The sequence below is a fragment of the Clostridium sp. genome (assembly GCF_022482905.1).
In the GTDB taxonomy this organism is placed as follows: domain Bacteria; phylum Bacillota; class Clostridia; order Clostridiales; family Clostridiaceae; genus Clostridium_B.
On the sequence record NZ_JAKVOI010000001.1, the window covers coordinates 2364531 to 2422201 of the forward strand.

The following is a 57671-nucleotide window of genomic DNA, read 5'->3' on the forward strand; positions in this document are numbered from 1 at the left end:
CTGCAGTATGTTTCCCTTCAAAGCATTGTCAATGGACATAAAGCTCATCCCCTGGTGATGTACCATAAAACATTGAACAATCCTGTTTTCATCGTAATCTATTGATTCATAGAGACCATATTTGCCTTTTGCACCCCTGGTGATCAAATTTTTTATGTTAGCTACTGCAGCATTTTTATCAACCTGAAGGGCCATTACCGAGGCATATGGTGCAACCACGGTTTCACTTGCTGCATTTCTGTCAAGAGCTATGTGTGGGACACCTACAGCTTTATACTGATATGTGGAATCTGCATCAAAGTTATAGTAGGCACATTCCGATATTCCCCAGGGAATACCTTTTCTTCTCCCGTAATCCTCCTGTACCTTGACTATGCTCTTATATGTTTCCCTGAGGAGGGTATTTGGAAAACTCTTCATTATAATAAGAGGCATAAGATATTCAAACATGGTTCCTGACCAGGAAACAAGAAGCTTTTCCCTGGATACAAGTGCCATTGAACGTCCCAGATTAAACCAGTGGTTCTGGTCTATCTGACCCTTCGCTATAGCTGCAAAACTTGCCTGTCTTGCCTCTGAAGCCAGAAGATCATAATAACTTTTATCCCTGCAGTTTTTATCCACATTATAACCTATGGAAAAAAGTTCTCTTCTGGAATCATACAGCATCCTAAAATCATGGCAGCCATCAATACCTTTCAATCTGTCCAGTATATTCTCAAGCCCATGTATCAGATTATTTATATTTTCGAGACTTGAACTCAAATACTCCTCGATTCTGGAATACGGGGCATATTCATCAGTATTTCTGTCAATATGCTGCATTAGAGCTTCAATAGTATCAGGTAAATTCTCAATTGGTATATCATAGATGATCTCATTGAGTTTTTTGGAAATATAACATGGCATATTAAACCCACTGCCTATCCACGGCAGATATGTATCAATAAAGCTTATAAAATCCTCTGTAATATCCCTGACTTTTTTGCTCCAGTAAAGTTCATCGGACATTTCAAGAATTTCATGGGACTTTTTCTCTGAATTCTCCAGAAAACCATATACCATATATGCATTGCAGCTGTTTTCCTCCAGCAGTCCGATATTTTCAGAATAAATATCCCCTGTGCCGTACTTGCTGTAAATTTCATCATCGGCCAATTTCATTGTATCTTCAAGTCCATGAATCAGCTCTCCATTCAGAACAGGTTCTTTTAAATATTCACATATGGATTGTTGTAAAAGCCATACATAACATACGAGATTCCCGCTGTCTACGGTAGATACATATTTGTTGAGCGGTTTCCTTGTTTTTATATCATACCAGTTGTAAAAATGCCCCTTGTATCTATCCAGAGCTTCCATGCTGGAAATTATCCTATCAAGCCTTGCATGTAATTTATCTAATGTAATATAGCCTAAATCATAGGCCACTGCATTTGATGTCAGCCCCATGGCCATATTCGTGGGCGAAGTTCTGTAAGCCAGGCCTTTATAGGGTTGCTCCTGATAATTGTCAGGTGCGAGCCAGTTGCTATCCTCTGTAATAAAATCCTCAAAATATGCCCATGTCCGTCTTGCAATTTCCCTGAGCAGGCACATTTCATCATATTTCAAGCTCTTATGCCCCGGTCTTTTATCAATGCTCACCTTATAAGCAATATAAGGTGACAGAAACCACACTATACAGGATGGCAGCAATACTATACCTGTCGTTACAGAATTTTGAAGTGCCAGCATGAATATTACAAGCCCGATGACGCTTCCCGTATACATCATTTTTATATAATTTGCAAGTGATTTGCCTGACTTCAGCTCAGCATCTTCAGCAGTCTGCCACTGGAGCATATGCCTTTTGCTTACAAGCATTCTGTATATTGTCCTTATTACAGCATCCATCATCAGGCAGGACTTGTAAGGCAGAAATGTAAATATGAGTAAAAACTGCTCCACAGCCACTTTAAAGTTCTCAATTTTTCCTGAAAGACTTATTCCCCTTGATGGCAGTACTACAGAATCAGATACGTTAAATAGCACAGGACATATAAGCGTCACAAGTGATATAACCAATCCTTCTTCAGGATTTCTGAAAAAAATAAGTGACCAAAAAATGAGTATGATTATAGACGGTGCAACAAGACTCCTCCTCAAATTGTCAAATATCTTCCATTTAGATAATCTATTAAGACCATTTTTCCTGAAAATCCACGGCAGAAGCTGCCAGTCTCCTCTCACCCACCTGTGAATCCTCCTTGAACTTGAGCTATAGTATGCAGGGTATCCGTCTATCAATTCTACATCTGTAACAAGAGCTGCCCTTACATATGAGCCTTCAAGAAGATCGTGGCTCAATACTGAATTTTCCGGTATCCTGTTTTTTAACATACTTATAAATGTATCTACATTATAAATACCCTTGCCTGTAAATATACCTTCATCAAAAAGATCTTCGTATACATCCGACACTGCATTAGTGTATACATCTATACCTGTATTCCCTGAAAAAATACTTGAATAGAGGGTTCTGTTGGCACTTAATGTTCCCACACTTATTCTGGGCTGCATGAGTCCGTGTCCTCTGACTATTCTGCCATCTTTTACATAGGGAACATTCAGTATATGCTCCATGGCTCCTATAAGAGCTTTGGCCGTATCCTTGGGAAGCTGTGTATCTGCATCAAGTGTTATTACATACTTTACTTTGCATAAATTCTTTAAATCACCGCTTATAACATTGTAGCTGGTTGAATTGCAGCCCCTTATTAAATAGTTGAATTCCATGAGCTTCCCGCGTTTTCTCTCCCAGCCCATCCATTTTCCTTCTCTTTTATTGTATTTTCTATGCCTTGACAAAAAATAGAACTTGTCTTCACCATTTTTGCAGTATTTTTCATTGAGTTTTTCTATCATTTCGAGAGCCGTATCTACAATTGATTTATCATTTTCATCTGTTTCAGAGTCGCTGTCACAAAGATCGCCCAGTAATACAAAATACAAATTTTCTTCTGCATTTGAGAGATAATATACCTCCATTTTTTCTATAAGACTTTGAATCCTGGATACATCATTGAAAATTACAGGTATGACTACCGCGGTACTGAACTCTTCCTGTATTCCATTTTTCAATTCTAATTTGGGTATAAATCTCGGATGGGTCAATTTATTTATGCTCCAGTTAAAAACAGATATGAATATTTCACTTAAAGGTATCAACAGCAAAAAAAATGTTATTACATATTTCCATACTGTATTATAACCTTCTGAATATATATTCATATAGCTCCCGGCAATACTGGCCAACAAGGCTGCAGAAGCTATAGTGAATATATATATATTATCGGTCAGCTTTACGTTATTTACTATTTTGAAATTTCTGTGCTCTCCCCTACTCTTGTCCTTCTCAATATAATTCATGATGCAGTTTATTCCTTCATCAATTATATAATATCCTACATGTGATTTATATTTTTCATCACCTGCTGCATCTTGAGCACACTTAATGGCCTTTTTGGCTATAAATACTTCAGGTAAACCCGATTTTCGAGACAGCCTCTCTATCTGATGTCTGTAATAATCCCTGGATTTGAAATCCATATTTTCATATACTCCTGCAGGATCCTTTCTCAGTACCTGTTCCACATAGCTGAATCTTTCAAAATCTTTTCTCCAGTTAAAAGATGAAACCTTTCTTATACTGCTGAAAGAATTGCCTATTGCCATCTGAAAACTGCTCTGTTTCTGGTGGTCGATACTTATCATCATGTCAAATGTCTTATCCTGCCTGTCAAGTTCTTCGTCGATCCACCTGTAAACAGCCGGATTTTCAATAAAATTATCCCTCAAAATCTTGATAAATCTTTCAGTAAAAGAAGGTGTAAAATCAATTTTTTTATTTCTCAGCTTTTTGAGCTCTTCTTCAAAGTTTTCTTCAGTATGTAAATTTATTATTTTGTCCGCCAGTATTTCCGCCCTGTCCTTCTCCTTCTGCTCACGGACCATATCTTCCGCTATATTGCTTATGTTTTCAATTAGAACTATTCGGAGCATTATCGGGAAAGCCCACAGCTCTCCACTGGTCAGTATGTCATTTTCCTGATATGCATTTATAAAAGTATCTATATTTTCCTCATTTATATCACCATAAGTTTTGGAAATCATTTCCACTGCAATATAATATATTCTCGGATATCCTCTCATAATACCCATGTTTGTTACAGGAAGACTTTTATAATACTTATCCGTCATATTGTATCTTATATTTCTGTACTCTTTTTGAATGAGATAGAAATTATCAAGAAGCCATCTTGCACAAGGTATTACTTCCCTGCTGATATCAGTTTCTCCTGCAATGAAATTGTAACTTTCAACTATTTTATTGTAGGAGGCATTCAAATTCCTTATGAGATTCCTTCTAAAATTTTTTACACTGTCTTTTGACGAGGCAGATGATATTTTATATGCATGTCTTTTTAATTCTTCTTTATCTTCATTTTCCAGATGTATATCTTCCATTATATTTTCCGGTCTATATTTTAATTTGTCATATACTATATATGATGATAATAAAATCAACAGGCCAATCATTGAAATAACAATATAAAGCATAAAAAGTTCATCCTTTCCTGTGAAGAATACCCTAGCTTTGATTATTGTTCCCAATAAATCATAAAATATTAATTCACAGAAAGAATGAACTTTCAAATTAAAGCATCAATTCGCCTTTTATTATATCCTGAAGACTCTGTCTTTTACATACCAGAGAAACCCTGGATTTACTGGCAAATACAACTGCAGGTCTTTCGGCCTTGTTGTAGTTGCTCGCCATGGAATATCCATATGCTCCGGTAGTAAATACTGTCAGAATATCTCCCTTTTCAATCTTCGGCAGTTCTACATTTTCTATCAGGATATCTCCCGACTCACAGAACTTTCCCGCTATTGTAACATTTTCTATATTATCCGAATGCACCTTGTTGGAAACAGCACATTCATACCTTGCTCCGTATAATGCCGGTCTTATATTATCCGCCATTCCTCCATCTATGGACACGTATTTTCTAATGTCCGGGATTTCTTTTATAGTACCCACAGTATAAAGCGTAGTACCTGCATTGCCAACTATTGACCTGCCAGGTTCAATTACAAGACAGGGCAGATTTATGCCGATTTCCCGGGCCTTTTTCTCTGCTTCCTTCAGTATTATGGAACAGAATTCCTCTATAGGCTTCGGTTTGTCTCCCTCAACATAGTATATCCCGAACCCTCCGCCCAGATCCAGTTCTTCAATACAAATATTAAATCTATTTTGTATTTTGCCTATCAGGGAGAGCATTACATCAACTTCTTCACAATAGGGTTTTACCTCAAAAATTTGAGATCCTATATGTGAATGAAAGCCTGAAAGCTTTATATTGGGAAGCTTCAATGCCAGCTCAACAGCTTCCTCAACTTTATTGTCTATAATGCTGAATCCAAACTTGGAATCTATCTGACCTGTCCTTATGTATTCATGGGTATGGGCTTCTATTCCCGGTGTAACTCTGAGCAGTATATCCTGAATTTTATTTTCCTGCCCTGCAATGGAATTTATGTTTTTCATTTCATCTATATTGTCTACTACAAATTTTCCTGCTCCCAATCTGACTGCCATTTTAATTTCATCCATTGTCTTGTTGTTCCCATGAAAGTAAATTTTATTCATTGGAAATTTACTGATATATGCGGTATATAACTCTCCGCCTGATACTACGTCGAGACAGAGACCCTCTTCATTTATAAGCTGACACATGGCAAGAGTCAAAAAAGCCTTTCCTGCATATGCAACTTTGTTTATCCCACTGTCTGCTTTAAAAGAAGTATAGTATCTTCTGCATTTGTCCCTGACCAATTCTTCATCTACAACATACAGCGGAGTTCCAAATTTTTTTGCCAGATCAACTGTATTAACCCCGTCAATATACAGAGTATTATTTTTGACCTCCATATTGTCAAATAATTTCACGAAAGCTTCCTCCTAAAAATCTATTATTTCACTAAAGATTGAATTTTTCTGCTACGATCTTCACTGTTCTGAGTTTGTCTTTATGCTTTATGGCACAGGTTACCCTTATTTCAGATGTAGTTATCATTTTGACCTGTATATTGTTTTCACGGAACAATTTGAACATCTTTGCCGCTACCCCGGAAGTAGTCTTCATGCCTATGCCTACTATTGAAAACTTGGTTATGTCCTCGTCTATATCAACCTGGCTCCCTATATCACAGTGATCCTTCAGTATATTCAGGCACTCATCCAAATCTATCTTCGGTATAGTAAATGATATATTTATTTTATTGTCTACAGGTGCAGACTGGCTTATCATGTCTATATTTATATTTTTGCTTGCTATGCTTTCAAATAAATTTGCTATTAAATTTATACTTTCATCTATATTTTTTACTGTTACGGCCACATCATCATCACTAGTTGCAATTCCGGTTACCGGTTTATTTTCCATATTCATATTGCTTTCCCCCTTTATAATAGTTCCCTTTATTTTACTGTTGCTCAATCCCACGTATATAGATATATTATACTTTTGTGCAAGTTCTATGGACCTGGGATGCATTACCTGTGCCCCGAGACTTGAAAGCTCCAGCATTTCCTCATAATCTATCTCAAATAATTTTTTTGCATCTTTGTACTCTCTTGGATCTACACTGTATATTCCATCAACATCGGTGTAAATCTCACAGATGCCATTCAATTTTACAGCTATGGCTACCGCCGTAGTATCTGACCCTCCCCTTCCAAGAGTGGTTATATCACCTTCATCATTGATGCCCTGAAATCCAGCCACAATTACTATTTTTCCTTCATCAAGTTTTTCTTTAATTCTGTTCTTGTTTATATCTTCTATAAGTGATTTTCCATACTGGCCGCTGGTCTTTACTCCTATTTGATATCCAGTATAGCTTACAGCGTCCTGTCCCAATGACTTGACAGCCATGGCAAGCAGTGCGGCAGATCTCATTTCTCCTGTAGACAGAAGTGCATCCAATTCCCTTTTGTCGGGATTTTCCGTAACCTGATTTGCAAGATCTATGAGTTCATCCGTAGTATCTCCCATTGCAGATACTACAACTACAATACTGTCACCTGATTTTTTTCTGTCTATTACAGTATGGGCTATATTTTTTATCTTTTCTACCGTACTTACAGAACTTCCCCCGTATTTTTGAACAACAATTGCCACAATATCACTCCTTAAAATTTTATAAAAACAAAAGCAGCAAAGGAACACCTTTACTGCAAAATATGCAATGCTGTGTGTTACCTTTGTAGCTCTCCACCGAATCAATAAAACCCAGTGACAGGTTTGCATATATTATATGCAAATCCAAAAGACAGTTTCGCCAAACCGCCTTCTTCGGCTGTAATTCCTTTTTATGAGTCTGAACGCCCGCCGACTAAACCCATATACTCTTAATTACAGCGACCTCTACCTTAGGCAGAACAATTTTTTTAAATTGCTCTAAGTTTACCACAAATGTAGGCACATTTCAACCTGGAATTTATAAATTATAAAATTCTCTGAAGGATTTTAAGGCATAGAGATAATCCCTGACTCCTCCAAGCTCCCTTACAGAGTGCATGGATAGTATGGCAATCCCCATATCAAGGGACGTCATATTTACATGACTGGATGATATTGGACCTATAGTTGAACCGCCTCTTTCATCTGAACGATTTACAAATATCTGCACCGGAATACCTGCCCTGCGACATATCTCCCTGTACACGGCACCGGATACTCCATCTGTGGTATAACTCTGACTGGCACTTATTTTTATTATAGGTCCCCTGTTTATCACAGGTCTGTTTACCGGATCGGATTTTTCCTCATAGTTTGGATGAAGTGCGTGCCCCAGGTCACAGGATATTATAAAGGATTTTGATATGCTTCTGTAGAACTCATCCCTGTTCTTTTTCAAATTAAGTGCTATACGCTCCAGGACGGACAAAAGCATGGGTGAGTTGGCCCCCTGTTTAGTTGTACTTCCAACTTCCTCATTGTCAAAACACACCATTACATTTGTACTGTCCTTTACCCTGGAATTGGAAATGGCTTTTATGCCCGAATACACCATGCTCAAATCATCAAGTCTTCCTGATGATATAAATTCATTATTTGCACCTACAACTCTGCCTTTTTCAAACTCATACAAAAACAAATCGAAATCAAGTATTTTCTGCGAATCTATGGAAAGCTCCTCTGATATTATCCCATTTAAATACTTTTTATCACGGGAAAAAGTATCCGCAAGTGCCAGAAGGGGGAGCAGATGTTTTTGCCTGTTCAGTTTAACACCCGCATTCACATCCCTGTTCATATGTATTGCAAGGTTCGGTATGACCATCAACGGCCTTTTGACATTTATAAACCTTATATCAGGATTAAAGGGATCTTTACCTCTCAATACAACTCTGCCTGCCAGCGAAAGAGGCCTGTCCATCCATGTATTCAGTATCGGACCGCCGTATACTTCCGTATTCAGCTTTACATAGGAACCTTCAACTTCCATATCTGCATTGGGCTTTATTCTAAAACCCGGTGAATCCGTATGTGCAGCTACTATTCTGAATCCCTCATCTTCAATTTCCCCATTTCCCGGAATAAATGCCACAAGTGCGGATTGATTCTTTCTTGTAAAGTATTTTCCTCCCTTTTCAATCTTCCACGGCTCTCCCTCGTACAATTCAATAAATCCATGCCTTTCAAGCATTGCAGCAGCATTTTTTGCCGCATGAAAAGCTGTAGGACTTTCGTAAATATAGTCTATAAGTTCATTTGCCTCTTCAATTTGATATCTTTCATTATCCATAGTATATAAATTATCCTCCTGTTAAAATATGCCGGCTATCCCATTCGCATTCTGAAGCCCTTTGTTGAAGCCACTTCTCTGCCTATCATGACTATCTTCCCGGTTATACAGTTCACACAATGCTCTGGAGTGTCTCCAGTACATATCTTTCCCGGGTAGAGCGCATACAATTTCCTGTATATCCCCTCTGTCACATTCGGCATAACTACATTTGCCCCGCTTTGAAGAACCAGTGTCCTTCCATTTGGATTCAGGGTCTCCATTGCCGTAGTTGCAGGAATATTAATGTCGGGCATTATAAGCCTCATTATTGCCACAAATTTGCGTGCAGTTTCAAAGTCGCCGCCTTCTGCATCTTTAAGCGGGGTATCCTCATTTGGTATAAAAGGTCCGACACCAACCATATCTGCATCTATTTCCTTGAAAAACATCATATCATCGGCAAGGGATTCCACACTTTGTCCCGGGAGACCAATAAGACATCCTGTTCCCACTTCGTATCCAAGTGATTTCAAATCCCTGAGACATCGCTTTCTGTTTTCATGGCTCATGCCTGGATCCATATCCCTGTACAGTTCAGGATCTGTAGTTTCTATTCTCAGAAGATATCTGTCCGCTCCAGCTTCTTTATATGCCCTATATTCTTTAAAGCTCTTCTCTCCAATACTCAAAGTTACAGCTACATTCATCTTTTTTATATTTGATATGATATATTTCATTATATCAACAGTATAGTAATCATCTTCTCCGGACTGCATGACAAGAGTTCTGTAACCATATCCAACAGCTTTTTGAGCCAGCTCTATAATTCTGTCAGGTTCTATCCTGTATCGCTTTATATTTTTGTTTGAACGCCTGAGACCACAGTACATGCAATTTCTCTTGCATATATTGGAAAACTCTATGAGTCCTCTTAAATGCACCTTGTCTCCCACATACTTTTTTCTGACTCTGTCCGCAGCTTCAAAAAGTTCACTGCTGTATCTATTTTCCAGCAAAAGCTCCACTATATCATCTTTATGCATGCAATGGCATTTCTCTGCATATTTTATTGCAAAGGACAAGTCTTTCATAAATATTCACATCCTTTCTCTGCATATTTTATTTTAAGATACATCCCAGGTCCTGTATACGCTCAATTCATGCAGAGCCCGTGTAGCCATTATATATTTGAGCTTATTCATGCTTTTCTGACTATTAAAAAAGTCATCCACCATTATTACTGCATCAAATTCCAGTCCCTTTGCAAAGTAACTTGGAATCAATATTTCTCCTTTTGAATATATCATATCTTCTCTGTAAAACACATTTATATGTATTTTTTCTTTGATTGGTGCACTTAACATCTTAATCTGCTTTAAAGACTTGCATATTACGGCTATGCTCTCATACCCTTTTCTCTTGAATTTATCAATATCTTCTATTATCCCTTCAACAAGCTCATCCATATTATGGGTCTGGTGTTCTATAACCTTTTCACCGTTTCTCACACCAACTGCAGAACTTTTTTCAAGATATCTATTGGCGTACTCCATGATTTCGCTTGTAGATCTATAACTTGTAGTAAGGGAAAAGTTTCTTACATCAAGATCTGAGAATATATCTTCAAGCTCCGCCATTGCACATTCATCATCTCCTGGAACAAGTCTTTGATTCATATCTCCCACAATCGTAAATGACCTGCATCCGGTAAGCTCCCTTATAACTTTAAATTCCAGGGTGGAATAATCCTGTGCCTCATCTATTACTATGTGCTTCAAATGTTTATAGTACTTCAACCCTTCCAATTTGATTTTCATGTAGAGTATAGGTGCAAGATCCTCATATATTATTTCCCTGTTCTTATTATACTCATTGTAAATTTGGATTATATCAGGATTTTTAATCCAGCTTAGTTTTTCTCTCTTTATTTTTAATACTTCAGCTATTACTTCACTTATTTTATTTCTTCTTGCAAATTCAAGATCGGTGGCGCTGTTGTTGAGCTGCTCATCACTCATATTTGCTATAACTTTCCTGTAATTTTCCTGTATTTCTTTTACTCTCCTGTTCCTTTCATCCTTTATTCTGGAATAAAGTACTCTTACTATCCTGCCGGTTCTTTTAAAAAGAGGCATTGATTTGAAATGTACCTTGAGCATCTCTTCTATTTCAAATCTGGTAGCTATCATACTGTCATAGAATTTTACATCCTGGGGCTTGAAATAGCTGTTTTCCAGATTTGAAATCAAATCATCAATATCCTCGGCATATTCTGCAGATCTCTTGTATTCAATCTCCCCTCTGAATTTATCTTGATCCGACAGCATATTCTCCATATAACCTTTAAAGTCCATAACTTCATCCATTTTTATAATTTCAGATGCAAATTCCCTGAAAGTAGCCTGTTTCACACTTTCTTCACCGAGACTTGGAAGCACCATGGAAATGTAATCCATAAATATGCTGTTGGGTCCCAATATGAGAACCCTGTCCTGAAGTTTTTCCCTGTAATTGTACAAAAGGTATGCCGTTCTATGGAGTGCTATAGTAGTTTTACCGCTTCCTGCAGCTCCATTTACAACTAAAACGCCATTCAAGGGCTGCCTTATAAGTTCATCCTGCTCTTTCTGTATTGTCATTACTACATCCTTCAACTTTTCGTCCGTATTTTTACTAAGGATAAATTGAAGTATTTCATCTTTTACATTTAAACTTGAATCAAACATCCCGTCAAGTTTTCCATTTTTTATGATAAACTGTCTCTTGGCCAGTACATCTGCACTTTCCATGCCCTCTGGAGCATTGTAATACGTTTCTCCAAGTTTTCCCTGATAGAAAAGAGAACTGACAGGAGACCTCCAGTCAACTATTATAGGCTCATACTCTTCCTCGTCAGTAACCCCGAAACGTCCTATATATATTCTCGTCTCGCCATATTTGTCCTTAAAATAAACTTTTCCAAAATAAGGTGATTCTTTGAGGATAGTAAGTTCCCTGAGTCTCCTCTCTATCAACTTGAATTGCTCTTCCTTGACATAGAGTTCATGGTTAAAATAATCTATCTGCTTGTCTTCATCATCCTTGTATTCCTCTAAATTTTTCTCTCTGTATTTTAGTATAAAATTCACTACATCTTTTCTATTATCTACAAGCTCTATAAGTTGATTATTTATTTTATCTATCACCCATTTCAGTTTATCTTTTTCCTTGTTTATTTCAATCTCTTTTCTAATTTCCGCTTCCAAATATTTATTTCCCATAAAACTATCTCCCAAATATTTTTTAAACATCTATGGATCTGCCATCTTTTTCTTCATACCGATGTATTATATCCATAAATTCATCACCCATGAGGGTTTCCTTCTCTACAAGAGTATGTGATATTATATTTAAAAGTTCCATATTGTCCATGAGTATCTTCCTGGATTTTTCATGGCACTTTCTTATTATATTCAACGTTTCATTGTCAATAATAGCTGCAGTTTCCGCACTGCAATTTTGAACCGGCCTGCCGTCCAGATATCTGTTTTGCATGGACTCCAATCCCATCATATCAAATCTGTCAGTCATTCCATACATGGTAACCATGCTCCTTGCCGTCTGGGTTGCCCTCTCAATATCATTGGCTGCTCCTGTGGATATGCTGTTGAATTTAACCTCTTCAGCAGATCTTCCTCCCAGCATGACACATATCTGATCCATCATTTCTTCTTTTGTATTCAAATACTTCTCCTCCTGTGGAAGCTGCATTGTATAACCAAGAGCTCCCATGGTTCTAGGGACTATAGTTATCTTGTGAACTGGATCTGTATGTTTCAGCAGTGCCGCTATCAGTGCATGCCCTACTTCATGGTAGGCTACCTGCCTTTTTTCCTCGGGAGACAATATTCTATCCTTCTTTTCCTTGCCGGCTATAATTACTTCAACTGCATCTTCCAGATCCTCCTGTTCCACAAATTCCCGCCTGTTTTTAACTGCCCTTAGTGCCGCTTCATTTATTATATTGGCAAGATCAGCACCTACAGCTCCGGGAGTGGACTTTGCTATGGAATTCAAATTCACATCCGGCGAAACCCTGACACCTTTTATATGAACTTTAAGTATATCTTCCCTGCCTTTTAAATCAGGTCTGTCAACTATCACCCTCCTGTCGAACCTGCCGGGTCTGAGAAGAGCTTTATCCAGAACTTCCGGCCTGTTTGTGGCTGCAAGTATTACTACTCCTTTTGAAGAATCAAATCCATCCATTTCCGCCAGAAGCTGATTCAATGTCTGTTCTCTTTCATCGTTTCCGGACATGTTGCCGTCCCTGCTCTTTCCTATGGCGTCTATTTCATCAATAAACACTATACATGGAGCCTTTTCCTGTGCCTGTTTGAACAGATCCCTTACTCTGGCGGCACCCATCCCCACAAACATCTCTACAAATGCTGAACCCGATATTGAAAAGAAAGGCACACCGGCTTCTCCTGCTACTGCCTTTGCCAGAAGTGTCTTCCCTGTTCCAGGCGGTCCTACAAGCAGTGCGCCTTTTGGCAGTCTTGCCCCTATCTCAACATATTTCTTGGAATTATGCAGAAAATCAACTATTTCCACCAATGATTCCTTTGCTTCTTCCTGTCCCGCTACATCCTTGAAGTTGACACCAGTTTCATTTTCTGCATATATTTTTGCAGTATTTTTGCCAAATGACATTACCCCGCTTCCCATTTTCTTGTCCAGTCGTCCCATTATCAATCTTCCAAGAATCATAAAAATCAAAATTGGAAGTACCCATCCGGTAATAAAATTTTTCATTGCCGTATTTTCCTGGGGAACACCTCCATATTTGACTTTTGCATTATCCAGTTTTTTAATCAGATCAGGGTCATCCACTTTTTCAGTATAAAGGACTTTTCCAGCGCTTTGATTTTTGGGAATAATAATCAGCTTATCCCTGCTTATCTGAACTTCCGAAATTTTATTCTCATTAATGTAATTTACAAAATCACTATATTGTATATGATCGGATTTTATATTGCTCAGATAATCATTTAATACAAATACAATTATGGCTACAACTAGAGCATAGTAAATGCCATATTTCATCTTGTTGCCATTGAATTTCTTATTATTGAACATATGTACCCTCCACTGTGCTTCATCTCTACTTATATTATAGCAATAAATAGTTTTTTTCCTATTGATATTAATAAATTTTTTATGTTATTTTGATTAACAATCAGTAAAATAAAAAATATCCGACAGCTTACTGAATTTATAGAAACTGCCGGAGATCTTACTTTCTAAATTAAAACGCCTTATACTATTTGGCCAGCTCATATATGGCATGTGCATATATTTTAGCATTTTTAACAACATGATCAATTTTTATATATTCATTGGCATTGTGGATAGTTTCAGGTTCTCCCTGAATCATCGGGCCGAAAGCAACCATATTCGGCATGTCTTTCGCATAAGTGCCTCCTCCGATTGCAAGAAGTTCAGCTTTTTTTCCAGTTTGTTCCTCATATACTTTCTTAAGGCTCCTTATAAGCGGATGACTTTCGGGAAAAAACAGTGGTTTCTGATGCATCATGTTTTCAATTCTAAAATCAAGTAGTGATATTCTATTTTTGAAAGGTTTCATCATGTCTTCATATTTGCAGGTGACAGGATATCTCAAATTGAGGGCAAAAGATATTTTATTTTCATCTATATCAACAGCTCCTACATTAAAAGTGAGCTTGCCGGATTCCTTGTCTTCAAGGTAAACACCAAAAGACCTGCCGTCGGTTTCAAAACCTACATACTCATTGAAAAAATCTATAACATCTTTTATATCAGATTTTTCAATCTTCAAATCCCCCAGAAGCTTAAACATCTGCATTACTGCATTTTTACCCAGTTCAGGCGTACTGCCGTGGGCTGCAAGTCCTTCAACCTTTATAAGGATCAGTCCTTCTTTTAACTGTACATTTGCATTAAAGTTATTTTTATGTGACAAATCCTCTATAATACCTGCAGCTGAATCTGGATCTCTAGCTTCAAGAACTGCTTCACAGTGATTTGGAACTACATTTGCCCTTTCTCCGCCTTTTATATGCTTTACAACTATATCTCCAGATGATTTCACCTTAATATCTTTGACCAAATCAAAAGTAGTTATACCTTTTTCTGCATAAATGATGGGATATTCCCCATCCGGAGTAAATCCAAGAACAGGAGCTTTTTCCCTGTCCTTGTAATACTGGATTTCGGAACAGCCGTTTTCCTCATTTGTGCCGAATATAATTCTTACTCTCCTGGAGAGTGGAAGGTTCAGGTCCTTTATAACCTTTAAAGAGTAAAGTGCCGTTATAATCGGTCCCTTGTCATCCATAGTTCCCCTTCCATATATTTTGCCGTCATGGATTTCCGCACCATAGGGCGGAAATGCCCATCCCTCTCCTTCAGGCACTACGTCAAGATGCCCGAGGACTGCAACATAATCCTCTCCCTGTCCATATTCGGCATAACCCACATATCCATCGAGGTTGACAGTCTTGAATCCCATGTTTTCTGCAATATCCAATGCTTTTTCAAGAGTACTGCCGACACCTTCACCAAAAGGCATTCCTGGTTTGGCTTTGTCTGTTACACTTCTTATTTTAACAACATCCTGAATGGATTTTATTATATCATCCTTGATCTCGTCAACTCTATCATCTATCTTCATGAACGTACCTCCTTCTTAATAGGCTCTACCCCAGTAAACCAGCTTTTTGGCTTTTTTGCCGCAGTATACACATGTGTCTGAAATCTCCTCCTGCTCAAAAGGCATACATCTTGAAGTAGCACCTGTCTCTTCCCTTATTTTATCTTCACATTCCTTGTCTCCGCACCACATGGCTTTCACAAATCCTGTTTTATTCTCTACTATATCCTTGAACTGCTCCATGTCCAGGGCTTCATGCGTCTTGCTTTCAACGGACTTTCTGGCACTTTCAAGCATGTTGTTGTGGATATCATTTAAAAGTTCAGGTATTTTCTGCTCAATTTCATTCATTGGAACAAAGGCTTTTTCTCCTGTATCCCTTCTTACAAGCACAACCTGATTCTTTTCAATATCCTTGGGACCTATTTCCAGACGAATTGGAACTCCCTTCATCTCATACTCACTGAACTTCCACCCCGGCATCTTGTCACTGTCATCCAGCTTTACCCTTGCAAATTCAGAAATACTCTTTCTTAATTCAGCCGCCTTTTCAAGGACTCCTTCCTTATGCTGTGCAACAGGTACAATAATTACCTGTATTGGAGCTATTCTAGGCGGAATTACAAGACCGCTGTCATCTCCATGCACCATTATGATTGCACCTATCAGACGGGTTGTAATTCCCCATGAAGTCTGATATACATATTGAAGCTTTCCCTCCCTGTCCGAGTACTGCATACCAAAGGATTTAGCAAAATTCTGTCCGAGAAAGTGGGAAGTACCCGCCTGAAGTGCCTTTCCATCGTGCATCAGAGCTTCTATAGTATAAGTTGCTTCTCCGCCTGCGAATTTCTCCTTTTCTGTTTTCTGTCCTTTGAGTACAGGTATTGCAAGCATATCTTCACAGAGCTCTGCGTATATATTCAGCATCTTTATGGTTTCATTTTCAGCTTCTTCTTTCGTTTCGTGTATGGTATGGCCCTCCTGCCACAGGAACTCGGTTGTTCTCAAAAATGGACGGGTGGTCTTCTCCCATCGTACTACGGAACACCACTGGTTATACAATTTAGGCAGATCCTTGTAGGATTGAACTATCTTTGCATAGTGCTCACAAAACAGAGTTTCCGAAGTAGGCCTGACACATAATTTCTCAGTCAATTCTTCTTCTCCTCCATGTGTAACCCATGCCACTTCAGGGGCAAACCCTTCAACATGATCCTTTTCCTTTTGAAGAAGACTCTCCGGTATGAATATTGGCATATACACATTCTCATGCCCTGTCTCCTTGAATCTTCTATCCAGATATTTCTGTATGCTTTCCCACATTGCATATGCATACGGCCTTATTATCATACATCCTTTTACGCTGGAATAATCTGCTAATTCCGCCTTTTTTACTATATCTGTATACCACTGTGCAAAATCCTCGTCTCTTGATGTTATTTCCTTTACCAGCTTTTTTGATTTTGACATTACTAGATTCCTCCTGTTTCATAATTAAGATAAAAAAACCCCAATCCCAACTACGGGACCGAGGTTGTATCGGTGGTGCCACCCTGATTTTCACTCTTTATTTTAACGACAATGCCGCTGTAACTTTAATTACAGAACTCCGAGGTAGGTTCAAAACAACTGCCATGGAAACTTTGCACCAACCATTTCCTCTCTAAAAAGCATTCATTTTTACTAATCCTCTTCCTAGTATTTATATTAAATATAATATTCATATTTTATAATAGAATACAGGTTCACTGTTGTCAATACTTGTTAGTTCAACTTTTCAACGTAATTTTCAGGATCTATATCAAAATATCTGCATATGTCATATATCTCATGAAGTGTGCTGTCATTCACGGGTATTCCATTTTTCATCTTGTCATTGTAGGCCTCGACTTCTTTTTCACCGTGAGTATATATTCTAACCGCGTCTTTTGCCTTCTTTGAATTTCTAAGCTCTTCCAGGTACTTTGAGAAACTATTTTCTATGGACTTTTTATCTCCAAACATTCCATAGTCTATAGCACAGAAATAATGACATGTTCCGGAACCATTCTTTCCATCAAGATGAACATAATTTCCCGTAAGTCCACCTGAGAGAATTGCCGTAAACATCTCGACTGTAAGGGCAAAACCATAGCCCTTGTGCCCTCCGGTAAGCTCTTTCGACCCTCCAAGTGGAACTATTCCACCGCCGAGATGTCTTGGTACATTGTATAAAATATCCTTTGGATTTGTGGTATCATGACCATCCGCGTCCAGTGCCCAGCCATCTGGAAGGGGTTCATTCCTTTTGTTATAGACTTCAACCTTTCCTCTTGTAACAACACTTGTAGCCATATCCATCAGAAATGGATACGGATCCGCAGGCATTGATATTGCGATTGGATTTGTACCGAGCATGGCCTCTTTTCCGAAGGTGGGGACTATAACTGCAGGTGAATTTGTCATCGATATGCCAATCAGGCCCTTTTTTTCCGCCATTCTGGCATAGTACCCTGCTATTCCATAGTGATTTGAGTTTCTGACACTTACCATACCAATACCTGAAGCTTCAGCTTTTTCAATTGCCATATTCATGGCAGTTCTACCTGTCAATTGCCCCATTCCAGCCTGACCATCCAAGGTTGCAGATACCGGTGTTTCCTTAATTATCTTCGGTTTTGAATCTACTATTATCAATCCCTGTTTTATTTCACTGTAGTATTTTACAAGTCTCTGAATTCCATGAGATTCAATTCCGAACAGATCAGAAAGCAGTAGAACATCAGTTATTGTTCTGCTGTCTTCAGTACTAAAACCAAATTTCTCGAAAACAAGATCACACATTTTTTTCAAACCATCATATCGAACTCTTGTATATGACATCTTTATCCTCCTAGCCGTTTCATAAATTAATGCTTTACAAAGTTACCTTTATAATAGTACAAATTATCGTAAAATGCCAGGAATTGCTGAAATATTACATAGCAAATCTCTGAATTATTGTATTCAATTTTTGGGCCATGTCAGCCTGGTTGACTGCAGTATACGATACTTGATCCATAGCCTTTGTTACCTCACTCATATTGCTTGTAATATTGCCTATATTTTCCGATGATGTCTGGGCAATTCCGGAGATTACCTGTACAGCATTGTTAACCTGCTCAACAGTTGCAGTAAGCTGCTCAGTCATGGAGGCAATTTCTCCCGACATATTATTTATAAAATCTGAATCATCATGATATTGATCTCCAACATTTGCAAAGTAATCAAATTGTTTTGATAGATCCTCATTAAAGAATTTCAGTATATCGCCGCTGTTGTCCGAGAGATTCTTGAATGCTGACTGAACTCTTTCTATAGTATCCTGAATTCCAGTCACCGCCTGTGAAGACTGTTCGGCCAACTGCCTGACTTCTTCTGCTACAACGGAAAACCCTCTGCCATGCTCCCCTGCTCTTGCTGCCTCAATTGCAGCATTTAAGGCAAGTAAATTCGTCTGATCTGCTATACTTGCAATGGTGTCAGCCATGGTTTTTATATTTTTCACTACTTTTCCATCTTCTATCGCCTTCAATATATTGCCGCTTTTCTCTTTATATATTTTTTTAGTATTCTCTATGGATGAAGCAACCTTACTTTTTATTTCAACAGCCCTATTGCTTGCCTTTTCGGCCTGTTTGCTTGCCTCTAGTGCCTTGGTCGACAATTCATTAATACTTGAATCCACTTCTTCTACAGATGCTGTGATTTCCTGTGAGGAAGCACTATTCTCTCCCATGGATTTAGATATTTCCTTCGTGGAATTATCTATATTCTGAAATTCCAAATTCAATTCCTCAACAGTAGCTGAAAGTTCTTCACTGGCTGCACTCATATCACGGGAATTGTTTATGATTATTTTTAAAATTTCTTTAACATTGCTCTGTGCTTTTGAAAGTGCCCTACCAGTTTGTCCAAATTCATCACTGCGTGTAATTTCCCATTTGTAAGAAAAATCGTATTCAGCAAGATGCTGTGCAAAATCCGATATTTTAGCAAGCGGATTGTTTATGCTGTTGGAGGTAAATAATCCGATTATTACTGCCATAAACAGTCCTGCTACAATAAAAACAGTCATAAAAGTATTTGAAGTTTTATATATTAAATCGTTGGTATTGTTGTCAATTTTTGCATTATTATCATTTGCCACTATGAGATTGTCAAGGTTTTCAAACATTGTAGCTTTTATCTTTGACATTTCCTCATACTGCCTTGCTGCCTGTTTCATATTATTGTCATGTATATAGTTAATTGCACTTTCCCTTGTGACCCTATAGCTGTCTACTGCATTTATAAAATTTGTCCACTGTCTTCTTTCCTTTTCACTCATGGATATATTGGTAAATTTTTTTATTCTTTTATCGTTGTCTTTTGCATTTTTGTCAATTTCCAGTTCCAGCTCATGCATTTTTGCAGTATCCTTGATATAAGTCATCTGCAGAATATTATTTTCATTTTCTACAGAATTCTGCTTTATAACAGATAATGTATATATATTCTGCAGATTATTTGAATACATCTTTTTTGCATTATTGCCTACTTTTTCAAGGGAAGTTATACCAATAATTCCTACTACTGCAATTATTACTGCAACTATTAGAAATGAAGCTATCAATTTTGTTTTAACTTTTAAATTTCTGACTATATTCACAATTAATCCCTCCTAGTTTAACAATTTTAGTAAATAATTATACTAAATAATATACTAGAATGAATTTATTGTCAATATACCCCTTTCTCTACAAATTATGAGGTATTTTTATAATGATCTACAATTATTCATGAACTTTTCAAGTTGTTGTCTATCCGGGTATCCATCACTATCCCCTTCAGACATTACTGCAAGTGCACCTATTGCAGTTCCTCTTTTTACTGAATCCTCAACAGACAGTCCTTCCAGGAGTCCGGTTATAACCCCTACTGCAAACCCGTCTCCTGCGCCAACAGTATCCACCACTTTATCAACTTTAAAGCCTCTTACTTCATAGGATTTTTTCCCGGACTTCACAAAAGCTCCCCTGCTTCCCAACTTTACAATAACAGTCTTGACCCCCCTGTTCAGGTAGAAATCTGCAATTTCATCCGGTTTATCACTTCCAGCTAAAATCAATCCTTCATTTATACCCGGAAGTACTATATCGCTTCTGAAAGCAATATCATTAATTGTATCTACCATCTCACTTCTTGATTTCCATAACTGCGGCCTCAAGTTTGGATCAAAAGTAATAGTTATATTTTTTTGTTTCAACAATTTTATAAGTTCATACACAGCTTCTCTGCAGCTTTCAGATAAGGCAGGAAATATTCCGGTCAAATGTGCAATTTTTACATCATCAAGATTCAGATTTTCAAGGTCGTCTTTTGAAAAGTGAGAAGCTGCAGAATTCCGCCTAAAATAAAATATCTTCGGATCTCCCGTACTGACCTTGGATTTCAGTTGATATGCTGTAAAATATTCTTCTGTTTCACCAATATAATCAGTACCTATACCTTCTCTGTCAAGGCTGTCTTTTATAAAACTTCCGAAGGGATCTTTTCCTAATTTCGTAATATATTGTGTTGAATGTCCCAGTCTTGACAATCCTACACAGACATTGACTTCTGCCCCCGCCAGAAATTTTGTAAAAGTTTTTGCATCCTTCAATTCCTTATCAGCATCATCTTTTCCACTAGCTCCGAATAGCGTCATCGGTTCTCCAATAGTTAAAAATTCACTCATAAACACACATCCTCCACATTTTATAAATTTTTATAATCACGCTTGAACATTTCAGCCAATTTTATAGAAACCGGTTTATTTACTTTTCAAATTAGTAGATCCCCTGACCTTCAAACTCGATTTTAAATAAACACAGGTAGTTCTTCCTAAATTGTCACGCCTTATTTTTTCCATCAATATCTTTGCGGATTCAAATCCCATGTCATAAGACGGCTGCGATATCGTAGTAATTCCAGGCGGTATGAGAGCTGCCCATCCCCAGTCATCATATCCGCATATTCCTGCGTCATCAGGTATTTTCAACTTCAATTTTCTCATATTATTCAGCACATTCAGAAGGACTACACCATTAATGGCAAAAACAGCTTTGGTACCGCTGTGATTTTCTACAAAATCCAATAGTTTTGATTCAATGTCCCCTTCATTGTAGTCCTCTAAAACATATACACCAAAATTTGAACTGTCCAATCTCTTGCTGCATACTTCAATAAAAGCTTTTTTTCTCTCAATTCTGGAACTTATATTTCCCACCGGAGGAGTAAATAATGCTGCATTATGAAAACCTTCATCAATCAAATAATTTACAATATTAAAAGTCATCTCATAGTTGTTGCTTGTAACTCCATCAAAAAATTTTGAATTTACAATTCTGTCAAGCATGACAACAGGTACATTTTTATTTTTTATATGTATGAGAAGTTCTTCATTATATCCGGTTCCGTTTATTATAATTCCATCGACATTCTGATCCATCAGGGACAGTAAATATTCTTTTTCCCTGTCTTTATCATTATCAGCATTTGTTATTATGATATTGTAATTGTACTTTCTGCATCCATCACCTATTCCTTTTATGAGTATGGAGGAAAAAGGATTTGTCAAGTCTGCCATTACAACACCTATCAGCCTGCTCTTTTTAAGCTTCAGGGTTCTTGCTGTATTGTTCGGTCTATAATCCAGTTCTTCTATGACTTTTTCAATCCTGTTCCTCGTATTTTCCGACATGAACTCAAATTTTCCATTTAAATACCGTGATATTGTAGACTTTGAAACTCCAGCCTTTTCTGCAACATCATCAATCGTAATTTTTTTCTGATCTTTCATAACACCGGAACCTCATTTCATCTTCTCAATTTTAGAAACCGATTTACTATAATTTATAGTAACATAAATATAGAATTGTTTCAATATGCAAGATAAAGACTTACTTCTGCGGGCTGTAAAAGGACTTATTAAATGATATAATTGATTCATAATTTAATTTTAAATTGGAGGATACATCATAACTATGAACAATAATTCAGAAAATTCAAGCCTTGTACAGTCAGTAAACAAAGCACTTGAAATATTAAATGCACTTGCCGAATGTCCGAAAGGCTGTAGAATCGCAGAACTTTCCAAAAGACTTGGATTGAATAAAAGCACCATATATAGAATACTGGCAACTTTAAGATATAGGAACTATGTAATAAAAAATGAGGAAAATGACAAATACATGCTTGGAACTCAGATACTTTATCTGTCACAGAGTTTAAAGAGCGGTATGGACCTGGTAACTATATCCAGACCATACATAAACAAACTTGTAGACAAAATTGGTGAAACAGCTCATCTATGCATTCCAGACGAACTTTTCCATAATATTATATACATAGATAAAATATCACCTGAACAGCCAAACAGAAGTATATACATGTCATCAAAAATAGGGAAAAAAACTCCAATATATTGTACAGCATCCGGCAAACTGCTTCTTTCACAATTTTCTGATGAAAAAATAAAAAATATTCTTGAGAAAATTGATCTTGTAAAGCATACAGAAAATACAATTATCGATGTAAATATTTTTCTCGATGAAATAAAAAAAATCCGCATTGACCGCTATGCACTGGATAGAGTGGAAAACGAGAACGGGATAATATGTATTGCAGTTCCTATTTTTAACTCCAAAGGAGAAATATGTGCAACTATAAGCATATCATCGGTAATATTGTTTAAAACTATCGAGGATCTTCTAAGCTATAAAGATGATATTTTTGAAATTTGCAATAAAATAAGCAAATTGCTTGGATTTATGTCTTGATATATGAAATGATGTTTTATATAATGAAACATATAATTAAAATATTTGATTAGGAGATAATCTATGATAGAGAAAATTGAAACCTTGAAAAAAATTGAAGAAGTTGGCGTAGTTGCTGTAATAAGAGCTGAAAATCCGGAAACTGCAGAAAAAATCTCCAGGGCATGTATAGAAGGCGGCATTCCTGCAATAGAAGTTACATTTACGGTACCTGGTGCAGACAAAGTAATAACTTCATTAAAAGATAAATTTTCAAATGACGAACTAATAGTAGGTGCCGGAACTGTATTGGACAGTGAAACTGCCAGAATTGCAATACTTGCTGGTGCAAAATACATTGTAAGCCCTGCATTTGATCTCGATACGGTAAAACTCTGCAACAGATATCAAATACCTTACATGGCCGGATGTATGACTGTAAATGAAATGATAAAAGCTATGGAAGCCGGTACAGATGTGATAAAGCTGTTTCCAGGAAGTGCTTATGGTCCCGATATAATAAAAGCTATAAAGGCTCCCCTTCCCCAGGTTCCTATCATGCCCACAGGCGGAGTAGACCTGGATAATGTAGATCAATGGATAAAAAATGGCTGTATAGCCGTAGGTGCAGGCGGTAAACTTACCGGCGGAGCTAAAACCGGAGATTACAACAGGATAACTGAAACAGCAAAAGAATTTGTCAGCAGGGTAAAAGAAGCAAGAAAATAAATGGTGAAGGGGTCTTGCCGCATTGGTATAAAAAAATATTCTAATGCGGCAGCCTTTTTTACATATCTTATCTTTTATCATTTATATTTTTAACAGCTGATCTTATATAGAGTATAAATACAATTAAAAGTATAACTAGCTGTACTGCATTTAAAACAGGCAAAAAATTGCTGGTTAATATGTTTTCTAAAAAAACTATTCTGAAAAAATCTATAGTGAAAAAAATTACCAAAAGCAATAATTTTATATTTTTTTTATTTCCATACCACCAACATAAAAACAAAAGAAGTATAATACCTTTTATTATAATATTCAAATGAACACCTCCAAACTTTATTTCTTAATGCTAATGCTGTCTTTTATATCCAGTCTAAATAAATTATATAACCACAAAACTAAAAAGATTTCTTAAACTATGGATTGCACACACGATCAAAAAAGGCGGTATTCCTTTTTTTTCATAAGTGATAAAAGAATATGCAAGAATTATACCTATGATAGTAGTATTAATTACATAACTTAAACTATAAGTATGGCTTAACCCAAATAGTATAGAGCATATTAAAATTATAATATAATTATTATTTTTTAATATTTTAACTTTTCTTAAAAGTTTTATGACAGCATATTGATATATTAAAGTTTCTAGTAAAGGAGCAATTATTATTGCCACCACAAAATTTAAAAACATAGAAGATTTCGAAGTCTCTGAAGTAGCTTCTGAAATTTCAATATTAAAAATGAAGCTTAATAAGCCGAGCATAGCTGAAGAAAGAATTGTACATAACGTCATAATGAGGATAAATTTAAATGGATGCAGTTCTTGTAAGAAACTATTGATTTTGTATATAAACTTCATAAAATATTCCTATCCTTTTAATAATTTTAAATCCAGAACTATTATACATGATTTTATTACTTTATATAAATATTCGTAATTTTACCTGAAAAATATAATAGGGGCTGTCACACTAAAAATTAGTACGACAGCCCGTTTTTTATCCTATTGCATTGACTATTAAATATCCCATTTCCCTGGTTCCAATCAATTTCTTGCCTTTTTCCATGATGTCCTGTGTACGATAATCTTCATCCAATACTTTGGATACTGCATTTTCTACATCGGAAGCAGCCTTATCCATGTTGAAGGTATACCTCAGCATCATGGCCGTACTCATAATGGTGGCAATCGGGTTTGCCTTGTCCTGTCCTGCAATATCAGGAGCTGACCCGTGTATGGGCTCATAGATCCCAACCTTGCCGTCTCCCAGACTTGCAGAAGGAAGCATACCCAGGGAACCCGTAAGCATGGACGCTTCATCACTCAATATATCACCGAAGGTATTTTCAGTTACAATTACATCAAATTGCTTTGGATTTCTTATAAGCTGCATGGAAGCATTGTCAACATACATGAAATCAAGCTTTACATCCTCATGCTCCTTTGCAATTTCAGTTACAGTTTCTCTCCACAGTCTGGAGCTTTCCAGTACATTGGCCTTGTCAACCAGGGTAAGCTTTTTATTTCTTTTTTTCGCTATTTCAAATGCCTTCCGTGCAATTCTTTCTATCTCCGGAGTAGAATATGCCATTATATCCCATGCCTTCTGGCCTCCAGGTATATCAACACGTTTTTTTTCTCCAAAATAAATTCCGCCTATCAATTCCCTTACAATCATTATATCCAGCCCATCTCCAAGAACTTCCGGCTTTAGATTTGATGCTGATTTAAGCTGGGGAAATAAAATTGCAGGTCTTAAATTTGCAAATACTCCAAGTGCCTTTCTTATTCCAAGAAGTCCCACCTCCGGTCTGAGATTGCTTGGAATTTTGTCCCACTTAGGGCCTCCCACAGCCCCAAGAAGTACGGAATCACTCCTTTTACATATATCTATGGTTTCCTGGGGTATTGGTCCTCCTGTTCTATCTATGGCTTCACCGCCTAAAAGCACTTCTCTATACTCAAAGTCCACCTTGTATTTCTTTGATATGACCTCCAGCACCTTCAGTGCTTCACCAACAATTTCCTTTCCTATCCCGTCTCCTTTTATAACTGCTATATTCACCTGTCTGCCACTTCCTTTTTAACATAATTTATAAGTCCGTCGGAATTTATTATTTTCTGCATGAATTCCGGAAATGGAACTGCCTTGTAAATCTTTCCCTTGGTTATATTTTTTATAATTCCTTCAGCAACATCTATCGATATCTCATCTCCATCTTCTATATGCTTCGAGGCTTCAGCACATTCCATTATAGGAAGTCCTATATTTATGGAATTTCTAAAGAATATACGTGCAAAGCTCTCCGCAATTACACATTTTATTCCCGCTGCCTTTATCGATATGGGAGCATGTTCTCTCGAAGAACCACATCCAAAGTTCCTTCCTGCAACAATTATGGATCTGGTTTTTGCTTTTTCACTGAAATTACCGTCCAGATCCTCCATACAATGTGAAGCGAGTTCCTTTGGATCGCTTGTATTCAAATATCTTGCCGGTATTATTACATCCGTATCCACATTATCCTTATATTTGATTACCTTTCCCTGTATTATCATTTTATTACCTCCTCTGGTGACGAAATTTTACCCGTTACAGCAGAAGCCGCCGCTACTGCAGGACTTGAAAGATAAACTTCACTTTCCGGATGTCCCATTCTTCCTACAAAATTTCTATTTGTCGTAGATATTGCTCTTTCACCTTTGGCAAGTATTCCCATATAGCCTCCAAGGCACGGTCCACAGGTTGGTGTACTTACTACCGCTCCAGCCTTTATAAATATTTCAATGAGCCCTTCCTTCATGGCCTGAAGATAGATATCCTGTGTGGCAGGAATTATAATGGCTCTCACATTTTTATTTATTTTCCTGTCCTTTAAAATGGATGCTGCCGCCCTCAGATCACTTATTCTTCCATTTGTACATGATCCGATGACAACCTGATCTATTTTTACATCTCCCACCTCATCAATGGTTCTCGTGTTTTCTGGAAGGTGAGGAAAGGAAACCGTGGTTTTTATGGCAGATAAATCTATCTCAATAATATCAACATATATGGCATCCTCGTCCGCACTGTAAATTTTATACGTCTTTGAAGAGTGTTCTTTCATATATTCTATAGTTTTTTCATCCACTTCAAATATACCATTTTTTGCTCCTGCCTCGATAGCCATATTTGTAATTGTGAATCTATCATCCATAGACAGCTCAGAGACTCCATCACCTGTAAATTCCATGGATTTATAAAGCGCCCCGTCTACCCCTATTTTTCCTATTATATGCAATATGACATCTTTACCACTTACCCAGGGCTGCAATTTTCCCTTCAAAATAAATTTAATTGCCTCCGGCACCTTGAACCATGCTTCTCCTGTAGCCATTCCCGCAGCCATATCAGTACTACCTACTCCTGTTGAAAAAGCTCCAAGTGCACCATAGGTACATGTATGTGAATCCGCACCTATTATTACTTCTCCTGCTACTACAAGACCTTTTTCCGGCAGAAGTGCGTGTTCAATTCCCATCTGCCCCACTTCAAAATAATTTTCTATATTCTTATCCACAGCAAAATCTTTCACACATTTACATTGTTCTGCAGACTTTATATCCTTGGCAGGTGAAAAGTGATCAGGAACAATTGCAACTTTCTTCCTATCAAATACCTCCTTCAATCCCGTCTTGTTGAATTCCCTTATAGCCACAGGTGTTGTAATGTCATTTCCAAGAACCATATCCAATTTGCAATTAATCAGCTGTCCTGCGCTTACATTTTCCAATCCTGCATGACCTGCCAGAATTTTTTGTGTCATGGTCATTCCCATTTGTGCATCTCCTCCTATATTTTAATGTTAATAGTGATTATAAATCAGACTCGCTCAATTTTATATTTGCTCGAGTTGTTTTCAATTTCATAGTATATTTTATTTACTGCATTTACAAATGCCTTCGCACTTGCCTCTACTATATCTGTACTCATCCCTTTTGCTGTAAATACTCTATTATTATTTTCCACCTTCACAGTAACCTCGCCTACAGCATCCTTTCCACTTCCTATTGATCTTATAAAATAATCCTTGAGCTTTATGTCCATACCTGATGCTTTTTCTATCGCCTTGAAGGCTGCATCTACCGGACCATCCCCACAAGCTGCCTCTCTTATATTTTTACCTTTGAATTCAATTTCTACTGTAGAAGTAGATACCATGGTATTGCCGCTGGAAAATTGAAAATACTTCAAATTATACGCTTCAGGAACCTGAAATATTTCATGGTTGATTATTGTTTCAATATCTTCATCAGAAACAGTCTTTTTCTTTCCAGTTAAATCCTTGAACTGCTTGAATGCTTCGTTTATCTTGTCTTCGCTTAAATTGTCATATCCAAGCTCCTTCAAATGCTGTACAAAGCCATGTCTTCCTGAATGTTTTCCAATAACCAGAGTGCTTTTCTTAAGCCCTACGGATTCAGGTGTCATAATCTCGTAAGTAGATCTGCAGGCCAGTACGCCATGCTGATGGATTCCTGCCTCGTGTGCAAATGCATTTGCTCCAACTATGGCTTTATTGTTTGGAATAGGCATTCCAGTTGCATGACTTATCAATTTACTTGTTTTTACTATTTCCTCGGTTACAATATCAGTCCTGCATCCAAAATACTTTTCCCTCGTCTTAATCGCCATTACAACCTCTTCCAGAGAAGCATTTCCTGCCCTTTCCCCAATTCCGTTTACTGCACACTCCACCTGCCTGGCACCATTTTTTACAGCTGCCATTGAATTTGCAACCGCCATACCTAAATCGTCATGGCAGTGTACACTTATAATTGCCCTGTCGATATTGGGTACATTTTCCTTTATACCCTTTATGAAATTTCCGAATTCCTCAGGTATATCATAGCCTACTGTATCAGGAATATTTACAATATCAGCTCCTGCATCTATTACACCTTCAACTATTCTGTACAGGAATTCAGGTTCAGTTCTTGTAGCATCTTCAGGTGAAAATTCAACACTTGGACAAATTGATTTGGCATATCTGACCATATCCACTGCTCTTTTGTAAACTTCATCGGGAGTCATCTTCAATTTATATTCCATATGGACATCCGAGGTTGCTATAAATGTGTGTATTCTCGGTTTATCTGCATATTTGACGGCTTCCCAGGCTCTGTCTATATCCTTTTTTGCCGCCCTCGAAAGTGCAACTACAACCGGCCTTTTCACCGCTTTTGCCACAGCTCTGACTGCCTCAAAATCTCCTTCGGATGCTATTGGAAATCCTGCCTCTATAATATCCACATTCATCTTTTCAAGCTGCTTTGCTATTTCTATTTTATCCTTGATATTCAAATTGACTCTTGGTGTCTGTTCTCCATCTCTCATGGTAGTATCAAAAATATAAACTTTATTGTTTTCCATCTGAATTCCTCCCAATTTTTATTATATTCTAAATTTTTTAAATTTTCTCTTTGCACATACCCATATGCATATCCATATTCCATCCAAAAACATAAAAGGCATATTTCTCGCTCTGGGGCGAGAAATATACCGCGGTACCACCCAAATTTTTTACTTCATTGAATAACGGCCTGCGCCGGCACAGCCTACTATTACTTCAGCCTGCAACTCAAGGGTGAGTTTCAATTTACAGCAACTATGAGCTTTCACCATACCTCATTCGCTTTGAAATAGATATAAATTTACTTTTCCCTGTCATGATTTTTATTATTTTCCATATATGTAATAATATACCGCAATTTGTGTATAAAAAAACAGCTCCTAATCGCTCTGGGGCGATGGATCTGCCGCGGTACCACCCAAATTTTTACTTCATTGAATAACGACCTGCGCCGGCACAGCCTACTATCATTTCAGCCTGCAACTCAAGGGTGAGTTTCAATTTACAACAACTATGAGCTTTCACCATGCCTCATTCGCTTTGAAAATCAATGCAAATCTAATTTTCCCTATCACAGTTTTTATTTAACTTTCGATAGTTGTTAGTATAATATAAAACTATGGATATGTCAATACTTTTTCTTATAAAAAATTAGAGATCCATTTCTCTTCATCATAAGTAATCTTATTGATGAAGAAGAAATATATCTCCAATCTATTCTATATACCTGTCAGTTTAAGCCCCTTTTTTTTCCTGCTGGTCTGTAATAATACTGTGTTTATAACCATAGGCAAAATAGAGTATCAACCCCAATGCAAGCCAGATGACAAATCTAATCTGTGTTACAGCAGGCAGCTTGTATATGAGCAGGCCGCAAAATGCTATTGCAAGAATAGGAATTACCGGAACTCCTGGACATTTAAAAGATCTTTTTCTGTCAGGATCTTTTTTTCTCAAAACAAGGACAGCTGCCGATACTATTATAAATGCGCAGAGTGTTCCTATATTTGTAAGCTCTGCTACTATGTTGATAGGAAGAAATCCTGCAACAATTGCAGTTATAACTCCTATAACCAATGCACTTCTAGCCGGAGTCTTGTATTTTGGATGAACATGTCCAAACACTTTAGGGAGAAGTCCGTCTCTGGACATTGCAAAGAGTACACGGGTCTGTCCAAACATCATTACAAGAAGTACTGAAGTAAGTCCGCATATAGCCCCGACCGAGACAAGGGCAGCACCCCAGTGATATCCGACTTGCTGTAGTGCAAAGGCAACAGGGGCAGCAGTAGTCTTGAATTTCAAGTATGGAACCATACCTGTCAAAATTCCTGATACAACAATATAAAGAATTGTGCATATAATAAGTGAAGCTATGATTCCTCTCGGCAGATCCCTCTGTGGATTCTTTACTTCTTCTGCCGCTGTAGATACAGCATCAAAACCTATATATGCAAAGAATATTACAGATGCACCAGACAAAACTCCGCTCCAGCCGTAAGGCATAAATGGATGCCAGTTGCTGGGATTAACATGTCCTACTCCAAGTGCTATAAACATCAATACAACTACAAGCTTGATTCCAACTATTATATTGTTTACAGTAGTACTCTGTCTTACACCTATTATATTAATGAAAGTTATAAATGCTATTATAAGTACTGCCGGTAAATTTATAATACCTCCTGCAAAAGGTGATGCAATCATGCTTTCTGGAAGATGAATTCCAAAGTCCGTTAATATGTTTACCATATAACCTGACCAACCTATAGAAACCGCCCCAATGGCAAAGGCATATTCAAGTATCAGATCCCATCCTATAATCCAGGCCCAAAATTCTCCAAGTGCTATATATCCATAAGTATATGCACTTCCAGCCGCCGGAACCATAGCAGCAAATTCTGAATAGCAAAGTGCGGCACAGGCACAGGCAATACCTGCTACAATAAATGAAATTACAAGTGCGGGGCCTGAATAATTTGCTGCAGCAACTCCTGTAAGAACAAATATACCAGTACCAATTATGGCTCCAATTCCAAGCATTGTAAGTCCAAAACTTCCAAGTACTTTTTCAAGGCCACCTTCCTTCTTGGTTTCATCCATAAGCGCATTTATAGACTTTGTTCTAAAAATGTCCTTCATAATTTGTATTTCTCCTTTCGATTAATAATTTAATAATTTAATGTGTTATTTATTGTATTATATCTAAATTAATACATTATTTATTAAAACATTTTTAATATAGGTATATATTATATTACTAAATAATTTTTTTCAACATCTTATAAAATTTATGTATAATTTAGCTTTTATTATATCATAAACAAAAAAAATTATCTTATTCCAGTATTAATTCAATAATTTTTTTAGTCTAACATTATTTTTAAATTCATAGTCATAAAGTATATATTCATGTAATTGTTTTAATTATACTATATCAATAAAAACATATTTATATAATTGCAAAAATGTTTAATAATCAGGTGATTTTTTAATTTTATGTTTTTCTCCGCTGCATTATAAAAAAAAGCAGGTTGAAAATCATGAAACATTTCATAATTTTCAACCTGCAACAAATTCATTCTATAATATAAGCTGCTTGTACTAAATTGTGTGGTCAGAAGTATAATTGCCAAGCAGTTTGAAATATTCACATTCATTTTTAATTTTTTCTACAACTTTTTGGGCATTTCTATCATTCAGATTTCCATAAAAATCTATATAAAAATAGTACTGCCAGGGACTGTCTATTTTAGGCCTGGATTCTATTTTTGTCATATTCAAATCATTTTCTTCAAAGTGTTTTAATATGTTAAATAGAGTACCAACCTTGTGTTCAAGAGTAAAAACTATACTTATTTTGTCTGAATCATCATTTACTTCCATAGATTTTCCAATAATTATAAATCTGGTATAATTTTTTTTATTGTAATTTATATCTTCCTGAAGTATATCTAGATTATATAGTTTGCCGGCTCTTTTACTTGCTATACATCCTTTGCTCTTGCACCCTTCTTCACTTATGTATTTAGCACTTCCTGCAGTACTGAAGTATGGTACTAATTTCAGCCTCCTGTTTGCTAAAAATTCCTTACTCTGCATAAAAGCCTGACTATGGGAATAGATTTCTTCAATGTCGTCTATGGATGCACCTTTTATTCCAAGTAAATTATGATTTACTTTTATGCACTTCTCTCCTACTATATAAAACCCATAATTTCTGAGCAAATCATAAACTTCATTTATACTTCCTGTAGAAGAATTTTCTATTGGAATAACACCATATTTTGCAGTATCACTTTCAATGGCATCGAAAACATCCTTGAACTCAGCACAGCTTAAAATATTGCCGGTATTTCCAAAATACTCTACAAGAGCTTCATGGCTGAAAGATGCTTCAACTCCGTAAAATCCTATTTTCATTGATTTTCCTCCTGTAATATCAGATATTCATCAAATCAAGTATTCCTATGGCACTGACAGCTTCTACCACGGGAACAGCTCTTATTACAATACACGGATCGTGTCTTCCCTGTATATTGATTTCTGCATTTTCCTTCTTTTCTATATCCACGGTTTTCTGGGCTTTTAATATTGAAGCTGTGGGTTTTATCGCAGTTCTAAATATTACCGGCATTCCGTTTGTAATTCCACCAAGAATACCTCCATTGTTGTTGGTTCTGGTCTTTATGGCAGAGTTGTCATCCATGTAATACTCATCATTTGCCTTTGAACCCGGCATCGATGTCATTGCAAATCCTTCTCCAAATTCCACTCCTTTTACTGCAGGTATTGAAAAGAGGAGATGTGAAAGTATACTTTCAACTGAATCAAAAAATGGCTCACCAATTCCCGGAGGAATATTTATAATTGCAGTTTCTATAACTCCCCCAACGGAATCTCCTTTCGTTTTTGCTTCAATTATGGCATTTTTCATCTTCTCTGCAGAAGCATTATCTATAACCGGAAATTTGCTTCTGGAGAGTTCCATCAATTTGTCTTTTTCTATTGAGACAGCGCTGAATAAATTTTTTTCTTCAAAATCATCCACTATATCTCCTATATTCTTTATATGACTCCCTATAAATATGCCCTTATCCTCTAGAATTTTCCTGCATATTGATCCGGCCAGAACCAAAGGCGCAGTAATTCTTCCTGAAAAATGTCCACCACCCCTGTAATCATTAAAACCATTGTATTTTACAAAACCGGTAAAATCCGCATGTCCCGGTCTCATGAGATTTTTTGTCTTCTCATAGTCTTTCGAGTGCTTATCTTCATTCATTATAATGGCACACAATGGGGTCCCCGTAGTCCTTCCGTTGAAATATCCACTCAATATTCTAAAATCGTCTTTTTCCTTCCTGGGCGTTGTAAATTCACTTGTACCGGGGGCTCTTCTATTCATCTGCTGCCTTATATATTCCAAATCCAGCTTAATTCCCGGTTTTAGCCCGTCTATAGTAATTCCTATGGCATTTCCATGAGATTCCCCAAAAATAGACAACTTTATATTATTGCCAATAATTCCACTCATATTCAAAACTCCCAACCAAATTATTAATTATATTTCTTCTATATCTCCACCAAGAATTCCAAAATCCCTCCAAAAATCAGGATAGGATTTACTTACACAATCCGCACCTTTTATTATCAACTTATTTTTACACTTTGAAGAAATCTGGGCCAGGGCCATTGCTATTCTATGGTCATTAAAGCTTTGGGTTTCTCCACCCTGGAGCATCTGCCTGCCTTTTATTACAAGCCCCTCAGGCTTTTCTTCCACATCCGCCCCTATCTTGTTCAATTGAGATGAAATGGCCGCAAGTCTGTCAGACTCCTTTATTCTAAGCCTGCCAGCATTTACAATCCTTGTAATTCCGCAGCTTACCGAAGCCAATGCCGCCAGTGAAGGAACCAGATCCGGACATTGAGATGCATCAACTGTAATTCCTACAGTTTCGGAAGCCTTTGATACTATATTCCCATCCTGAATCTCTATGACAGCTCCCATTTTCTTCAGGAAATCAAGTATTACCTTATCACCCTGGGATGAAGCTGCATCAAGTCCTTCGCACACAACTCCGTTTCCCAGTATACCAATGGAAAGCAAAAACGCTGCCTGGGAAAAATCCCCCTCCACACTGTAATTACCGTTCTTGTAACTTTGATTTCCCTTTACTACAAATTTTTTATAATCTACATTACCTATGTTAATGCCAAATTTTTTCAATACATCCAGTGTCATGTCTATATATGGTCCCGACTCAAGCCTGGTAGTCAGGTTTATCTCAGAATCCTCTTTTAAAAGTGGAAGTGAAAACAAAAGACCTGTTATAAATTGGGAACTTATATCTCCTCTTATTTCATAATTTCCAGCTTTTAATCTCCCATTTATTTCAAGAGGAAGTTTCCCATTTGAATTTTGGTAGTATATATTCTGTTTCTCAAATATCTTATAGTATATATCAAGCGGTCTCTCAACGAGTTTTCCCTTCCCGGTCAAAATTACCTTTTGATTCACAGCTGCGGCAAGAGGAATTATAAACCTCAGTGTAGAGCCGGATTCACCACAAAATATAGTACCCTGCCTTAAATTCAGATTTCCTGTTCCATATATGATGGCAGAATCCTTATTCAATTCAATTTTTGTTCCAAAGGCCTTCATTGCTCCTATAGTGGCAATTATATCCTTCGAAAAACAAATATTTCTTATTTCGCTCTTTCCCTCTGCCAAAGCTGCACATATGATGCTTCTGTGGCAGAAGCTTTTGGATGAAGGTACTTTTATTGTTCCGCCAAGTTTTTTTGGAGTGATTACTACTGTTTTCATCCTGATTCCCCTTTATTTTTTAATTGATCTTTTTTCGAAGAGAAATAGTATCTTCAAACACCGTTTGAAGATCCTCTATATCCTTGTTTTTAATATCTTTTTTAATTCTATTGATTGAACTCTGGAATTCATCTATTCTTTTAACAAGTTCATCTGAATTGAGCATAAAAAGTTCAGTCCATAATTTTGAATTGATCAATGCCACTCTCGTGGCATCTCTAAAACTTCCACCAACAAACAGCTCGGGTTTTATGTCCTTTATATGCTCATTCATAAGAAGAGCTGTTGCTATTACATGCGGCAGTTGACTTGTATATGCAATTATGCTGTCATGTTCTTCAGGAGAAATATATTCCACATTTTTACATCCAAATTTTCTGGCCATTGACACTATAATATCAATGCTTGATTTTTTATTTCTGATACCCGGAGTTATTATATAATTCGCTCCCTTAAATATAGAACCATCCGCATATTCAATTCCCCTGTATTCTTTCCCTGCCATTGGATGTCCCGATATAAATTCTATATCCTCAGGCAGGAAAGAATCAACAGCTTCCACTACTAATTTCTTTATACCGGAAGTATCAGTTATAATAGCTCCCGGTTTGAAATATTCAACATTGTCCCTTATAAAACTAATTGTATCCTGAGGATAAAGAGCTACTATTACAATGTCCATATCTTTTAAAAATTTCCCCGGCTTATCATATCCTCTATCTATTATTTTCATGTCAATAGCCTTATCCAGTGTTTCCAAACTTCTGTCCATACCGGCTATATACTTTGTACCAATAGATTTCAATGCCATTGCATAGGAACCGCCGATGAGTCCCATTCCAACAACTGCTATACTAAAATTGCTAAAGTCACAATCTTCCAAACCTATTCCCCCCACGTCAAAATTGTCAATTCCTATACATTCATAGAATTATAAATCTGCCTTGCTCCTGCCTCCACCAATCTATTTATATCAGACATCAAATTGTGGAATCTATCCGGTGTTATAGATTGCTTGCCGTCACAGAGTGCATTTTCAGGATCATTGTGAACCTCAATTATAAGTCCATCCGCTCCTACAGCTACAGCCGCTTTTGCAAGAGGTTCCACCATCCACCACAAACCTGCTGCATGACTTGGATCTACTATTACAGGAAGGTGACTTAGTTTTTTTATTGCAGGTATGGCACTTAAATCCAGAGTGTTTCTAGTATAATTCTCAAAAGTTCGTATTCCTCTTTCACATAATATGACATTTTTATTTCCTTCAGACATTATATACTCGGCTGACATCAGGAGTTCCTCTATGGTAGCGGATAGTCCCCTTTTCAGGAGTATGGGTTTCCTTGTTTTGCCGAGCTCCTTCAACAGTTCAAAATTCTGCATGTTCCTCGCACCTACCTGTATGATATCCACATCTTCCACAAATTTATCTATCATATTGGCAGACATTATTTCTGTAACTATAGGTAATCCGGTTTCCTTTTTGGCAAGTTTCAAAAGTTCCAGTCCTTCTGTTCTAAGTCCCTGAAAACTATAGGGAGATGTTCTCGGTTTGAATGCGCCGCCCCTCAGAAACTTTGCGCCGCTTTTTTTCACCTGTTTTGCAATTTCTACTATCTGGCCTTCACTTTCCACGGAACAAGGGCCTGCTATAACGGCCAAATCCTCGCCTCCTATGGTTTTCCCCTCTATATCAACTACAGTATTATCTGGATGAAACAACCTATTGGCAAGTTTATAATTCTGCTGAACCTTATGAACCTTTTCCACATATTCATTTGCCTCAATCTTGCTCATTTCAATTCTTGAAGTATCTCCAATAAGCCCAAGTACGCCATAGTTTTGTCCTATAGATACATTTACCCGGACATGTTCCCTTTCTTCCAATCTCTGTTTCAATACCATAATCTCCTCTTTAGGTGTGTGAGGTTTCATTATTATTACCATAGTTAAATTCTCCCATCTTAATTTTAAATTTTATGCTTTCTTGATAAAATTTAAATTAATTTATACTCCGGATTATAAACTAATTTAAAATATAAAAAACAGGACCTCTAATGAGATCCTGTCAATTAAATACATTATTATCGTATAAAGATACAACCTTTTTGTGCCATGCATTTAAATTATTATTTTACTCATTAGAAATAAATTGGATAATTTTTTGTAGAAGAAATAACCAGCGCTAAAATAAAAGTAGCCCCAGCTAAAGCTAAAATCAAAATAAAATTTGTTGCTTCCAATTTCCTTTCCAATGATATTTTCCATAATAAAATACTCCTCCATAAGTCTTAAAGCTAATTATATTTCCATTTGTTAATAATTATATCAGTTTTAAGACTTATGTCAATATATATTTTTTTAATATATTAATCAAGATGAGATGTACAATTAGGGCATCTAGTCGCTTCAATTGGAATTTCACTCAAGCAGTATCTGCATTTTTTCGTAGCTGCGGATTTTTCTTCTTCCTTGTTGCTGAAAAATTTATTTACCCGTGTCATGACCAGAAATATGGAAAATGCCACTATCAAAAAATCTATGATGTTATTTATAAATATTCCGTAATTCAAAGTTGGAACACCAGCTTTTTTAGCCTGATCTATAGTATCAAAATGTCCACTTCCCAAGGTTAGAAACAGGTTTGAAAAATCAACCTTCCCAATTAACAGACCTGCTAGAGGCATTATGATATCACTGACAAGCGAAGAAACTATTTTCCCGAAAGCACTCCCTATTACAACACCTATAGCCAGATCCAGAATATTGCCTTTCATGGCAAACTTTTTAAATTCTTTCCACATATTTATTTCCTCCATCTTTAGAAAATATCATCAACAATAACCTGGTTATGATTATACCATTAAATATAGGCACCAAAATATCTGTTGCAAAATTTTTTGTTGTTTATAAATAAAAGATGTATATGGAAATTACAATCGTAACTTCCATATACATCTAATGTATTTTTTACAGAACCTGTTCTGTTCTTTCAATAATATCATCCTGCGTCTGCTTTGACAGTACATTGAAAAAGGCACTGTAACCTGCAACACGTACAATGAGATCCCTGTGATCCTCAGGATGTTTCTGTGCATCTACAAGAGTTTCCCTGGATACCACATTGTACTGCACGTGAAAACCCTTCAGACGATCGAAGAAAGTTCTTATCAAATAGATCAATTTAAGTCTGGATTCCTCTTTTGACAGCATTTGAGGAGTAATTTTCTGATTCAGCAGTACTCCACCTGTAATCCTGTCCGTGGATAATTTTGAGACTGACTTGAATACTGATGTAGGTCCGTTCTTATCCATTGCATGCGATGGTGAACATCCTTCAGCAAGTGGTTCACCAGCTTTTCTTCCATCAGGGGTTGCTGGAGTCGATGCTCCCTGTGGTACATTTGCAGAAATGGAAGACGTGCCTGCATAGTATACTCCTCCAATTGGTCCCCGTCCAAATCTGGTGTTTTTATACTTGCTTATTTCATCGATATATTTATCATATGCTTTTTTGAGGATAATATCTACATAATCATCATCATTTCCATATTTAGGTGCATTATTTATTAGAATATTCTGTACTCTAATGTTATCTTCTCCTTCAAAATTATTTACAAGAGCATTCCACAGCTCTTCAGGCGTCAGAATCCTGTCTTCAAATACACACTTCTTGATAGCTGCAAGAGAATCTCCCAAATTGGCAATACCTACCTGAAGATCACTTATGAAATCATATACTGCTCCACCTTCCTTTATAGTAAGTCCTCTTTCAATGCAGTCCTCTGTCAAGGTCGAACAAAGTACATCTGCTGTAGTATTCTCCAGCACCGTATCTACACAATTATCTATAATTACACTGTGCTTTGTGAATTCCTGAATTATCTTATCCCATGCTTTCATGACCTGATCGAAGGACATCATATTTTTAAAATGCCCTGTTCCATTACATACTTTAATCCCTGATTCCAGATCAACTCCGTCATTCAATGCAATCAAAAGGGATTTGGGGAAATTCAGGAAGCTCATGCCAGTGCAGCGATAACCCCACTTTCCAGGTACGGCAACTTCTACACATCCAATTGCACTGTAATTGTAGGCATCTTTTTCGGATACACCTTTTTCTACAAATGAAGGAATTATTATTTCATCATTGTTGAAAGCAGGCATTCCAAAACCAAGCCTGACAACCTCAATACACTGTTTCATGAAATCATCATCCAGTCCACTATGATAGCGTACCGTGAGATTAGGCTGAGGCAGTTTTGTCTGTGCAACACTTTTCAAAATCATGTAGCTCAGTGAGTTTACAGCATCTTTCTTATCTGGAGTCTGCCCTCCTACAGTTACATTCTGGTACAGCGGACTACCTGCACTAAATCTTGTATGTGACCAGCTTCTTATCTTGTTTATTGTGAACGTTTTAAGCCATAGATTTACAAGCAGTTCACATGCTTCATCTTCTGAAATCAAACCTTTTTCAATATCTCTCTTATAGTATGGATAAAGATATTGATCCATCCTTCCATAAGATACTGAATGCCCGTTGGATTCTATCTGCAGGCAGAGATGAATCAGCCATATTGACTGCACTGCCTCCTTGAAGCTTTCTGCTGGTTGATATGGAACCTTATTCAAAATGTCTGACATTTCAAAGAGTTCCTTTTTCCTTCTCAAATTCACTTCACTCTCTGCCATTTCAAGTGCAAGATTTGCATAACGCTTTGCAAAATTTTTAACCGCATCTACTACAATGAAAATAGCTTTGTAAAAATAGGATTTTCTCAAGTTTCTATAGTCTGTCAAGTCAAGATTATTTAGCTTGTCCTCGACTTTTTTCTTATAATCCATCAGTCCAAGCCTCAGCACATTGCCGTAATTCACAGCTATGTGACCATCTCCTGACGTAATATTGCCTTCTGCCTTTATGATTCCAAGATCATAAAAAATTCTGCTGTCTTCAGGCATGGCTGCAAGTCCTCTATCCTTCAGCGTATTGTGATACCAGAAACCCGACATATCCTTCAGTACCTTTTTATTTTTCTCCGTAATATAGAACCTGTCACCGGGTCTTTTTTCAAATTCATCAAGTTCCTCAACAACCCAGTCCATGGCATACTCAGGAAATATAGGTGCAGAACGGTTGGTTGACGCCTGGTTCCCTGCAATCAGCGTCTGCGGTTCTATGAATATACTCATATTTTCCAATATATTCTCCAGGCACAGTGCCCTTTTCAAAATCATAGGCTTATCAGCATGTTTCCTGTAGCTTTGTGTCACAAGTACTGCCCTTTCAACACATACATTCGATCTGGCATTAAGCAGTTCTTCACGAAAATCCTTCATTCTGTCTGTTAGTTCTCCAAAATTACCCATAAACAACCCTCCCAAATTAATGGATATTTATAAAATAGCTCTTAGAACATCTATTTTATATTCTTTCAAAAGTTCCAAAATATGCTGTGGAATTTTATTGTCTGTTATTACACAATCTACTTCCGCTGTATCAAACTGAACAACAACTCCCTGCTGAAAAAATTTTGAGGATTCGGTTAGTACAACTACCTTGTCTACATTTTGAGCCATGGTTTTTACTGTTTCTGTACGCATGAGATCCTTTCCTGTAAATCCGACTTTGGGATTATATCCATCAGTTCCTACAAACAATTTATCTACAAAAAAGTTTTTTACACCCTCCCTGGCAAGCGGTCCCACCAGAACTTGTGACTCCATCTGATACTCCCCGCCCAGCAGTATAATTCTTGCCAGAGGAGCCTCTCTTACATGTGAAGCTATAAAAACAGAATTTGTAATTATGGTTATGTCTTTTTTATTGTAAGCAAGTTCCTCTGCAAGCAGTGCACAGCAGGAACCGGATTCAATCATAACTGTTTCTCCATCTGAGACAAGCTCTGATGCCAGTTCTGCTATTTTTTTCTTTGTATCATAATTAACAGCCAGCCTGCTGTTGATGTCATCACTTGAGTTTATAACGGCATATCCATGCTTCCTGTGCAGCAGTCCCTTTTCCTCCAATATACTCAAGTCCTTGCGTATAGTCACCTGTGATACATTCAAAAGTTCTGACAACCTGCTGACCTCAATACATTTGTTGTCGGTCACTATTTTAAGGAGCTTTTTATGTCTGTCAGTCATATTCAATCCTCCCGTTTTATATTTTATATTGCCAATTATAACACAGGAGAACCTGCTAATACAAAATTTTAAATTTCATTCGTAAGTAAATTGTTTCTTTTATACTTATATAATACTCCAAATATTTTATATGTCAATACTTATTTTACATTTGAATATTATTTTAGTTTCATATGTAATAAAATATTTTACATACAGATATTTTTATGATACATTTAAATTGTGAAATAATATTGCTAATTGAAAGGAGCTGATCATATATGATAAAAGATATAAAGGCCTGTATTTTCAACATTCAAAAATACAGTATACACGATGGTCCGGGAATAAGAACCGTTGTATTCTTCAAGGGATGTCCTCTAAGATGCATATGGTGTTCCAATCCAGAATCGCAAAATAGGGAAATTGAAATATCCCATAATAGATCAAGCTGCATAAAGTGCTTGAAATGTATTCACTGTTGCAATAAAAACGCAATATATCTGGAAAATGATACTATAAAAATAGACAATAAAAAATGTGTTTCATGCTTTGATTGCATAAATATATGTCCTAAAAATGCGCTAAAAAAAGAAGGCTCCCATTTGACTCTCGATTACGTATTTAAAGAAGTTCTAAAAGACAAAGTATTTTATGAGGAGTCAAATGGAGGCGTGACACTGTCTGGAGGGGAAGTACTGCTGCAGCATGAATTCGCATCAGAACTCCTGAAGCTCCTCAGATCAGAAAACATACACACTGCAATTGAAACTGAAGGATATGCCCCAAACAAGATTTTTTCTAAATTTATAGACAATGTGGATTTGCTCTTGTTCGATATAAAACACTATGACAGGCAAAAACATTTTAAAGCTACGGCTGTGTACAACGATATAATTCTGGAGAATCTTCAAACTGCCCTTAACAGGAAAAAGGATATCATCATACGTATTCCCGTTATACCTGGAATCAATTCGGATCTGGAAAATGCAGCAAATTTCTGTAACCTGTTTAGAACTCTGGGAGTATCCAGAATAAACCTGCTGCCCTTTCACCAGTTCGGCCAGAATAAATACGAAATGCTTGGCAGAAACTACAAATTAAAGGATATCCCTCCCCTGCACGAAGAGGATTTGATGGAATACAAAAAAATATTCATCAGAAATGGTTTTGACTGCTGGTTTTAGGAAAGTACCTGTTATATAGTTAATTAATTCTTTATGAGAAAATTGACTATATAACAGATTTCATTATCTGTTAATTCAACAGAATATTTATTAAACAGAAATGCAATATGCTCATTTACTACTTCATAAATCTTTTTATATTTGTTCTTTAATTCATTCTTATTTGGATATTCAATAAAAGCTTCCCCCTTTTCCAAATGGCTTATTGTAAATGCCAGATGAAGTACAACTCCTATGATCGTTTCATCTTTCAAATTAATGGATAGTATTGATGATATTTTATTTAAAGTATATACTATGTCCTTATATAGGACGTCCCCGTCAAGATTATCTATATTTTCTTTTAGAATAAGATTCATTTTAAGAAAAGTTGTCTTTGTATCAATAAGCTCCTGAAGCTCGTTTACAGCTCTCATGCTTATTACATCATACATGCTATACTGCTTTATATCAACATCAATATGAAAAGGTGAAACAATAAATAAAATTTCTCTTTCTCTCTCCATTTTTTCTATACATTGGGCAAAGTACCTTTCATTCAAACAGTTCAGAGGTACAACTTCGAAAATATCATTATCAAATTTAAGATTCTTGTTGATAAAACTTTTAAGAGCAACAGAGCCTCCCTCTCCTGTTAAACATGCTGTTATAATAGCTATTTTCTTTTTATCATTTTTAATATTTTTATTATACTTGATATTGTTTACATATGAATTTACAGAAACCACTTCTTTATGAATTTCATCCAGTGAAAACCCCAGCAGTGCTTTTCTTGCAGCTTCAAGAACATGCAGGGTTGAAACAAGTGACATGACTTTTACCGGTACATTAAATTCCTTTTCTATTATTTCACCAAAGGTTGTAAATGATCCCATATCAACGAGTAAAAAGTATCCACTGGAGCAAAGATTCGTTTTCACTATCTTCCTCAATTTGTCTAATATTTTTAAAGGACTGGTTTCTATTGGAGCATCGACTCCAATTACATATTCCTCACCCAAAAGCTTGTTTGAAACATCTGCCATGGAACTTGCCGTTGTTTCACCATGTGCTATCAGTATAATTTTTACCTTTTCCGCAAATTTACGATTGTAATTATCATCTGGAGTCAGGAATATAGTCAGATATCCTGCTTCATCTTCGGGTATTGAATGATGAATGAACTTTTCTATTATTTTCTTTATTTCAAGTGATATCTGAAATTCCCTTGGATATAATTTTTTTATTTTATCTAATTGCGAATTGACTATAGCTTTTCCCGTAGTCATTCTCTTTATCAAATTATCTATATGAAGCGCAAGTGCCGTATACATATTGCCTGTCAAATTTATTTTAAAAGAGCTGGCTACATAATAAACTACTTCATCAACACAGTTCAGTACATCCTTTCCCAGGATATTGAGCAAATTTTTTTTGTTGATTTCTTCCGAAATCCCATTTATATGCTTTTCAAAGTATTTTGTAATATCCTTTTCAAGAATATTTTCAATGTTGATGCTTGAAATACCCCTTGACCTCAGTACCTCCAGCTTTTGCTCAATAATATCATAAATACTATTATCATCATAATTATTTGTATAGGATAAGCTTTCGCTGGAAGCCGTAAATTTAAAAAATTCTATATCATCATTTATAAATTTATTCCACATGACTCTATGTTCTTTCTCTCTGTATAGTCCTTCTTTAATATGACCAGGTAAAGAACTGCTGAAAATTCTTACATCTGATTTTATATCCGTCAGAAATTCTGAATAAGCTTTTGCACAAACAAGCTGTATGTCACTTTTAAGCTGTCCGATGTTATTTGGACAATTATATGATAGAAATGCCCTGATAGTATTCAATGATACATATATATTTTTATTTAAACGTATACTTTCGTATTTAAAAAAACTCTTTATGAGAAAAAGCCGCTCTTCAAGAGTTCTTTCCCTGAGCGAGGGAATATGGATAATCATTGGAATTCTCCTTGTAAAAGTCTTCAATAATGCCGATTCCGGATTTTCTGTAGTAGCTGAAATAATAAAAACATCTGATTTTCTAATTTCACTGTCCCCTACACGTCTAAAAGTGCCCGTATCAAAAAATGTAAAGAGGGCTTCCTGACCCTCCGGAGGCAATCGGTGAACTTCATCCATGAAAAGTATCCCGCCGTCTGCTTTTTCAATCAAGCCGACTTTATTTTCTTCAGCACCAGTATAGGATCCCTTTTTGACTCCAAAAAGTTGGGCGGTAAGCAGTTGAGGATTGTTACTGTAGTCTGCACAATTAAACACTATAAATGGAGATTCCTTATCTTTCACTCCAATCTCAACTGAATAATCGTGCATCAGAGATGCAAACATGGATTTTCCAACTCCTGTCTCTCCCAGGATCAAACAATTCATTCCATTTGGAGGATATAATACAGCTGCCCTTAATTGTTCAACAGCCTGCTTTAAACTTATATTGTTTTTTACAAATTCGGATAATTTTGATTCCCCGAATTTCATATTCTTCAATTGTGAGGCATAAAACAAAACCGGACGCCCGGAGGATTTGTAAACCTTTCCTTCTCTGAACAAGTTGTTGAGCTCATGACTGACATTTGCCCTGCTGATATTGAAAACACTGGATATGGTCTTTGCATCAACACCGTTTCCCTCTGACTGCTACAACAGGTAATTGTATATCTTTTCTTTCCTTTTCATATAACTTATCTCCTGTTTCATTAATTAAAACTGACTTATATATTTTACATTATACTACTAATAATTGATTTGTACAATTATAGTGTTTCAATCACTATAAAAACAATTTTAAAATCTTAAAACACTATTAAAATATTTAAAACACTGTTAATTGTAGTATGCCTTATGAGGGCTGTTAGTGTTTGGCATATATTTTGCTGTATAATAAAAATGAAATTAGTCAAAAGGAGGAAAATATAAATGGAAGTAGAACAAATTGTAATGCAACTCATAGTAAATTCAGGTGAAGCTCGAGCTTATGCATACGATGCACTGGAAAAAGCAAAGGAAGGTAAATATAAGGAATCCGATGAGTTAATGGACAAAGCAAATGATGTTATAGACAAAACTCACAATATACAAACTTCCTTGCTGCAAAAAGAAGCATCAGGTGACGAAATGAAAATCTCAATATTATTTGTACATGCTCAGGACCACTTAATGACCGCAATATCGGAAAAAAACCTTATTGGCCAGATAATTGAATTAAGAAAAGCAATTAATCCTTTACTAAAAAAGTAGGATTATAAATAAAAAATTTAAAACACGGAGGTATGATAAAATGATTAAAATTGCATTATTTTGTGCAGCAGGTATGTCAACAAGTGTACTGGTAACAAAAATGGAGAAGACAGCAAAAAAGAAAGGTCTGGGTGTAGCAATAGCAGCATTTCCTGAATCCCAGATGTCAAAACACCTGGATGGAGTATCCGTAGTTTTACTCGGTCCGCAAATCAAATTTGTATTTGAAAAGGCAAAAAAAATATGCAATCCTCTGAATATCCCAGTTGCTGTTATTTCATCAATAGATTATGGAATGATGAACGGAGAAAAAGTTTTGAATGATGCATTGAAATTAATTGACAATCAATAATCACCCCATGTTGTCCTAAAAATATCAATCAGGTATATATAAAAAATAGAACAACATGAGACTTACATTTTAATTATAACGCATTTCATCCATTATTAAAACCAAGATATGTATTTTACTAGCCATTTCCTGTAAACGATATCTGGCTTTATACAAATTAAAAAGGAGGATTATAAAATGGAACAATCACCAAAATCAAGCGAAAAAATAATATCAGCTATAGTAAAATTTATTAACCTGAAAGGAATTATTGCATTAAAAGACGGTATGTTAAGCATACTGCCTCTAACAATTATCGGATCGATATTCCTGGTAATCGGGCAAATACCATCTGCAAGATTCAATAATTGGATGGCAGGTATATTTGGTGCTGACTGGACAGAACCGTTTATGCAAGTCTATGGTGGTACCTTTGAAATAATGGGACTGGTTGCTTGCTTCTCAATAGCCTATAATTACGCTAAGAACGAAGGATTTGAGCCATTGCCTGCAGGTATATTATCAGTTGTATCTTTCATAATTACAATCAGTTCATATGTTATCTCTGACAAAGGGGAGAAGGTAACAGACGTTATTTCAAAAGGCTGGATAGGTGGCAAGGGTATGGTTGCAGCTATCATCATCGGACTAGTTGTTGGAGCCACTTATTCATGGTTTCTAAAAAAGAAGATAGTAATCAAACTACCGGATAGTGTTCCGGAGGGTGTGGCCAATCAATTCACCGCCCTGATACCAGCTGCAGTTATAATGATTGGTTCTATGTTAATCTATATTCTATTTAAAGCTGCCGCAAACAAGACTTTTATAGAATGGATTTATACCGTATTGCAGATTCCTTTGCAGGGATTAACAGATTCCTTACCTGGAGTTATAGGAATCGCATTCTTCATTTCTTTCATCTGGTGGTTTGGTGTACATGGTCAGTCAATTGTCAATGGTGTAGTTACCTCGTTATTGACGGCAAACGCCATGGCAAATCAGCAGCTTTTTCAGAAAACCCACAGTTTAACTGTTTCAGGTGGAGCTCACATTGTAACCCAGCAATTTCTTGACAACTTTATAATACTTTCAGGATCTGGAATAACCTTTGGTCTTGTAATTGCAATGCTCTTTGCTGCAAAATCGGAACAATACAGGAGTCTGGGCAAAATCGCCATATTTCCTACCATTTTCAACATCAATGAACCTGTTACCTTCGGATTTCCAATAGTATTAAATCCTATTATGTTCATTCCATTCTTCGCAACACCAGTTGTAGCCAGCCTGTTGGTTTACGTATCCATAGCAACGGGATTTGTTCACCCTTTCTCAGGAATAATGCTGCCTTGGAGTACACCTGCAATTATATCAGGATTGCTGGTTGGAGGTTGGAGAGCTGCTCTGCTGCAGATAGTAATTCTAATAACATCGACATTAATATATTTCCCATTCTTTAAAAAACAGGATTCTATAACATACAGAAAAGAACAGGAGTTAGCCAAGCAGAATTCTAAAAATGGAATAGAACTAGAATAAATAATTTACCCGGGACTTTAAAAAATCCCGGGTTTTTAAACAATCCAATTTATCTATAATCTACTTCTATAGTACGTTTTTCCCTGTCAGATCTATAGCATGTATCAATTACTGTTTCTGAATCCAATGAATCTTTAAATGTTGCTATATTGCCGCTATCCCGTCCATTGAATATACTGTCTGCAAAATTGACTATGCATGCTGTATGGCAGTCCTGATGAAATCCAAGAGACTGCCGTTCTCCAGGATAATAACCTGATACTGGAGCATCCTGAATAGAAGATATCCTCTCCACCCTGTTTGCTTTGTAATCATAAAATTCCATGAAATAGGGACTATCCGAACTCATCTTTATAGAACCTTTCGTACCATACAGAGTATAGGTGGTAGGTTCATCCTCCTGTGCAAAAATTCTTGATACTTCAAGAGTTCCCCTTGCTCCATTCTCCATGTTCATCCTGCAGAAGGCTATCTCATCCACATCAGTTCTGTCCTTGAAAAACACTCTCGTATCACAATTCACTTCTCTTATCCTGCCAAGTGTAAAATGGATCATATCAATAAGATGTACTCCAAGATCCACAAGTGCTCCACCCCCTGAAGACTGTTTTGTCCTCCAGCTTCCTTTTTTTAAAGGATTAAGATAACTTTTATGGTACAGCTTCACCTTGAAGTCGATTATATCTCCAATGATCTGTCTTTGTATGGCAGTTTTTATAAGCCTGACAGCAGGCATGTATCTGTATATTAGGGCAACTGCGTTTTTCAGCTTGTTCTTTCTGACAAGCTTCTCCATTTCAATCGAGTCTTCCATGCAAGAGGAAAGAGGCTTCTCGCAATATACGGATTTTCCTGCTTCCACAGCTTTTTTCAAAATTTCAAGGTGTGAATTGTTTGGAGTACATATGTCTATAAAATCGATATTCCTGTCACTCAGCACCTCATCCATATTTATAAAGTTTTCCACTCTTCCTACTGTAAAATCCATAGGTCTTCTCGTTACAATACTCTTTAAATTCAAGCTGTACTCAAGAGGGAAATTCATATTTCCCATATATGCTCCTAGTGCATGAGTCCTTGCAATTCCCCCAAATCCAGCTATAGCGAAATTGACACTGTTCGACAATCTATCCATCCAGGTCTCCTCCCTTTAATTTTTCTATTTATATTTTCGTGCGACACAGAGCATTCTGGAACATGATTCTTTTACAGTACGGTCTTTTAAAAAGAGGCCGGAAGTGCCTCCCGTCATCATATCCGCACCTGCCCTTACAACTGAAGGAATCGTATTTTCATTAATATTCCCGTCCGCCTGGATACCGGTTTTCAGACCTGCTCTATTTAGCATTCTCCTCATCTGCTCTATATGAACTGCTGCATCCTCCTGCATTTTTTGTCCTGGAAATCCCGGATTTACTGTAAGCTTCAGTATCCAGGCCGCTTCTCCTGCAAGAGATATAAAATCGTCACCCGGAGCAGTTGAAGCCTTGTATGCAAGAACAGGTTCAGCACCATAACGGCGAATCATATCAAATATTTTTTCAAAATCCCCTACGGCCTCATAGTGGACTGCTATATAATCCGCTCCAGCTGAGGCATAGGCTTTTATAAATTTTTCAGGCTCATATACCGCCAGATGAACCTCAACAGGTAGATTTGTCTCCCTTCTCATGCTCCGAAGCGTTGGTTCCCCAAGTATGAAACAGCTGTTGAATTTCCCGTCCACTACGTCAAAATGATAAAAAGACACTTCAGACTGTTCAACTTCAAGCATGCTCTTTTTCAGATTGCAGAGATCCATACAGGAGACAGATGCGGATATATTGATATCATTTTTTATTACTTTAATCATATCATCCTCTCCATAATACTTTAAAGATCCGAAATGGAAAATCCTTTTCCAAATACACTTTCCCAGTCGGAAGTAAAATCAGTTACCGCTTTTTCTATGGAAGGCATCTTGAAAGCATCGTGCAAAATCTGAGGTGCTACGGTTGCAACCTGTGCTCCGCATGAAAATGCATCCATGACCTGACCTACATTCTTGAAGCTTGCTGCAAGTATTTTGGCGGAATAATTATACTTTTCTATCATATCCGCAATCATTTTTATAGTGGCACGAGGATCAATATCCATATTCTCCATCCTGTTGAAATACGGTGCAAGATAATCCGCCCCTGCCTCCAGTGCCAGAAGCGCCTGAACTTTTGTATATATGGCAGTTGCAGTAATTCCCACTCCTTCGGATTTGAGCTGTCTCATTGCCTTCAATCCTTCTTCTGTTACCGGAATTTTTATATAAACACTGTCGTCTACCTTCTCAAGCACTGTCTTTGCATCCTTGACTATTCCTTCAAAATCCCTGGCTACTGCCTGAATGTGAATACTTTTTTCAAAACCGAGTATACTGCGTATTTCTTTGAAATGATTGAAAAAATCGATCTTTCCCACTTTTTTTATAATGCTTGGATTACTTGTAATCCCGGTTATAGGGAAAATATCCTTATACTTTTTTATATCTTCGATATTTGCTGTGTCAAACATAAATTCCATTTTAAAATCTCTCCTCTTTTTATAAAATTATAATAAATTTAAACTTTTACATACCGCCAATCAATACATCTATTCCATGCTCTTCAATTCTTTTTTTTATTCCATGAACAAGCCCGGTATCGGGAGGTTCCATATCTTTCATGGTATATTCCCTGTTCAAATATTCGTACTTTCTACTTCCGTATTGATGGAACGGAAGTATATGGACTTCTTTCAAGCCAAGTTCTTCAACAAAATCAATTATTGCATCTATATTCTTTTTATCCATGTTGTAGCCCGGAATCAGTGGTATACGTGGAATTACCTTCCTATTATGCTCTACCAGAAGTCTCATGTTGCTTTTCACCAAATCTATGTCAATACCTATAATATCCCTGGCCTTATACTTATCCATTATTTTGAGATCAAACAATATCAAATCAAGATATTTCGACATTTCCATCAAGACACTGCTTTTCCCATAACCGGATGTTTCAATGGCTGTATTTATCGAAAGCTTTTTGAGACATCTGAGAAGTTCAATTGCAAATCTACCTTGCGAAAGTACTTCGCCACCCGAGAGAGTGACCCCTCCACCGGATGTGTTGTAAAATATACTGTCTTTTTCGACTTCCTCAAGCACTTCAGTAAGTGTCATATACTTTCCAAAAATCCTGCCTTTGTTTGCTCCAAATCTTCCTATATTTGCAGTTCCATCAGTTCTTTCTATCTCAAAAGACTGTGACTCCGGATTACAACACCACGGACAGTGAAGAGAACATCCTTTAAAAAATATAACCGTCCTTATACCGTCCCCATCGTGAAGAGAATACCTTTGAATATTGAATATCAATGCTTTCACAAACAATCACATCCATTCCTATAATGCGTGCTCGGTCCTTGCGATTATATCATCCTGAATTTTTTTGTTCAATTCTATAAAGAATGCACTGTAACCTGCAACTCTTACTACAAGTCCCTTATAATTTTCAGGATTTTTCTGGGCATCCATCAAAGTTTCCCTTGACATTATATTGAATTGTATATGCTGTATTTTAAGCTTCATGAAGGACAGCAAAAAGTCTCCAAATTTTTTAATTCCACCCTCTCCCGCCAGTGCTTTCGGAGAAAATTTTACATTCAAGAGACTGCCGTTCGTTGTAAGATAGTTGTCAAGCTTGCTTACACTTTTCAGCACGGCAGTAGGTCCAAGAAGATCTCTTCCAACCATGGGCGAAAGTCCTCCGTCAGCAAGCTGGCTGTAGGCTTTTCTTCCGTCCGGAGTCGCACCTACCGCTTCCCCAAGCGGAATATGGGCCGACACCGTATATGCTCCCGGTATGAATTTTCCACCTCTTGGATTTGAATACTTCTCAAGCTCCTCTGCATAATACCTCAATATATCCGAGGATATGAAATCCACCTCGTCATTGTCATTTCCATATTTATCGTAATTATTTATGAGCACCTCCCTCAATTCAGGATAATCCTTTCCTTCAAAGTCGGCATCCAGAGCCTCCACAAGTTCGCTGAAACTCAATTTTTTTTCTTCAAATACAATTTTCTTAAGTGCATAGAGCGAATCACTCAGATTTGCCTCTCCTATACCCTGAACACCTGAAAAGTTATATCTTGCACCACCTTCAGTTATATCCTTTCCCTTTTCTATGCAATTGTCTATGAGTGACGAAAGCAGCGGAACAGGTGCAAATTCCCTGTGTCCTATATCTACTATATTTGACCCCTCTGCCACAAGCTTTACATAATGGACAATTTTTGACTTTATATCATCTATTATGGAATCAAAAGTTATATTTTCTTTTTTCCTGTTTTCTCTCAGAGAGATTTCCATTATTTTTAAAAAATTGAACAAGGCTATGTCATGGAGACCGTAAGTACTTCCAGGTATGGACAGTTCAACGCATCCGACAACAGCATAGTCCCTTGCATCTTCGAGTCTTACCCCTCTGTTTAAAAATCCAGGTACTATAACTTCATCATTGAATATCTGCGGAATTCCCGTCCCCAGTCTTATAGTTTCACATGTCAGGTTCAGGAACCTTCTTGGGATGAGTTCATTGAGCCTTACTGCCAGATTAGGCTGCGGGAGCTTTATATCATGGTAACTTTCCAGGCACAGATACGAAAGTTCATTGACGGCAGATCTTCCATTGTAGGTAAGTCCCCCGAGTGCTATTGTATATCCTGTCGGAAATCCTGCAAAATACTTTGCACTGTTTTCACTCCTAACAAGCACAACGTCATTGGTCTTTATCCACAGGCATTCCAGAAGTTCTTTCAAAAACTCTTTAGGAACACCTCTCTCCACATCTTTTTTGTAGAAATCATACATGTACTGATCAAATCGTCCTAAAGAAAGCGAACTTGCATTGGATTCATACTGTGCCGCAATGCTTATATACCACAATAGCTGACAGGCCTCATAAAAGCTGCTGGGCTTTTCGCTGGAAATTCTTTTTGATATACGTGCTGCTTCCAGAAATTCCTTTTTTCTCTGCGTATCCTTTTCCTGAAAGGCACTTTTTTGTGCAAGTTCTGCATACCTCAGAATATGTCTCTGTACAGCTTTGAGTACTATGAATGCTGCCTTATAAAAATCATTGCTATCGTTTTCGTGAATTTTTTTGTCAACTTCGTCTATAATGTATTGAAGTCCATTCCGGAGCACAAACGGAAAATCCATTATGATGTGTCCCTGTCCCTTGTCCGTCTGATTGAGTGCTATGACATTTTTGTCTACAGCTTCTCTTATGGATCCACTTATTCTTGAATTTATAAAATCTTTCATGGACTTGCCCTTCCAGTAGGGGTACAATTGTTCTCTGTATACTTTTTTATCTTTTTCACCTATATAAAATCGATCCTGGGGCCTTGAATGGATGGTATCAAGTTCATCATAAATCCAGTAAGGATCCATTTCCGGTGAAACAATTCCGCTTCTCGGCTTTATGGTCCTGTTTCCAAGAATAAGTTCTCCAGGTCTGATTGATATTTCAACATTGTCCAGTATATGGGCAGAAGCTTTTGCCCTTCTTATAACGGTAGGCTCTCCTTCTGTTTTCTCATAGCTTTTCGTATACAAAAGCGCCCTTTCCAAAGAAATTTCTCTTTTCTGACTGAAAAGCTGTTCTTTTAGATCTTCTATTCTCTGATTCATTACGCATTCACCTCGAATCCTGTTTTTATATTGTTTATTATTGTTTTATCTTTATTATTATTGTACTACTAAATAATATACATTTCAATAGAATACTTTTTATTGTTTTATATTGTTAAAATGGTATATAATAATTATTGATGTACAATAGTATCTCTCAAAAGGATGATCAATATGTTTATTGAAGAAAGACACAATGAAATACTCAGCATTTTAAATACCGAAGGCAAGGTCGTAGTAAATGACCTGAGTCAAAAGTTCAATGTTACCAAGGACTGCATCAGAAAAGACCTTAAAACACTGGAAAATAAAAATTTACTGAAAAGAACATACGGTGGCGCTGTATCCATACGAAAATCAGCCCATTACAAAAAAATAGATGCAAGGAAAGATTTCAATGTGGAATCCAAATCCACAATTGCGAAGAAGTGTTTTGACATTATAGAAGATGGAGAAACTATATTTCTGGATATATCCACTACAAATATACTGCTTGCAAAGCTTATTTCAAAATCCGACAAAAAATTGACTGTAGTAACAAATATGCTTGATATAATGTCAATTATAAACAATGAAAAAAACTGCATCAAGATTGTTTGTCCCGGAGGTATAATCTGTAAAGATCTAAATGGATTCACAGGATCCATGACCATAGAAAATATATCAAATTATAGATTTTCCAAAGCCTTTATCGGAAGCTGCGGAGTAAATATATTTGAAAAAAGCGTAACTACCTTTGATTTTGAAGACGGCAACACAAAAAAAGCAATAATAAGAAACAGTAAAATCGTTTACCTCGTAATGGAAAACAGAAAATTCTACTTTGACGGCAGCTTCAAGTTCGCTTCCCTCAAAGATATAAATGCAATAATAACAGAAGGCCTTCCAGACAAAAACATAGCCGACGTACTGGAAAAAACAAATACTAAACTCATTTGATTACAGGCATGACTTTACTTTTTTTAAAATTTCATCACCTCTTCTAACAATTTCGTTGCTTGAAAATCTGAATATAATTTTGCCCTTGAATCTATCCATGCCTTTTATTTCCACATCATTTGTCAGTATAACAGCATCTGAGTCCTTTACATCCTTAAGTTTTATGCTGTTTTCAATACCCATTGCTCCCTGTGTTTCCACTTTTATATCTATACCATTTGCCCCGGCATATCTCTCCAATACTTCTGCAGCTATATAAGTATGTGCAACCCCTGTCACACAGGCAGTTACCGCCACTATTTTCATTACAAATCCTCCCCCTGAATTTTACAACATAATTATAATTTATAAAAAGACATTTTACAACAATTATATTCATATATGATATAATTGAAATTGTGTGAGGAGGTGCTTTATATGAACGCAAAAGATGAAAACAAAAACAAGCTCGTACTTATGCTCCTTGAAAGCAAAGGACCCGTTACACTCAAGACAATTGCTTCAAAACTCAATGTAAGTGAAAAAACAGTGAGAAATTATCTGAATGAGCTTCAGAATAATTTTGATAAAACGGGAATTTCCCTTGTAAAAAAACCTGGGGTTGGAATATACCTCAATATAGACGATAAAAGGAAATCAGCTTTTAAAGAAAATTTCAGTTTGGAAAGCAATACTCCCTACTCAACAGAATACAGGCAGAAATACATATTGAAAACTCTGTTTAAGAACAGGTACACCTATACAATACAATTACTTGCAGATGATCTCTACTGCAGTAAAAATACAATTATAAACGATCTCAAGTATGTTGAGAAATGGCTTAAAAACCACGGATTAAATTTAAAGAAAAAACAAAGCCAGGGACTGTGGATTGAGGGAGATGAAAATACATTCAGGAATTCAATGATGAGTTTATTTTCCGAAATAAGTCCCGGTTTGTCTCAAGATTCAAAAACATCTGAAAGCAACATGGGTAAAAAGCTTGATTATAGAATAGATACCGTAAATTATAAAAGGATAAGAGAATTCTTTCCAAACTTCGATATTATAAAAGTTCAGAACATAATTCAAAAATCAGAGGAAAGGCTGGGATATTGTTTTACGGATCAAGCCTTTATAAACCTGATTGTACACATTGCAATAACTCTTGAAAGAGCAAAATTCAATAAAAAAATCGACATGGAGCATGACTATTTTAAAAATATAAAAATAAATAAGGAATATGAAATTGCGAAGTGGGTCGTGAATGAATTGAACAGAGAATTTGATCTGAAGATACCGGAAGAAGAAAGCGCCTATATATGTCTTCACATGCTCGGTGCAAAAATACAGCACAATATATATCCTGGCAATTTGAATGAGATAATCAGCTCAAAAAAGGAAATAAATGTTGAAATAGCACGAGAAATTATAAATCTTGTAAGCGATATATTGGATGTAGACTTGAGAAATGACAAACTTCTTCTGGCTAATCTATCCATTCACCTGAGAACAACCATAATAAGGCTCAAGTATAAACTTCAACTCAGGAACCCTCTCCTTAAAAAAATAAAAAATGAATATTTAAGCATATTTGGTGCTACATATTCCTGCAGTATCATATTTGAAAAAAGACTTGGGATAGCAATAAATGAAGACGAAATCGGATATATATGCCTTCATATCGCAGCTGCAATAGAAAGATTAAATGACAAGATAAAGGTTGTAGTAATCTGTTCCAGCGGCATAGGTACATCACAGATAATAGCAACAAGATTGAAAAAGAACTTTCCCCAGATGGATGTAACCGGTATACTCCCATTAAGATATCTTACAGATGATATAATCGACAACAATGATCTCATTGTAAGTACTGTACCTATGGAAATACAAAATAAAAAAATCATATACACTGGTACGTTTCTTGATGAAACAGATATAGAAAAAATAAAAAATCATATTGAAGGCACAATCCATAGTTATGGACAGATTCAAAACAGCAGTTTTCAAAACATAATATCATATGATTATTGCTTTATTGATGATGGTTCCTCCTCCTACCTTGATACAATAAAAAAATATGCCGACATAATGGAGAAAAATAATATAGGCAGAGAGGGCTTTTCTGCTAATATATTATCAAGAGAACAAATATCATCCACAATAATCGGCAAGGGGATAGCAATACCCCACTCAAATGAGAAATTTATTTTATCTCCAAAAATATGCATAATAAAATTAAATACTCCGGTTGTCTGGAAAGATGAATATATAGATCTTATCTTCATACTTGCTTTGAAGTTCAAAAATATAAACAATACCAAATTGTTTTTTAAAAACTTTTATTCACTTCTTGACGATGAAAACCTCATCAGCCAGATCAAACGGTCCACAAGTAAAGAAAAAATACTGTCTTTCTTTTTAAATCTCAATAACAAAAAGTAAAGCTCCAACAATATGGGAGCTTTACTTCATCTGCCAGTACACTATTCTATTTTTATGCATTCAGGTTTTCTATTCTGAAATTTAAAAATATACCTGAAATTCAACATTTTCAACATATCCAAAACCGTAAAATAATTGTTTGCAATATTGTCGCAGTCATGCGAATCAGAACCTACAGTAATTATTTCCCCACCAAGTTCTCCATATAGTCTTACAGCATCAAAAGATGGATAAGGCTCTTTTACTTCATTCCTAAAACCCGAAGTATTGATTTCAATTCCTATTCCTCTGTCAACAGCTTTTTTCAATATACCTGCCATCAATTCTTTATAATCTGAAAAGCAGTAATTCCCAAAATCATGATAGGCATATCTCTTCATTAAATCCAAATGCCCTATTACATCTATATCGGAATTACAAACCATCTTATAAATTTCTTCAAAATAATCCCTATATATGCGATCTTTTTGTCCACCCTCAATATACAGTCTCAGCTTTAAACTATTTATATTGTGTACGGAACCTATTATAAAATCGAGATCCATACCTTCAAGCTTTTCTTTCAAAGAATCCCTGAACAAATGCGGTTCTCCTATTTCAAGTCCTTTTCTGATATTCAGCCTGTTTTCAAAAAGTTCTCTGCTCCTGTCTATATCCCTGCTGTATCCATCATAATTCAGAACATCAAAGCTGACATCCCTGGGGTCAACACTAAAATGCTCCGTAAAACAAATTTCGTATACTCCCAATTTTGCTGCACTCCTGCATATATCCTCGACACTCGCTTTTCCATCAAATGAATTACAGGAATGAATATGATAGTCAACAACTTTCATATCATCACTTCTCTTTTATATTATCTACTTACTCAATA

46 protein-coding genes, 1 riboswitch and 3 other annotated features (2 of these 50 cut by a window edge) are annotated in these 57671 nt (G+C 36.5%); of the genes, 8 read left to right on the forward strand and 38 right to left on the reverse strand.

Going from position 1 to position 57671, the window contains the following annotated elements:
* The 13 genes from LKE46_RS11650 to LKE46_RS11710 form a co-directional block, all read right to left on the reverse strand.
* Positions 1-4602: the 5' portion of a GH36-type glycosyl hydrolase domain-containing protein gene (locus LKE46_RS11650; protein WP_291722338.1), read on the reverse strand. The gene continues 3987 nt to the left of window position 1, outside the view; 4602 of the gene's 8589 nt are visible here — the first part of the coding sequence; the start codon lies at positions 4600-4602; its stop codon lies off the left edge, out of view.
* Positions 4603-4699: 97 nt separating this feature from the next.
* A complete protein-coding gene (gene lysA, locus LKE46_RS11655; RefSeq protein WP_291722341.1) occupies positions 4700-5998 on the reverse strand; it encodes a diaminopimelate decarboxylase in 1299 nt (432 codons plus the stop codon).
* 31 nt (positions 5999-6029) lie between these two features.
* A complete protein-coding gene (locus tag LKE46_RS11660; RefSeq protein WP_291722343.1) occupies positions 6030-7232 on the reverse strand; it encodes an aspartate kinase in 1203 nt (400 codons plus the stop codon).
* 78 nt (positions 7233-7310) lie between these two features.
* Positions 7311-7489, reverse strand: a riboswitch (Lysine riboswitch).
* Between the two features lie 62 nt (positions 7490-7551).
* A complete protein-coding gene (locus tag LKE46_RS11665) occupies positions 7552-8862 on the reverse strand; it encodes a M18 family aminopeptidase (RefSeq protein ID WP_291722346.1) in 1311 nt (436 codons plus the stop codon).
* A gap of 35 nt (positions 8863-8897) precedes the next feature.
* The gene (gene hydE, locus LKE46_RS11670; RefSeq protein WP_291722349.1) at positions 8898-9935 is read right to left on the reverse strand and encodes a [FeFe] hydrogenase H-cluster radical SAM maturase HydE; all 1038 of its coding nucleotides are present in this window, start codon (positions 9933-9935) and stop codon (positions 8898-8900) included.
* Positions 9936-9968: 33 nt separating this feature from the next.
* Positions 9969-12104, reverse strand: a complete 2136-nt coding sequence (locus LKE46_RS11675) for a HelD family protein (protein ID WP_291722352.1) — start codon at positions 12102-12104, stop codon at positions 9969-9971.
* A 22-nt stretch (positions 12105-12126) separates the two neighbouring features.
* On the reverse strand, positions 12127-13965 hold the full coding sequence (gene ftsH, locus LKE46_RS11680; protein WP_291722355.1) for an ATP-dependent zinc metalloprotease FtsH: 1839 nt from the start codon (positions 13963-13965) through the stop codon (positions 12127-12129).
* Between the two features lie 184 nt (positions 13966-14149).
* Positions 14150-15541 carry a dipeptidase PepV gene (gene pepV / locus LKE46_RS11685; RefSeq protein WP_291722358.1) on the reverse strand — a complete coding sequence of 464 codons (1392 nt, stop codon included), beginning with the start codon at positions 15539-15541 and terminating at the stop codon, positions 14150-14152.
* Between the two features lie 15 nt (positions 15542-15556).
* On the reverse strand, positions 15557-16993 hold the full coding sequence (gene proS / locus LKE46_RS11690) for a proline--tRNA ligase (protein WP_291722361.1): 1437 nt from the start codon (positions 16991-16993) through the stop codon (positions 15557-15559).
* A 50-nt stretch (positions 16994-17043) separates the two neighbouring features.
* Positions 17044-17229 (reverse strand) — a binding site (T-box leader).
* A 58-nt stretch (positions 17230-17287) separates the two neighbouring features.
* Complete coding sequence (locus tag LKE46_RS11695; protein WP_291722363.1) at positions 17288-18385, reverse strand: Ldh family oxidoreductase; 1098 nt, start codon at positions 18383-18385, stop codon at positions 17288-17290.
* 94 nt (positions 18386-18479) lie between these two features.
* Positions 18480-20192, reverse strand: a complete 1713-nt coding sequence (locus LKE46_RS11700; RefSeq protein WP_291722366.1) for a methyl-accepting chemotaxis protein — start codon at positions 20190-20192, stop codon at positions 18480-18482.
* A gap of 108 nt (positions 20193-20300) precedes the next feature.
* On the reverse strand, positions 20301-21260 hold the full coding sequence (locus LKE46_RS11705; protein WP_291722369.1) for a sugar kinase: 960 nt from the start codon (positions 21258-21260) through the stop codon (positions 20301-20303).
* A 75-nt stretch (positions 21261-21335) separates the two neighbouring features.
* The gene (locus tag LKE46_RS11710) at positions 21336-22364 is read right to left on the reverse strand and encodes a LacI family DNA-binding transcriptional regulator (protein WP_291722372.1); all 1029 of its coding nucleotides are present in this window, start codon (positions 22362-22364) and stop codon (positions 21336-21338) included.
* A gap of 184 nt (positions 22365-22548) precedes the next feature.
* On the opposite strand from LKE46_RS11710, the gene LKE46_RS11715 reads away from it, so the two are divergent.
* Positions 22549-23343 (forward strand): IclR family transcriptional regulator, encoded by a 795-nt coding sequence (locus LKE46_RS11715; protein ID WP_291722375.1) that lies wholly within the window; start codon positions 22549-22551, stop codon positions 23341-23343.
* Positions 23344-23406: 63 nt separating this feature from the next.
* Positions 23407-24051, forward strand: a complete 645-nt coding sequence (locus LKE46_RS11720; protein WP_291722377.1) for a bifunctional 4-hydroxy-2-oxoglutarate aldolase/2-dehydro-3-deoxy-phosphogluconate aldolase — start codon at positions 23407-23409, stop codon at positions 24049-24051.
* 67 nt (positions 24052-24118) lie between these two features.
* On the opposite strand, the gene LKE46_RS11725 is transcribed toward LKE46_RS11720, so the two are convergent.
* The 16 genes from LKE46_RS11725 to LKE46_RS11795 form a co-directional block, all read right to left on the reverse strand.
* Positions 24119-24367: a hypothetical protein gene (locus LKE46_RS11725; protein WP_291722380.1), complete on the reverse strand. Its 249-nt coding sequence runs from the start codon at positions 24365-24367 to the stop codon at positions 24119-24121.
* A 63-nt stretch (positions 24368-24430) separates the two neighbouring features.
* Entirely contained in the window at positions 24431-24910 is a 480-nt protein-coding gene (locus tag LKE46_RS17750; protein WP_363316080.1) for a CPBP family intramembrane glutamic endopeptidase, read from the reverse strand.
* Between the two features lie 139 nt (positions 24911-25049).
* Entirely contained in the window at positions 25050-26117 is a 1068-nt protein-coding gene (leuB, locus tag LKE46_RS11730) for a 3-isopropylmalate dehydrogenase (RefSeq protein WP_291722383.1), read from the reverse strand.
* A complete protein-coding gene (gene leuD, locus LKE46_RS11735) occupies positions 26114-26611 on the reverse strand; it encodes a 3-isopropylmalate dehydratase small subunit (RefSeq protein WP_291722386.1) in 498 nt (165 codons plus the stop codon). Before leuD ends, leuB begins: the two co-directional genes overlap by 4 nt.
* Positions 26608-27873, reverse strand: a complete 1266-nt coding sequence (gene leuC, locus LKE46_RS11740) for a 3-isopropylmalate dehydratase large subunit (protein ID WP_291722390.1) — start codon at positions 27871-27873, stop codon at positions 26608-26610. Before leuC ends, leuD begins: the two co-directional genes overlap by 4 nt.
* Positions 27874-27917: 44 nt before the next feature.
* Positions 27918-29468, reverse strand: coding sequence for a 2-isopropylmalate synthase (locus LKE46_RS11745; protein ID WP_291722393.1), 1551 nt, complete (start codon positions 29466-29468; stop codon positions 27918-27920).
* Between the two features lie 110 nt (positions 29469-29578).
* Positions 29579-29775 (reverse strand) — a binding site (T-box leader).
* Between the two features lie 60 nt (positions 29776-29835).
* Positions 29836-30032, reverse strand: a binding site (T-box leader).
* Between the two features lie 151 nt (positions 30033-30183).
* Positions 30184-31590 carry an amino acid permease gene (locus LKE46_RS11750; RefSeq protein WP_291722395.1) on the reverse strand — a complete coding sequence of 469 codons (1407 nt, stop codon included), beginning with the start codon at positions 31588-31590 and terminating at the stop codon, positions 30184-30186.
* A 462-nt stretch (positions 31591-32052) separates the two neighbouring features.
* The gene (locus LKE46_RS11755; protein ID WP_291722398.1) at positions 32053-32871 is read right to left on the reverse strand and encodes a prephenate dehydratase; all 819 of its coding nucleotides are present in this window, start codon (positions 32869-32871) and stop codon (positions 32053-32055) included.
* A gap of 19 nt (positions 32872-32890) precedes the next feature.
* Complete coding sequence (gene aroC, locus LKE46_RS11760; RefSeq protein WP_291722402.1) at positions 32891-33985, reverse strand: chorismate synthase; 1095 nt, start codon at positions 33983-33985, stop codon at positions 32891-32893.
* A 27-nt stretch (positions 33986-34012) separates the two neighbouring features.
* Entirely contained in the window at positions 34013-35281 is a 1269-nt protein-coding gene (gene aroA, locus LKE46_RS11765) for a 3-phosphoshikimate 1-carboxyvinyltransferase (RefSeq protein WP_291722405.1), read from the reverse strand.
* Positions 35282-35300: 19 nt separating this feature from the next.
* Positions 35301-36164, reverse strand: coding sequence for a prephenate dehydrogenase (locus tag LKE46_RS11770; protein WP_291722408.1), 864 nt, complete (start codon positions 36162-36164; stop codon positions 35301-35303).
* A gap of 32 nt (positions 36165-36196) precedes the next feature.
* Positions 36197-37231, reverse strand: a complete 1035-nt coding sequence (gene aroF / locus LKE46_RS11775; RefSeq protein ID WP_291722412.1) for a 3-deoxy-7-phosphoheptulonate synthase — start codon at positions 37229-37231, stop codon at positions 36197-36199.
* Between the two features lie 174 nt (positions 37232-37405).
* The gene (locus LKE46_RS11780; RefSeq protein WP_291722415.1) at positions 37406-37552 is read right to left on the reverse strand and encodes a hypothetical protein; all 147 of its coding nucleotides are present in this window, start codon (positions 37550-37552) and stop codon (positions 37406-37408) included.
* A 101-nt stretch (positions 37553-37653) separates the two neighbouring features.
* Positions 37654-38088: a large conductance mechanosensitive channel protein MscL gene (mscL, locus tag LKE46_RS11785; RefSeq protein WP_291722418.1), complete on the reverse strand. Its 435-nt coding sequence runs from the start codon at positions 38086-38088 to the stop codon at positions 37654-37656.
* 166 nt (positions 38089-38254) lie between these two features.
* The gene (locus tag LKE46_RS11790; RefSeq protein ID WP_291722421.1) at positions 38255-40660 is read right to left on the reverse strand and encodes a glycyl radical protein; all 2406 of its coding nucleotides are present in this window, start codon (positions 40658-40660) and stop codon (positions 38255-38257) included.
* A 27-nt stretch (positions 40661-40687) separates the two neighbouring features.
* The gene (locus LKE46_RS11795) at positions 40688-41440 is read right to left on the reverse strand and encodes a DeoR/GlpR family DNA-binding transcription regulator (RefSeq protein WP_291722424.1); all 753 of its coding nucleotides are present in this window, start codon (positions 41438-41440) and stop codon (positions 40688-40690) included.
* A 263-nt stretch (positions 41441-41703) separates the two neighbouring features.
* Here LKE46_RS11795 and LKE46_RS11800 point away from each other — a divergent pair, with 263 nt between their 5' ends.
* A complete protein-coding gene (locus tag LKE46_RS11800) occupies positions 41704-42606 on the forward strand; it encodes a glycyl-radical enzyme activating protein (protein ID WP_291725677.1) in 903 nt (300 codons plus the stop codon).
* A gap of 23 nt (positions 42607-42629) precedes the next feature.
* Here the strand turns inward: LKE46_RS11800 and LKE46_RS11805 are convergent, their stop codons facing one another.
* Entirely contained in the window at positions 42630-45170 is a 2541-nt protein-coding gene (locus tag LKE46_RS11805) for a sigma 54-interacting transcriptional regulator (RefSeq protein WP_291722427.1), read from the reverse strand.
* Between the two features lie 366 nt (positions 45171-45536).
* Here LKE46_RS11805 and LKE46_RS11810 point away from each other — a divergent pair, with 366 nt between their 5' ends.
* The 3 genes from LKE46_RS11810 to LKE46_RS11820 all read left to right on the forward strand — a co-directional run bounded on the left by LKE46_RS11810 (position 45537) and on the right by LKE46_RS11820 (position 47724).
* On the forward strand, positions 45537-45857 hold the full coding sequence (locus LKE46_RS11810) for a PTS lactose/cellobiose transporter subunit IIA (RefSeq protein WP_291722430.1): 321 nt from the start codon (positions 45537-45539) through the stop codon (positions 45855-45857).
* 40 nt (positions 45858-45897) lie between these two features.
* Entirely contained in the window at positions 45898-46209 is a 312-nt protein-coding gene (locus LKE46_RS11815; RefSeq protein ID WP_291722433.1) for a PTS sugar transporter subunit IIB, read from the forward strand.
* A gap of 177 nt (positions 46210-46386) precedes the next feature.
* On the forward strand, positions 46387-47724 hold the full coding sequence (locus LKE46_RS11820) for a PTS sugar transporter subunit IIC (protein WP_291722436.1): 1338 nt from the start codon (positions 46387-46389) through the stop codon (positions 47722-47724).
* Positions 47725-47773: 49 nt separating this feature from the next.
* Here LKE46_RS11820 and LKE46_RS11825 read toward each other — a convergent pair whose 3' ends face one another.
* From LKE46_RS11825 to LKE46_RS11845, 5 genes are read right to left on the reverse strand one after another with little or no spacing between them, the layout of a single operon-like run.
* Complete coding sequence (locus LKE46_RS11825) at positions 47774-48859, reverse strand: Gfo/Idh/MocA family protein (protein WP_291722439.1); 1086 nt, start codon at positions 48857-48859, stop codon at positions 47774-47776.
* Between the two features lie 24 nt (positions 48860-48883).
* Positions 48884-49576, reverse strand: coding sequence for a ribulose-phosphate 3-epimerase (locus LKE46_RS11830; RefSeq protein ID WP_291722442.1), 693 nt, complete (start codon positions 49574-49576; stop codon positions 48884-48886).
* 20 nt (positions 49577-49596) lie between these two features.
* Positions 49597-50277, reverse strand: a complete 681-nt coding sequence (locus LKE46_RS11835; RefSeq protein ID WP_291722445.1) for a fructose-6-phosphate aldolase — start codon at positions 50275-50277, stop codon at positions 49597-49599.
* A gap of 46 nt (positions 50278-50323) precedes the next feature.
* A complete protein-coding gene (locus tag LKE46_RS11840) occupies positions 50324-51118 on the reverse strand; it encodes a glycyl-radical enzyme activating protein (RefSeq protein WP_291722448.1) in 795 nt (264 codons plus the stop codon).
* A gap of 18 nt (positions 51119-51136) precedes the next feature.
* On the reverse strand, positions 51137-53434 hold the full coding sequence (locus LKE46_RS11845; protein ID WP_291722451.1) for a formate C-acetyltransferase: 2298 nt from the start codon (positions 53432-53434) through the stop codon (positions 51137-51139).
* A 174-nt stretch (positions 53435-53608) separates the two neighbouring features.
* Between LKE46_RS11845 and LKE46_RS11850 the strand changes: the two genes are divergently transcribed.
* Positions 53609-54373: a DeoR/GlpR family DNA-binding transcription regulator gene (locus tag LKE46_RS11850; protein ID WP_291722453.1), complete on the forward strand. Its 765-nt coding sequence runs from the start codon at positions 53609-53611 to the stop codon at positions 54371-54373.
* On the opposite strand, the gene LKE46_RS11855 is transcribed toward LKE46_RS11850, so the two are convergent.
* Positions 54374-54679, reverse strand: coding sequence for a PTS fructose transporter subunit IIB (locus tag LKE46_RS11855; RefSeq protein WP_291722456.1), 306 nt, complete (start codon positions 54677-54679; stop codon positions 54374-54376). It abuts the gene before it with no gap.
* A gap of 111 nt (positions 54680-54790) precedes the next feature.
* Here LKE46_RS11855 and LKE46_RS11860 point away from each other — a divergent pair, with 111 nt between their 5' ends.
* Positions 54791-56797 carry a BglG family transcription antiterminator gene (locus LKE46_RS11860; protein WP_291722459.1) on the forward strand — a complete coding sequence of 669 codons (2007 nt, stop codon included), beginning with the start codon at positions 54791-54793 and terminating at the stop codon, positions 56795-56797.
* A 41-nt stretch (positions 56798-56838) separates the two neighbouring features.
* Here the strand turns inward: LKE46_RS11860 and LKE46_RS11865 are convergent, their stop codons facing one another.
* Positions 56839-57633, reverse strand: coding sequence for a histidinol-phosphatase HisJ family protein (locus LKE46_RS11865; RefSeq protein WP_291722461.1), 795 nt, complete (start codon positions 57631-57633; stop codon positions 56839-56841).
* Positions 57634-57657: 24 nt separating this feature from the next.
* Positions 57658-57671: the end of a class II D-tagatose-bisphosphate aldolase non-catalytic subunit gene (locus LKE46_RS11870; protein ID WP_291722465.1), read on the reverse strand. It continues 1249 nt past the right edge of the window; the window shows 14 of its 1263 coding nt (coding positions 1250-1263); its start codon lies beyond the right edge, outside the window; its stop codon occupies positions 57658-57660.

Bases quoted from the DNA above. Each gene is read 5' to 3' on its own strand.
- LKE46_RS11665 (WP_291722346.1), bottom strand. From the start codon at position 8,862: ATGGATAATGAAAGATATCAAATTGAAGAGGCAAATGAACTTATAGAC.
- hydE (WP_291722349.1), bottom strand. From the start codon at position 9,935: ATGAAAGACTTGTCCTTTGCAATAAAATATGCAGAGAAATGCCATTGC.
- LKE46_RS11675 (WP_291722352.1), bottom strand. From the start codon at position 12,104: ATGGGAAATAAATATTTGGAAGCGGAAATTAGAAAAGAGATTGAAATA.
- ftsH (WP_291722355.1), bottom strand. From the start codon at position 13,965: ATGTTCAATAATAAGAAATTCAATGGCAACAAGATGAAATATGGCATT.
- pepV (WP_291722358.1), bottom strand. From the start codon at position 15,541: ATGAAGATAGATGATAGAGTTGACGAGATCAAGGATGATATAATAAAA.
- proS (WP_291722361.1), bottom strand. From the start codon at position 16,993: ATGTCAAAATCAAAAAAGCTGGTAAAGGAAATAACATCAAGAGACGAG.
- LKE46_RS11695 (WP_291722363.1), bottom strand. From the start codon at position 18,385: ATGTCATATACAAGAGTTCGATATGATGGTTTGAAAAAAATGTGTGAT.
- LKE46_RS11705 (WP_291722369.1), bottom strand. From the start codon at position 21,260: ATGAGTGAATTTTTAACTATTGGAGAACCGATGACGCTATTCGGAGCT.
- LKE46_RS11710 (WP_291722372.1), bottom strand. From the start codon at position 22,364: ATGAAAGATCAGAAAAAAATTACGATTGATGATGTTGCAGAAAAGGCT.
- LKE46_RS11715 (WP_291722375.1), top strand. From the start codon at position 22,549: ATGAACAATAATTCAGAAAATTCAAGCCTTGTACAGTCAGTAAACAAA.
- LKE46_RS11720 (WP_291722377.1), top strand. From the start codon at position 23,407: ATGATAGAGAAAATTGAAACCTTGAAAAAAATTGAAGAAGTTGGCGTA.
- LKE46_RS17750 (WP_363316080.1), bottom strand. From the start codon at position 24,910: ATGAAGTTTATATACAAAATCAATAGTTTCTTACAAGAACTGCATCCA.
- leuD (WP_291722386.1), bottom strand. From the start codon at position 26,611: ATGATAATACAGGGAAAGGTAATCAAATATAAGGATAATGTGGATACG.
- leuC (WP_291722390.1), bottom strand. From the start codon at position 27,873: ATGGGAATGACCATGACACAAAAAATTCTGGCAGGTCATGCAGGATTG.
- LKE46_RS11745 (WP_291722393.1), bottom strand. From the start codon at position 29,468: ATGGAAAACAATAAAGTTTATATTTTTGATACTACCATGAGAGATGGA.
- LKE46_RS11750 (WP_291722395.1), bottom strand. From the start codon at position 31,590: ATGAAGGACATTTTTAGAACAAAGTCTATAAATGCGCTTATGGATGAA.
- LKE46_RS11755 (WP_291722398.1), bottom strand. From the start codon at position 32,871: ATGAAAATAGGATTTTACGGAGTTGAAGCATCTTTCAGCCATGAAGCT.
- aroC (WP_291722402.1), bottom strand. From the start codon at position 33,985: ATGAGTGGAATTATTGGCAATAATATAAAGTTGTCTATTTTTGGGGAA.
- aroA (WP_291722405.1), bottom strand. From the start codon at position 35,281: ATGAAAACAGTAGTAATCACTCCAAAAAAACTTGGCGGAACAATAAAA.
- aroF (WP_291722412.1), bottom strand. From the start codon at position 37,231: ATGGTAATAATAATGAAACCTCACACACCTAAAGAGGAGATTATGGTA.
- LKE46_RS11780 (WP_291722415.1), bottom strand. From the start codon at position 37,552: ATGGAAAATATCATTGGAAAGGAAATTGGAAGCAACAAATTTTATTTT.
- mscL (WP_291722418.1), bottom strand. From the start codon at position 38,088: ATGTGGAAAGAATTTAAAAAGTTTGCCATGAAAGGCAATATTCTGGAT.
- LKE46_RS11790 (WP_291722421.1), bottom strand. From the start codon at position 40,660: ATGGGTAATTTTGGAGAACTAACAGACAGAATGAAGGATTTTCGTGAA.
- LKE46_RS11795 (WP_291722424.1), bottom strand. From the start codon at position 41,440: ATGACTGACAGACATAAAAAGCTCCTTAAAATAGTGACCGACAACAAA.
- LKE46_RS11810 (WP_291722430.1), top strand. From the start codon at position 45,537: ATGGAAGTAGAACAAATTGTAATGCAACTCATAGTAAATTCAGGTGAA.
- LKE46_RS11815 (WP_291722433.1), top strand. From the start codon at position 45,898: ATGATTAAAATTGCATTATTTTGTGCAGCAGGTATGTCAACAAGTGTA.
- LKE46_RS11820 (WP_291722436.1), top strand. From the start codon at position 46,387: ATGGAACAATCACCAAAATCAAGCGAAAAAATAATATCAGCTATAGTA.
- LKE46_RS11825 (WP_291722439.1), bottom strand. From the start codon at position 48,859: ATGGATAGATTGTCGAACAGTGTCAATTTCGCTATAGCTGGATTTGGG.
- LKE46_RS11830 (WP_291722442.1), bottom strand. From the start codon at position 49,576: ATGATTAAAGTAATAAAAAATGATATCAATATATCCGCATCTGTCTCC.
- LKE46_RS11835 (WP_291722445.1), bottom strand. From the start codon at position 50,277: ATGGAATTTATGTTTGACACAGCAAATATCGAAGATATAAAAAAGTAT.
- LKE46_RS11845 (WP_291722451.1), bottom strand. From the start codon at position 53,434: ATGAATCAGAGAATAGAAGATCTAAAAGAACAGCTTTTCAGTCAGAAA.
- LKE46_RS11850 (WP_291722453.1), top strand. From the start codon at position 53,609: ATGTTTATTGAAGAAAGACACAATGAAATACTCAGCATTTTAAATACC.
- LKE46_RS11855 (WP_291722456.1), bottom strand. From the start codon at position 54,679: ATGAAAATAGTGGCGGTAACTGCCTGTGTGACAGGGGTTGCACATACT.
- LKE46_RS11860 (WP_291722459.1), top strand. From the start codon at position 54,791: ATGAACGCAAAAGATGAAAACAAAAACAAGCTCGTACTTATGCTCCTT.
- LKE46_RS11865 (WP_291722461.1), bottom strand. From the start codon at position 57,633: ATGAAAGTTGTTGACTATCATATTCATTCCTGTAATTCATTTGATGGA.